A 57154-nucleotide genomic window follows, 5' to 3' on the forward strand; every position below is an offset into this window, starting at 1 on the left:
GTAGAAGAGGTCGAACTCCGCGGTCGTCAGGCTGAACTCGCTCGCCTGGTTCTGCGTGGTGAACGACGGGAGTCCCGCTCCCTGCACGCCGAGAGTCCGAGCGTCCGCTCGGGTCGTGGCGCCGGGGGTCGTGCCCGCGGCGAGGTCGTTCAGCAGCGTGACGCGGCCCTCGCCGGTGAGCAGGTCGGTCCAGAAGACCTTGTACTTCTGCGCCGCGGCGTCGTGGACGATGCGCGGGTCGGTGACGACGGAGCCCGGTGCAAGGCGGATCGCGCGCTGCTGGGTGAGCGAGCGCCCGTCGGGGGAGGTCCAGAGGTAGACGGAGTCGGTGGCGTTGTTCTGCGCGGCGACCGCGCCCAGCGAGCCGTCGGCTGCACGGAACAGGCTCGGTGAGCCGATCTGCGCGTTCGGGCGGTCGGCCTGGTTGCCGTCGTTGGCGACGGAGAGGATGGCCTGCGAGCGGTTCAGCGGCTCCCAGGTGCTCGCACCGGCCGGCAGCGCCGCTGCGTAGAGCGCGTCGGCACGTCGGTCGTCGTTGTACGCGATCGGATCGTCCTTCACGCCGTTCGTCGTCGTAACCGTCTTGACGTAGGTCGCGATACGGCCGCCCGGGGCGACGAGGCGCGTGTCCCAGGCGAAGGCCTGAGCAACGCCGTCGACCGCGGCCTGCACGCGGACAGCGACCGGTGCCGAGGTGAGCCCGGTCGTGTCGACCGCTCCGTTCGCCGCGATGCGGGCGGCGCCCGCGCCTGTCGCGCTCCAGGTGATCGTGCGTCCGAGCACCTGCGAGGGCAGGTCCGAGAGGAGCGTGGACGGCACGGCCAGCGCCGCTTGGACGTCGGTCGCGACGGTGGTGCTGTCGGCGCCCAGCTCGGCGCTCGTGAGCGCCCGATCGTAGACACGCAGATTGTCCAGGAGTCCGGTGAAGTACTCGCCGCCGCCCCAGTTCGCCTTGCCGACCTGCAGCACGCCACCGGCCGCCCCGAGGATCTGCGTCAGGGTCTTGCCGGACGCGTTGACCGCCACCGGCTTCTTGTCGACGTAGACGCGTGCCGTGGAGCCCGAGATCACGAGATCGACGTGCTTCCACACGGCCGCGCTCGGCGCGGTCAGGTTGCCCGAGGTGTCGCGGCTGCCGGCGTTGTCGTAGCGCTCGACTGTGATCCCGGTCGTGCGATCGAGGATCCCGAGGTAGTGCTCCTGCGCGAACTCCTGGCGCACGGCGGAGCGGGCGGCGAAGACCGACCAGCCGGTGTTCGTGGTCGAGTCGGGCCTGCTGTCGTACGAGAGCGTGATGCTGTCGCGCCCCTTCAGCAGGGGAGTGCCGTCGGTCGCCTTCACGTCGAGCCAGAACGACGGAGAGAGGCGCACGGCCTGTCCCTGCCCCTCCTGTCCAGCGACGAGGGCCGCGGTGCCCTGCACGCTCGCGCGGGCCGAGCGGTCCGTGAACGCACCGCCGCTGGGAGCTGCGTCAAAGGTGAACGACCCGAGCAGGCTCTGCTCGGGAGTCGGGACCGCCGCGACGGCCCCAGTCTCGGCAGCGGCCACGGGCACGGTGCCGCCCGCGACGAGCACGGCGGCGGCCAGGGTGGCGATGGTCAGGGAGCGTGCGCTCGAGTGTCGTCGTCTCGTCCTCATTGACAAGAGTCCCTTCGGGTTCGTCTTCGAATCCGCGCGGTCGGCTGCTTCCGTGGTGCTGCTGGTGCAGGTAGCCGACCGCGGGTGGTGATCGGACCGTACCGTTAATTGTTCACGCTAACAAGGCGAGTATCGCTCTACTCGACTCACTCCACGCCTAGCCCCTTGGCAAGTCCGTCCCCGCACTGTTCCCCGTCTTCGGAGCGCCGCCGTGACCCTGTTCTCGTCATCGACCACCGGCGCCACCGGACCAGACGAGCTGATCGACCACGGCCGAAGAACGCAGAGACTTCTCGGCCCGCGGCCGCGATCCATCGAGCAGTGGCTCCGAGAACTCGCCGGTTAAGACGGCTTGCGCGATCTGAGCGGCAGAGGCCAGGCCGGGGTAGATCCTCGATCGAGAAGGCGTTTTGGCGGCAGATCCAGTCGGGGAAAAGAAGAAATTCGAAGCTGAACAACCGGCCCCCTCCGCCTCCAGCAAAGCCAGTAACTGGCTGGTCAGAGGTTCATCAGGACGAGCATTCCCGACATCCCGGCAGCCATCGCGGTGTGGCAGAGAGTGTGCAGCCGATGCGTCGGCTGCGTGAGCAGCCGAGCGAGCCACCAGAGCGCGGCGGCGGCGCTCAGGGCGATGAAGAGCGCGTTGACGATGTCGGCCCACGCAGGCGTCGCCATCAGCATGTCGCCACCCATCTCGGCGCCGTGCCCGGCGTGGGCGGAGCCGGCCGAGTGATCCATCATCCCGGCCATCAGCAGTGGCATGGCCAGCAGCATCCAGATCATCGCCGCGTTGAGCGCGATGTGGCTGCCGAGATCGAACTGGGCGGCTCGAGATCCAGCGCGCGAGAAGCTGGGCAGGAAAGCAATGGTGAGGATGACGAAGAGGGCGACCTGCGCCCACGTCACCACATCGATGACCGAGACCCAAGTCATCGTGATCATCGCCACGCTCATCACCGCGTGATTCACGTCGATCAGCTCGCCATCGCCCAGGCCCGCGCCGCTGGCTCTCGAGCGGGGGCGGTGCGTGATGAGCGCCCCCAGGCACACGAGTGCAGTGAAGGAGAAGGTGAGAGTCAGAACGAGGTTCCAGGGCGAAGCGAGCACGTCTTCCACCCTAGCTCTACAGCTTGTAGAGTGCGGAGTCGATCATCGAGAGAAGGAGGTCGGCGTGACCGCGACCGATACTGACCGTCCGGCGGCTGCCGGGACGCCGGCCGCGCGGGTGCACAAGCGCACGACGAGCTGGTACGCCGCGTTCTGGCGGTGGCACTTCTACGGGTCGATCATCGTGATCCCTGTCCTGTTCGTCCTCTCGATCTCGGGGATGACGTACCTGTTCCGGGCGCAGGTCGACGCTTTCACGCATCCCGGGATCCTGACCGTGTCTGAGCCCGAGGGGGCTGAGCGGGTGGCGCTGTCCGAGCAGGAGGCGGCCGTGCGGGGGGAGTACCCCGACCGACCGATTCTTTCCGTGGTCGATAACACCGGGGACCGGTCGACAGTCTTCGTGACGCAGCTGGAGGACGGGAGCAGCGCGAATGTCTACGTCGACCCGTACACAGCGACGGTTACCGGTGAGCTGACGGCGGATCAGCTGCTCTCGGACTGGGCCGAGCGGGTCCACGGCGATCTGCTCATTGGCGAGGACGGGGTGGGCGACCGGATCGTGGAGCTCGGCGCGAGCTGGGCGATCGTCTTGACGATCACCGGGTTCATCATCTTCTTCCTCGGCCGCCGTCCCCGCAGAGCCGCGCTCAAGAAGGGGGTGCGCGGGTCGAAGATCCGGAAGATGCACGCGATCGCCGGCCTCCCCGTGGGCCTGGGGATCTTGATGCTCGTCGTCTCGGGTCTGCCGTGGACCGGCGTCTGGGGCTCGTTCGCGCAGCAGGTCGCCGCCGGTAGCGGCCTCTCCCTCTGGGGCGCTGATCCGGGTGCGGAGTCGACCCTCGGTGACCTGATCGAGGACACGAACGGCAGCTCGGCTCCCGCGGGATGGGCGATCGGCAACGGGCCCCTCGCTGAGAGCACCGGCGGCGGCACCTCGATCTCGGTCGATGATGCTGTGGACCTCGCCCGCGAGGCAGGCGCTCCGGAGCCGTACTCCGTGATCTACCCCGACAGCGAGACGGGTGTGTTCAGCGTCATGGGCAGCCAGTGGAACAACAACGGCAACCCGGCCGAGTCCGACGTCGCCCAGGAGCGGACCATCCACGTCGATCAGTACAGCGGCCAGATCGCCGGCGAGTACGGCTACGACGACTACAGCGCCACAGCGAAGGTCGTCTCCCAGGGCATTGCCCTGCACGAGGGGCGCCGGTTCGGGCCCGTCAACATGATCCTGACGACCCTGTTCTGCTTCGCGGTGATCTTCCTGTGCGTCTCCGGGCCGATCATGTGGTGGACCCGGCGAGCGAGCGCCTCCGGCCTCGCCGCGCCTCGCGCCGCACTGCCGGTCTGGGGTAACTGGATCTTGCTGATCGCGATGATCGCGCTGGGCGTCTTCCTGCCCGTCTTCGGCCTCTCGCTGATCCTCGTCCTGGCGCTGGATCAGCTGCTGGTTCGACGAGTCCCACGCCTCAAGCGATTCTTCGGAACCGTCTGAGCGGACAGCAGAATGCAGGGACCGCTGAACAGTTCCGGTCAGCATGCCGCCACCCTCTGCGGGCCAGACGGGGTGCCCGTCCGGCCGGCACGACATCTTGTAGAATCGGAGTGTTTCCGAAGTCCTCTGCGAGGCGAGACGCGAAGGAGTAGCGCATGACGTTGCGACGCAACCGTGGCGAACTCGAGTCGAGCGTCCTGCGGATTCTGTGGGCGGCTGGCGAAGCCCTCTCGGCCCGGCAAGTGGTCGAGCGGATGTCCGACGCGGAGCCGGCGCTCACGACGATCCTCACCGTGCTGGACCGGCTGGTGAAGAAGGACACAGTCACGAAGGCGTCGAACGGACGCGGGGGCTTCGTGTTCGCTGCCGCGGCGCCCGAGTCCTCGTTCACCGCCGACGCGATGGTGACGGCGTTGAGTGCGAGCAGTGACCGGGGCGCGGCTCTGCTGCGCTTCGCGGGGGAGTTGGACTCGCGCGACATCGAGTTGCTGCGGAAGGCGATCGCTCCGGGCCCGTCGGCGTGAGCGTGCTGGCCGTCGCGGCACCCGTCGCGCTCGCATGCGTGATGATGCTCGCTGCGCCGGCCTTTCTCGCGTCCTCGAGCTGGCGGCTGCGGTTTCCGCGACTGGCTCTCACGCTCTGGTACGCGACGTTCGCCGGGGGTGTGCTCGCTCTGACGGCGAGCCTTCTCGTGTCGGTTCTCGCGGCCGTGCTGACCCGGCAGACCCACGATGACGTGAACTGGGTCGAGCCGACCGTCCTGGTCGTGTTCGGCTGGGTGGGCTTGGCCGCCTGTGGCGCGCTGCTGGCGCTGGTTTTCGCGCAGGCGGAGCCGCTCGCCCATGCCGAGCGTCGCCTGCAGGCGCAGTTCTCGCTGCTCGCGGCGATGTCCTCCTGCCGGCAGGTGCGCGGCGTCGACGTCGTCACCGTGGAGTCCGATCTGCCGGTCGCGTTGAGCGTTCCGGGTGCGGAGCCGCGGGTGATCCTCTCGACACGGCTTGTCGCTGAGCTCTCGCCTGTGCAACTGCGCGCAGTGATCGAGCACGAGCGGGCGCATCTGGTGCAGCGGCATGGACTCGTCAGCCAGATCGCGCGACTGAACCGGCTGTGCCTTCCCGTGCTCCCCGCGGCCAGAGAGCTGGAGCGGACGACGAGTCTGCTGATCGAGCTGATCGCCGACGACGCGGCCGCCCGTCAGGTCGGCGCCGTGAACGTCGCGAATGCGCTGGCGATCGTCGGGCGCCTGAACGGCGACGAAGCGATGCTCCTGCGGGCGCACCGGCTTGCGACCCGGCCGCCGCGCGGAAGCCTCACAACCTCCGGCCGGGTCCGTCGCACCCTCGCCTCCCTCGCCGGCTGAGAGGTCGGCGCCTGGTCAGCGGGTCGTCGGCCGGGTCGGTTCGAAGCTGCGCAGCCGCAGGCTGTTGGAGATGACCAGCACCGAGGAGAGCGCCATCGCGGCCGCGGCGATCAGAGGGTTGAGGAAGCCGAGGGCTGCGACGGGGATTGCCGCGATGTTGTAGCCGAAGGCCCAGATCAAGTTCCCTCGGATCGTGCGCAGTGTCTTCCTGGAGAGCAGGACCGCGTCGATGACGACGCGCAGGTCATCGCGGACGAGGATGATGTCCGCCGCCTTCATGGCGATGTCGGTGCCCTGCACCATCGCCATGCCCAGGTGCGCGGTCGCGAGCGCGGCGGAGTCGTTGATGCCATCGCCCACCATCGCGACACGGCGTCCTTCGGCTTGGAGTTCCTCGATGACACGCGCTTTGTCCGCGGGGAGCACTCCGGAGACGACCTGGTCGACGCCGATCTCGGCGGCGATGCTCTGAGCCACGCTCTCCCGGTCCCCGGTGAGCAGGACCGTGCGCAGGCCGAGGTCTTTCAGCGCGCGGACGGCGGGAGCGGCGGAGTCGCGGAGAGTGTCCGAGACGACGAAGATCGCGGCCGGAACGGAGTCGATGACGAGAGTGACGACCGTGGACCCGGACGCAGCGGCTTCATCGCGGACAGCGGCGGCGTCCTCGTCGAGTGCGATCGAGTGATCGGTGAGCAGCTGGTCGTTGCCGATCAGGCAGCGACGCCCCTCGACCAGGCCTGATGCACCGGTTCCCGTCAGCGCCTGGAAGTCGTCGACGGCGGGAAGGTCGGTCACGGCGGTGCGCGCGTGGGTGAGGATCGCGCGGCCGATCGGGTGCTCGGACCCGGACTCGAGGGCGCCGGCGACGCGCAGCACGTCGAGGGCGTCCGTGCCCGTGAGCGGAGTGAGTGCGGCGACGTGCATGCGGCCGGTGGTGAGCGTCCCGGTCTTATCGAACACGACGGTGTCGATGATGCCGCTTGCCTCGAGCGCGTCCTGGCCCTTGATCAGGATCCCCAGCTGTCCACCGCGACCGATGCCGACCATCAGGGCTGTCGGTGTGGCGAGTCCCAGCGCGCAGGGGCAGGCGATGATCAGGACTGCGATGCCGTTTCCGACCGCGGTCGAGGCGTCCGCGCCGGTGAGGAGCCAGATCGTGGTGACGAGCGCGGCGAGCACGATCACGCACGGCACGAACACGGAGGAGATCGCGTCCGCGATGGTCTGCGCTTTCGCCTTGCGGCGCTGGGCGTCGTCGGTGAGCGCGGCCATCTGCGCGAGGCGCGTGTGAGCGCCGACGGCGGTGGTGCGGATCGTCAGCCGGCCGGAGATGTTGGTCGTACCTCCGATGACGGGATCATCGGTGCTGACCTCGGCCGGCACGGATTCTCCGGTCATGGCGCTGGTGTCCACGGCCGATTGCCCGGCGGTTACTGTCCCGTCCGCGGGGATCCGCTCGCCGGGGAGGACGACCATGACGTCGTTCACGCGCAGCGCCGTCGAGGCGACGACGGTTTCGACGCCGTCGGGGCCGAGGATGCGGGCGTCACGCACGGCGAGGTTCCCGATCGCGTTCAGCACGTCGCCCGCGCGGCGGCGCGCACGGGTCTCGAAGTAGCGGCCGCCGAGCTGGAAGGTGACCATACCGGCGGCGACGTCGAGGTAGATGGAGTCCGCTCCCGCCGGGGTCACGCCGAATCCGAGCCAGTAGCCGGGCGACTCACTCGGCGCGAAGACGAGGGTGTAGACGGCCCAGCCGAAGGACACGATGCTTCCCAGGGAGACGAGGGTGTCCATCGACGCGGTGCCCTGACGCAGGCCCCGCAGGGTCGCCCGGTGGAACGGCCAGGCCGCCCAGGTCACGATCGGCAGCGCGAGGAGCACGCACACCGCCTGCCAGCCGGGGAACCGGAACCCGGGGACGAGGGCGAGCAGGATCGTCAGATCGCACAGCGGGATCGTCAACAGCGCGGCAACGGCCAGACGTCGACGCAGAGAGGAGATGCGCACCTCGGTCGCGCGCGCGGACCAGGTGTCGTCGTCGCCGGTTCTGATGGCGGCGGTGTAGCCGGCGCGGGTGACGGCATCGATCGCCGTCTGCGTCCGGTCGGCGGTGAGGCCGGTGACCAGGGCGCGTTCGGTGGCGAAGTTCACCGACGCGGTGACGCCGTCGAGTTTGTTGAGCTTGCGCTCCACAGCGTTCGCGCATGCCGAGCAGGTCATCCCGCCGATGTCGAACTCGAGGTAGTCCTCGGTCACGGTCGGGGGAGTGAGGGCGGGGGTCGTGGTCATCGGGGCTCGTCTCTCGCCGGGGCTGCGCCGGACAGGGTGGTTGTGGAGCGGCTGCCCAGCCGGGTGAGCATGTCGTTGTAGGCGTCGAAGCTGTCATCGAGTCCGCCGTCGAGGTGCCGGTCGGTGCGGGCGGCGGTCCTGGCGTCCTGCCGGGACCACTGGGTGACGAGGGCGATGACGACCACGATCAGCGGCAGCTCTCCCGCGGACCAGGCGATGCCACCGCCGAGGTACTGGTCGGCGGCGAGGTCTGTCATCCAGGGGGCGTTGATGTAGTCGTAGAAGGTCTGGGCGATGACGGTGGTGGAGGTCATGATGATCACGCCGAAGAACGCGTGGAACGGCATCGCCGCGAGTACCAGGCCCAGCTTCCCGATGTGAGGCAGGGGCCGGGGTGGGTGATCGACGCCGATGACGAGGCTGTAGAAGAGGTAGCCGCCGATCAGGAAGTGCAGATTCATCAGCTGGTGCGACCAGTGGTACCGCATCGCCTCCTGGAAGATCGGCGTGAGGTAGATCAGGTAGTAGCTGCCGACGAAGGTCACGAACACCCACAGCGGGTTCAGCATCGAGCGCGTCACCGACCAGTTCAACAGCCCCGTGATCCACTCGTGCACCCCGGCCGCCTCCCCTCGACGGCGAGGCGCGATCGCCCGCAGCGCGAGGGTGATCGGGCCGCCCATCACCAGCAGGAGCGGGCCGAGCATGTTCAAGCTCATGTGCAGCACCATGTGCAGGCTGAACGAGACGGTGGAGTACTTCCCGAGCCCGGAGGACGTCGTCGCGATGACCACCAGCCAGCCGAGGACCCAGACGATCGTGCGTCCCAGCGGCCACGCGTCGCCGCGCCGGCGCAGCCTGTTCACGCCGATCAGGTAGAGCGCGATCGCTGCGACCGACACGACGGCGAAGAGGATGTTGATCCGCCACGCTGCGACCAGGACGTCCAGAGTGGGCGCCGCGGTTACGTCGAACCCGAGGAACAACTGCATGATCGAGGTCGGCACGAAGTACTGCGGCGGAGGGATGCGGGTCATCACGACCGACACCCCGACGATCACGAGCTGCACCGCGACCGCTGCTAGCAGCACCCGGGGCGTGCGCGCGGCCGCGGGGGAGCCTGGTGTGCGGTGCTGGAGGATCCCGAGAGCGCCGAGGGCCGCGAGCAGGGCGAACTGGGTCAGGAACAGCCATCCCGTCGGCGTCGCGAACGGCGAGCCGCCGGCGAGCTCGAACGCGCCGATGATCAGCATCCCCGCGCCAGTGATCACCGCGCAGAGAAGGCTCAGCCGGACGAAGCGGCGCACAGCAGCCGGCGAGCTCACCCGCCCCGCCCGCCACCGCAGAGCGACCGTCGCCGTCGATCCTGCCCAGGCGGCGAGGGCGGGGGTGGCGAAGATCGCCGCGTCACCGCCGAAGTCGTGATTGGGTCCCACCAGAACCTGGGTCACGAGCACCGGCGCCAGCAACGCCACGACCGACAGGCCCGATAAGGCCAGGGACGCCATCCAGGTCTGAACGATGTTCGCGGCGCAGAAGACCATGAACGCGAGAGCTGCGGTCACGATCCACGCTGTCGGCAGGTACGACGCCTGCGCCAGGTAACCGAGAGCGCCCGGCTCCAGAAGCCGCGCCAGCGGGACACCGTTCGCGTCCGCCGAGTCGACGACCGCCAAGGCGACAGCGGCGAGCGTCCACACTCCGGACGCCCACCGCACCAGAGTCAGATCCTCCCCGGAGTGCAGAAGCAGCCGGTCCCGGCCCGTCCGCGGTACGACGAACGCTGCGACGACCAGAGCACCCAGACACAGGGCGCCGGCCAGATCCGCGGCGAGGCGCAGCAGAGCACTCGCCAGCGACGTCTCCAGACCCGGGTAACCGCGGTTCAGAACGGCATAGCCGGACTCGCCGAGCAGGACGACCGCGACGACGACGATGACCGCCGGGACCACGACGAGCCCGGCAAGAAGCGGCCCGGTCACGGAACGCGAGCGCGCGAGGGCCCGTTCAGTCAGTGAGGAGGACGTAGCCCGCCTCCTCGACCGCATCGGCGACCGCCGCGACCTCCAGCGCACCCTCGGACGTCACCGTCAGGGCGCCTGTGCCGGCATCCGCTGTCGCGTCCACGACACCCGGGAGCTCTGACACTTCCCGCGCGACTCTGTTCTCGCAGTGCTCGCACGTCATGCCGCTCACGCGGAACTCAGACCGCATCACCGGCTCCTCTCCGACCTGCACCGGACCGCGCACGCCACCCTCTACTCTACGTTCCGTAGAAGGGTCAGCGGCGCTGGCGCCTGATCCGAGCGCTGATGCGTCTCACCCGTCCCTGCAGACGATCAAGGGCACCGCGAAGCCGATCCCACCCCTCGGACAGCTCTTCCCCCAGCGGTGGTGCGACCGATTTCTCCTCACGCTCCGGCGCAGTGAGTCCGATGAACAGCACGAGCACCATCAGGATCAGGATCTGACTCACCACGATCAGGGCCGGAACGTCGATCCCGCTCAGCACCCCAGCACCCCGCGAAGGCCACGCCCGCCGCCTCGAGCAGTCTCGATCAGGAGGACTTCTCCGTCTCCCGCACGCGCCAGCGTCTCCCAGGTCAACCCGAGGGGCATCGTCTGCGCGTCCTCGATGTCCATCGCGGCTCAGCCTCCCACGTCCCAGCACCAGCTGCGACACCTGTCGGATACCGGCCTGCGCAAGGACGCGGACGGTACCAACCGGAACACCAAACGGACTCTTCTACATCATGTAGATTCGTGGGGTTGTCAGTGAACAGGGGAGCGCTCTGCGGGGGTCAGTGATGCGGGGATGATTCCGGCACTCACGATCGAGCATCTGCTGATTTCGACGGGGGTGGTGATCCTCGTCAAGGACTTCGCGTTGCGGATCGAGCAGGGCGACCGCGTCGTCGTCCTCGGACAGGCGGAGCAGCATCGTGCTCTCGCGCAGGCCTTGTTGGGTGGTCTACCGGCCGCCTACGTCGTTCTCGGGTCGGTGACAGTACTCGGGAATCGGGTGGCGATCGGTCGCGGAACGCGGCCGTCGGAGGTGGCCGGGCTTCCCGGCGCCGGCCTGCCCCTCCTGGAGCAGCGATCGCTCGGTGACCAGCTCACGCAGACGAGACATCGGCACGGCGCGAGAGCGGGTGGACGCAGCACCGACTCAGCGGAGCAGCTGCTGCACTCCCTCGGGACCCACGATCCCGATTCCCTTCTGCAGGCCGGTGCGGGGGAGGTGAGCGTTGAAGACGGTGTGCGGCTGCAGGTCGCGGTGTCTCTTGCGCGTCGCCCGAAACTGGTGATCGTCGACCTCGCCGCGGTCCCGGCCGGCCAGCGCCTTCGGGACGATGTCCTCTCAGCGTTGTCGGGCTACTCCGAACGCGCGAACGCCTCGATCGTCTTTCTGGCGGACGAACCCATCAACGTGGTGTTCCCGCATCACTTAGTGGCCATCGAGCCACGCGACGACGCCGGTGACACCTGAGGCTTCTGGAGCCCCAGGCGTCACGTCACGGTGTGGGAGTCAGTGTGCGGGGGCGCGCAGTTCTTCGACGAGGGGTGCGAGGAACTCGCGGGAGAGGTCCGTGAGCGCGGCACCCGCCTTCTGCGGGGTGCCGGTGTCGTAGGGGGGCTCGGGGGAGTACTCGGCGCCGAGGACGGCGAAGCGCGCCAGTTCCTCGCCGCAGAGGTAGGAGACGAGCCGGATGCCCAGATCCATGCCTGCGGTGACGCCGGCTGCGGTCAGACGGTTCCCGTCCTCGACGATGCGCTCGTCGACCTCGATCGCTCCGTAGCCCTCGAGCAGATGCCGCACGGACCAGTGCGACGTGGCGCGGCGTCCCTTGAGCAGTCCGGCAGCCGCGAGCGCGATGGAGCCGGAGCAGACGCTGGTGACGTAGGTCGCCTCCTCGCCCAGACGCTTCAGCTCTGCCATCGCCAGGTCATCGCGCAGCAGGATCCCGGTGTCGCCACCGGGGACGAGCAGCACCTCGGGTGCTGTGCTCACGGCGCTGAGGGCGACGGTGGGCGTCAGGGTGACGCCGCCGCCACTGGCGACGGGTTCACCCGCGGGGCCGGTGGAGGCGAGTTCGACACTCGCTCCCGTTGCCGAGAGGAAGTGGAAAGGGCCGACGACGTCGAGCAGCTCGAAGCCCGGGTGCAGGACGATCACGACGCTCTTCTGCGTCGCGAAGCGCACTCCAGGGAGAGCGGCGAGGGCTTCGTGGGCGGCGATGGAGCGGTCGATCGCCTGCTGCTTCGCGGGATCGTCGCCGATGACGCTGAACAGGGTGCTGGCGGAGGGGCCTGGGCCGGTGGTGTGGCCGGGGAGGGCGGAGGTGATGTCGGAGTCGTCGTTCATGGGCGGTACTTCCTCACTCTGTGGTGTGCGGTCGGGTCGTGGCGGGTGGTGTCCCTGTTCCGGTGACGCTGTCGGCGTAGACGAGGTGCAGGCGTCCGGTGAGCGGATTGGTGAGCGTGTCGGCGCGGACTCCGAACACCCGCTGCAGGAGTCGCGGGGTGAACACCTCGCCCGGGTGTCCGGAGGCGACGACGTGGCCTTGCTCGAGCATGACGATCTCGTCGCAGTAGGACGCGGCGAGGTTGAGGTCGTGCAGGGTGATCAGTGTCGTGATCTGAAGGCCGCGGATCAGCGCGAGGAGTTCGAGTTGGTAGCGGATGTCGAGGTGGTTGGTCGGTTCGTCCAGGACCAGGATCTGCGGTTGCTGCGCCAGGGCGCGGGCGAGCTGCACGCGTTGGCGTTCGCCGCCGGAGAGGGAACTGACATCCCGGTGCGCGAAGTGCTCGACGCCGGCGACGGACATGGCGTGCTCGATCGCGCGGCGGTCCTCGGCGCGGTCGGCGCCGAGGAGGCGCCCGTGGGGGAGGCGCCCGGTCGCGACGCAGTCGGCGACGGAGAGCTCGAGGTCGGTGGGGCTGTCCTGCACGACCGCGGCAGTGATGTGGGCAGCGTCCCTCGCTTTCATCGTCCACACGTCGTGCTCCGCGGTGAGCACCTGCCCCTCCGAGGGGCGCAGCATCCGGTAGACGGTGCGCAGGAGCGTCGACTTCCCGCTGCCGTTGGGTCCCACGAGACCGACGATGTTCCCGTGCGCGTGCACCGCGATCTGCTCGATGATCCGCCGGCCGGCGATGTCCACGCTGACACCCTCGATGCGCAGCGACGCTGCCCGGGCTCTCACCGTTCGCTCCGGCCGGATCGTCGCAGCAGCCAGAGGAAGAACGGAGCTCCGACGACGGCGGTGAGCAGACCCACCGGCACCTCGGTCGGTGCCAGGAGGAGCCGTGCGCCGATGTCCACCACCACCAGCAGCAGTCCGCCGGCCAGCGCTGACGCGGGCAGCACCCAGCGATGATCGGAACCGATCACCATCCGCACGGCGTGGGGTACGACGAGTCCGACGAACCCGATGGCGCCGCTGACAGCGACGACCACTCCGACCAGGAGGGAGGTCAGCACGAACAGACCCAACCGGACCCGGCCGACGTCCACACCCAAGCTCGCCGCGGTCTCGTCTCCCGTCAGGAAAGCATTGAGAACGGGCGCGAGCAGCACCAGCAACGCCGTGACCGCGACCAGGACCAGCGCCGGCACTCCGAGATCACTCCAGGTCGCCGCGGCGAGGCTTCCCGCGAGCCAGGACAGCACCTGTCCGATGCCCTGGTTTGTGCCGCTGGATCGCAAGACGAGGTAGCTGGTGATCGAGCTGAGCAGATACGACATCGCGACCCCGGCGAGTACCAGCCGGTTCGGGGTCACCCGGCCGCTCTGCTGCGCGAGCACGAACACCAGGACCGTCGTGATCAGGGCCCCGCCGAACGCGGCGACCGGTGTGGAGACCGCTGCTAGAGCGCCGGTCGTGAGAGTCAGAGCGGCGACGGCCGCGACGGATGCGCCGGAGGACACTCCGAACACGAACGGATCAGCGAGCGGATTGCGCACGACGGCCTGCAACACCGCCCCGGAAACAGCGAGCGCGGCGCCGACCACGAAGCCCAGGAGCGCCCGCGGGAGACGGAACTCCCACACGATCTGATCATCCAGTCCGTCGACGCGCCCGGCGCCCCACGGCAGCAGCCGTCCCGCGATCACCTCCACCACCCGGCCCGGGGAGATGCCCACACTCCCCACCGCCACGGAGAGCACCAGCGCGACGATGCTGGCGCCTAGAAGGACGCCGACCACCAGCTGCGGACGCCGAGAAGCGCGCGCTGAGGATCGTGCGGGAGCGGCCGCACCGCTCACGAGCTGGGAACCGGGAGATCCAGGTCAGGGTGCAGCGCGTTCGCGATCTTCGTCAAACCCACCATGACCGAGATCGACGAATCAGTCTCCTGGGTCGGCACCTCGCTGAGCCGGCCGTTCTGCACGGCCGGCAGGTCGGGGAAGTTCTCCTCGAGGAACGCCTTCTGCGACGCGAAATCCTGTCCCGGGAACGTGCCCACCAGGACCACATCGGCGTCCGACGCCGCGAACTCCTCTTTACTGACGTACACGGAGTCCGAGGGGAACACGTTCTCGCCTCCTGCCGTGGTGATCAGGTCGTCGTAGATGCCGCCCGCGAGGACGATGACAGGACCGGTCCCGCCGTTGAAGTACGCCGTTTTCACCGTCGCCTCGCCCTCGACCGCCGACACGACCGCGTCTTCTTTCGCCTTCAAGCCCGCGATGACCTCATCGGCCTTCGCCGAGACGTTGAAGACGGTCCCGTAGTCGCTCAGTGTCTTCGACACCGAGTCGATGTTCCACGTATCGGTGCTCTGCGAATCCGTCGACGCGCACAGGTTCGCCCCGTACACGGTCGCACCGGCCTGCTCGAGCTGCTCGACGGAGGCGTACCCCTGGGATGCGTCGAACGCGAACCCGTCCAGCACCTGACCGGTCACGAAATCGGGCTGCTCGCTCAGCAGCACCTCCTTCGACGGGAACCCCATCTGACTGCCGATCGACTTCAGGCCTTCGGCCGCGGCGGCGACCGAGTCCGGGTAGGGGGCGTACGCCTCCTGCACGGCAACGATCCTGTCCCGAAGCCCCAGAGCCAGCAGCGCCTCCGTGTTCGACTGCCACAGGCTCACCACCCTCTCGGGCTCGGAATCGACGGTGAGCTCGCGACCGCAGTTCTCCAACGACACCGGATACCCGCCGGCCGCTGAACCGCTCGAGGACTCCGAGGGAACCGGCGCGCTACCCGCAGCGCACCCCGTCGTCACGAGCAGGATCGTCGCAGCAGCACCGAAACCGGAAGCGAAGCGTCGGACAGTGGGTCGCATGGGACTCCTTCAATCGGGGGATCACGCCGACTCTACCTGTTGTAGAGAAGCCGATTCGGCCGGGGGATGACCTCGCCCACTCCTTCTTCCGCTGGAAGCAGGGACGTCAGCCCGAAGGCGGTAACGGCCTCAATCGCCGGTACCTGGACGGATCTTTACCAGGCGATCTCGCCGACGGCCCACACCACCGCATCGAGTGCCGCCGGTCCGGTCGTCGGCCAGAGCCGCTCGTGCCGGAGACGAGAGTCAGCGCGCGAGGGAGAACGCTCCGACCGCGGCGAGAGAGTCGCCGACCTCAGCGTCGGTGAGCTCGCGTGTGCCCTCGACCGTCACAGTGGACGTGCCGCCGGCGACGAGATCGACGTCCACCGATTCGACACCCTCGAGGTCGGTCAGGGTGTCCGTCACAATCGTCACGCAGCCATGACAGGTCAGGCCGTTCACGGATCCGGTCCAGGTGCTCATCGGGCAGTCCTCTCGTCTCGGGCCGAACACATCCGGCCGCATCGGTCATGGTGCACCCAGGAGGTGCGCATCATCTGGGGGAGAAGGCCGACGACGAGCCCGGCGGATGCCCCTCATCGCGCCCCGAACTGACGCATCATCCCCGGGGCGTTCAACCGGCATCGAGCTCCAGTGTTCCGGCTCAGGCGGCCTGGCGGACGAACGCGGCGAACGCGGCGGGATCATCGACGGCGCCCTGATACTGCTCGCCGTTCACGAGGACGGTCGGAGTTCCGGTGACTGCGGGCAGATCCGTGTTCGGAAGGGGTCCATCCAGGGCTCTGGCCGTTGCATCCGCCACCCAGTCCTCGTGATCCCCACCCTGGATGCAGGCCGCTACCTCACCACTCGTCGCCCCGGCTCCCTGCACCAGCTCGACGATCTGGTCATCGGAGAGGCCGCTCGTTCCCTCTGCCGGCTGCTGAGCGTAGAAGGCGGTGTTGACGTCCAAGAACTTGTCGGGTTCCGCTTCCGCAACGCAGGCAGCCGCGTTGGCTGCCCGAGTGGCGTATCGAGTGCCCTGCGAGAGCCGATCAAGGATCGCGATCGGGTGAATCTCCACCGTCGCGGCGCCACTTTCAGCAAGAGCCTCGAGCTGCTCCGAATTCGCAGTGTCGAAGGCCTCGCAGATCGGACAGAGGAAGTCCTGGTAGATGACGATGTGGGCAGCGTCTCCGGGAGATTCGAAGGGAGTGGGCGCGCCGCCCGCCGGAATGGCCTCCGAGCGGACAGCCTCGACACCCCCGCTCTCGCCTGCCGTGAGGACGATGCCATCGCTGGCCATGTTGACCGGGCCAGGGCCAGTCGGCCTGGTGGCCTGGACAATGACGAGGGCGGTGACAGCGATGACAGCGAGAACTCCCGCGGTGATTCCCCCCTGAAGGAGCCACTTGTTCCGGCGCGTGCGACGCGCCTGCGCCTCGCGAGCCAGCCGCGCTTTCTCCCGCGCAGCGTGACGGCGATCGTTCTTCGAAGGGGCGGAATCGGGCGATGGCGTCATGAGTCCTCGGAGGTCCGTCGAGCAGGGCACGTCTCTACAGCATGTCGAAGGTGAGCCAGGTGGAGCTGACCTTCACCTGATTCCAGTACTCGCAGGACCATGCCGACAGAGTGGGTGCCGCGTCAGCACGGCCCGCACCAGCGCTTTGCACTCAACCCCCAGCTACATCGCGCAGCGACAGCCCGACGCGAAGCAAGAATCCAGCTGGGCCGACGTCGCCGCCGTTGTCGCCGGATACGCGCCGGAAGAACGCGATGAGACAGCCGTCGTCTACGACCGCGTCGCAGGCCACCCCACCACGACCGCCCGCATCATTGCCGACAGCTACCCAGCGAGCTTCGACACGCTGGCAGACGTCGACGTCACCCAGCCGTACACGACAGCGACCACTCTCTGGGGCGACCACAACACCGTGCACCCGAGCGACTTCCGAGGAATGGACGCCACATGGCTGATCGCCTCCACTCAGAGCCCGGCCACCACCGCCATCACCACCATCGAATCAGCCGGACTGCTCCCCGCCAGAACGTGGCACCTCGGCGAGGTCGACGTCACATACTTCCTCCGGCGAGCCGCTGCAGAACCTGTGCAGAGAACCTTGAGCACGCGTGCGCGCGACCCCGAGAACTGACACTTGCCGCGCAATCGTGCGCATCGTGGAGGGAGCATCGAGAGAGACGATGTGGGACTGCGTAGTCGGAACACGCGGCTTGTTGTCGGTCGTTCGGATGACGCCGTGTCGTGCGGCGGTCGCTACGGTCAGACGTCGGTATCGAAGAAGAGGGTCGTGGTGGGCGGGTTCCGGGTGAGGGTGGTCGCGTTTGTCCTCGGGTTCGCTGGTGCGGCCTTCCTGATGGTGGCGCTGTTCTTGTGGGCGGTGTCGCAGCTTCAGATCCACTCCACCGGGCTCGAACCGCTCGATTGGGCGCTTGTCATCGTCCCGGGCGTCACCGGAGCCTCTGCCGGCGGGGCGGCTCTGCTTCTACTCGCACTCTCGCAACGTCATCATCCGGTCTCAACACGCCCTGCTGACGTTGCAGTGTCGTCCGAGCCGGGAAATTCGTCTGCCGTGTCCTCGAGGGCCGTTCCCGAGAGCGCCATCTCGTGAGCGCCGGGACGTACCTCTCGGCGGAGCGTGTGCGGAGTCTCACCGACGCGATCATCGATCGTGCACGCGAGACCAACCGTGACGTCGGGCTCACGATCCTCCTTGGTGCAGAAGCGGCCGACGCACTCAGGGATGAGGAGGGGATGCCGGGGACGCGCGTAGGCACCCCGCACCTTTACAGGGGCGCCACCGTGGCGGTGGTCACCACCCTGCCGTCTTGGCTCGTGATGGCCATCCCCGTCATTTCAGCCGTCGATTCCGACGTGATGACCCCACCCAGCTTCTACGGCGACCTGCGCAGCAACACCTACACAACCACCCTTCCGCACCATTAACGCGCGCATCCACCCCGCCTCGTGTCTAGGAATCCCAGACGTCGCTCGGTGGTCGGTACTTCGCAGCTTCGGTCGCCGGACGCCGGCGCAAGACCATCCGAAGCGCACCCCGGCCCGCTACCGCGCATCGCTAACTGACATAATATCGGTTATCGGAGACCGCTCTTTGGAGTCTTTTTGTTGTGCGGCCACCCTAGAGACCGCCACGAGCGGGTCGACCGCCACGGATGCCGTCTGTGATGAACACAACTCAGCTCGCGCGACCCATGTAGCTCTGGCCGCGTGCGGAAGCTGCGGCCCGTAGTGGGGTTCGGCGCGAAGCGGCCCGGCCTCGAGTGACACGAGCTGGAGTACGAAGCGGTGATCGAGCGCTGCATCGTCGTGTACTGGGGAAAAGTCGCCGGTGGACTGCCCGACTGTGCAGGGCTAGAGAGCACCGGACGCCGGCTGGTGGGTTTTTTCCCAAGCATTACGAATGGAGCAATGGGCGGCGCACATATCCCTTGGAGCGCCCCACGTCTTCATCGAAGGGGTGCGGGTTCGCGCAGATGGAACACGCGATGGCGCTGGAGAACTCCCGTTCAGCAACGAAACCGAACTACGGGGCGAGATCGTTCGCCGTACCAAGGACCTCCCCGACTGGCCTCGCCCGTACATTGAAGCTTCGCGCACAGGTGAGACAGCATGCGGAAACACTTGCCGCCAGGATTGACCCTGATCTGGTCGAGAAAACCAACTCGCGCATCGAATCACCTCCGCAGTCGGTGTTCGCCCATACACGTTCCGACAAGACGAGCAAGCTCGATTGTCAACCTCAAACGTCCGGTAAGGACCGCGCGCCATAATCTGCGCCGTAGGGCGGCCGTCTAGGTAATGAAACGCGACGGCCATCTAGTAGGCCAACCTCCTCAATCAGGCTTATCGCTAAAATGGACTCGGCTACTGACATAATCAACTCGTGTCGCCTCAAATAGCGCCCTTCCCGTCTCATCTAACGATCCCCTTGTCCCGATAGTGACTGGGTATTGCACAAGCCTAGCCTTATTGTCAGAGTAGAACGAACAGAACATCATTCTAAGAGGAGAAATGTCTCCAGGAAGAAAATTGACGCCGCGAGAAAGAAAGCCGGCGTAGGGGGTTTCACTGAAGAAAAGGATTCCAGGAATTCCAATTTTATAGGAGCGAAACCAGGACTTGATTAAGACCGAGTCATCCGCAACATAAATACCGAACCGGGGCGCCTTAATTGCGAGTATCACGGTAATAACGGGGAACATCAAAAACACTATGTCAATGAAGGACCAGGTCAGGTGTGGCCAAAGAAGTATGAGCAGCAGTCCCGATAGTAGTGGGTTCACGATCCAAGCGATAATCCGAGCACCATTGCCAGATCTACCCACCCGAATAGATGGGGCAGTCTGGCCGTCTGTGAACTTCATGCATGCGTCCTCTGATACAGTCTTCAATCTAATACACCTAAGATATCACACAAACCACAAGACGCTAGTGTCATCCGTGGGTCGCGAGGGAAAGCGCGGCACTTTTGACACTAGCGTCTTGCAACTTAAATTTCTGTAGATGTCAGGGCGTAAGTACTTGAATTACCAAGCGATACTCTTGCCGCCATTATGCTGCACAAAGCTACCGCTTGAGCTATTCTGAATAGTTTCCTTTTTTGGCGGAATAATAATTGGTGTGACAACAGCACTGCCCGCGTTGACGAACCCGTTCATTATCACGTCGCCCTTTTGCTGGCTATTTCGAGAATATTGCGCTGCCACTCGGGCTGCCGCCCTCGTTCCCGGCTTCGCCAGCGCCGCCGTCTTCTCAGCTGTCGCCGCGACGACTGCGATCTTGGCCAGACGTGCCGCGGCAGTACCGATCACTGCGCTCGCTGCTGCGAGGACAGCTTCATCCGTTCGACCTTGTACGAGATATGCAGCGGTCTGAACGCCGGCGCAGGTTGTAGCGATGGCCCCCGGGATGAAGCCACACGCAAAGAAGATCGCTTGGCCGGCGTTGCTATCAGTAACCCATTTCGCCGCATCGTTGATGTTAGAGCCCACGTCGGCCCAAAAGTCTCGACCAGAAAGGTCCAGGCCGTTGATCGGATCGTTCGGATAGTTGTAGTCGTTGTCGACTCCACCCTCAGTCGGATCGACTGATAAGAATCGTCCCAGAGCGGGAAGGTAAACGCGAGCGCCCATCTCCACAGCGGCGATCGTGTTGGCATGTTCGAAGAGCTTTTGGAAACCACCCAGCCAGGCGTAATCAGCATCCGAATTCTTTTGGTTATCCGGCACCGAGTCCGCAGCTGCGATTGAGCCGATCCGGCCAGTGGACGGATCAATCGGTTGTCCGAAGGGGTCGTATCGATTGATTGCCCCGTCCCTTACCCCTGACTCATTAGCGGTCGTGATGATGGAACCTTGAATGTTCGGGTAGGACCACGTCTCAGTACCATCTGCGCGTACGGACACGAGCGCGCTTCCCGGAAGGGCAAGTGTTCGCTCGACGACCGCGTTCGCGGTGTCAAGCAGAATCTGAGCGCCGTCGCCTTCACTCGCATACGAATAGCGAACCGTCTGTTCAGCACCAGTCGCCGGCGTGTAGGTTCGCGACACAATCCGGTCAGTTGCATCACGGAGATAAGAGACCATCGCCCCGTCTGCCTGAAGGGTTCGGACATGCCGGTCCGAGACGTCGTAGACGTAGTACTGCTCAGCCAGCTTAGTAGTCCGGCCCTTTTCGTCGTACGTTATTTCAGCTGAGGCCAGCCCATCGCTTACCGTGTCCGCCCCAACTACTGGATTGGTCACGGCGGTGGAGATGAGTCGATCCGCGACGTCGTAACAGTAAGAAGTCGATGTTAGGCGCGTGGAACCCCCTGCGGTGTGGCTATCACTTGACGACGTGCGATTCCCATTCCTTCCCGCGTTGACAGCACCGCATGACGCGTTTCCGTAGCCATAGGTCAGTGCATGCTCTACTACCGCTCCGCTCTTCAATTGCGCGGACGTCAAGCGACCCGCCGCATCAAATCCGTACGTCGACGTCCAGGTGGAAGATCCACTCACCAAAGCATTTTGAACAATTCTTCCAGCCTGCGAACGCTGAATGCTTTCGCTTACGCTTGCGCCGCTCGAGAATTCCCAACTCTGATTTGTTTGCGCACCCGTGTACGCATTTCTCGTCAAGCCCGTCAGCTTAGAGCCGTTACCCGCTCCTCCCGACGTGGACGGGTAAGTGACGGATGTGACCTGGCCTTTATCTACCCCCGAGGTGCCATAGACCATCTGAGCGATTACGGCACCACCGTCTTTTACGATCAGCAGGCGGCTGTCCTTATCGTACTCGTAACTCCTGGTATAGGATTTTGCTCCTTGAACAGTCGTCGTACTGGCAACTCGACCGGCCTGATCATAACTAGAAGTCGTTTTTGTGTTCCAGACATCGGTGTACTCGACGGTCCTTCCGAGAAGGTCCGTCTTTACAGTGATGCGTCCGCCGTTCGGCGAACCAGTGACCGTACTGTCCTGTGTGAACCACGTGGTCGGGTCTCCGTTGGTCCCCGCAGCGTAGTTGGTGGTGACGGTCCGCTGAGGGACGCCTGAGACTGCGGGATAGCGGATCTCAGTCGTGCGGCCTCGGGAATCGAGAGTCGTGCATGTCCACAGGGGGTCGCCGCTCCTCATTGTTGCGGCAGTCCGGCCCCACTCGTCGTAGAGGAACGTCGTGACGACCGTTGTCGAGGAACTTGTCCCCGCACTCGACCGCGACTTCACGAAGCCAGCTTGGCTTGTTCCCGGAGGCACGCCGCAGTTGTCTCCGAGAGAACCACTTGAAACGGCGCCTGCGTCGAAGTACTTGACGGAAACGCCGTCAGTAGCTGCAACTGAATTTGAGGCCGTAGCCGAAGGAAGCCGCTGGGCGCTTCGGCGCCATCCGTTCGCGCTGTCATAGTCGGTCGTCGTTGTGAGATTGAGGCCACCGGGGTCGACGACGGCAGAGCTGGCCAATCCGAGCCACTGATTATCGGTGCCACCGTTGGTGCCGTAGCGTTTCTTGGTCGACGTCGCCGGGGATGTTGCACCAGACACGGAGGTTGCGTCATCAGTTGTTACCGACGTCGTGAATCCATAGTCGGGCTTAAGACGGTCGCCCGGAACAAGAGTCTCGTTGGCTTGCGGAGGCGTCCAGTGCAGCTCTAGGCGCGCATCTCCGCCGAAGTCTGCGTAATCAACACGAATCGACACTTCCTGACCAGCGTAGGCAGCTCGGAATTCACCGCGTGGAGACCAATGACTGCTCGCTGGATTTACATCAGTAATAATCTGCTGATTATCGATCCAAAGATTTGCGCCGTCGTCAGTAACCATACGGAAGTAGTAGAGTCCTGCTTGTGGGAAGGTAATAGTTCCGGAGAACCTTGCCGACCAGGCATCGGTCCCAACAGGTCCGTATGCGCCCCAATTCTCTGAGAGATAACCGTCTTTTGCACCGATGTCCAAGCCGAAGCGTTTGGGGGTTCCCGCGAACTTAGCGTTGTCGTAATACTGCCCGCCAAGCCCGAGCAGGCCTTCGTCGTAACGTGTCGACGTGTGTCCGGGGACAATCGGGCAACTCGCGAGTGGCCGACCTGTTTCAAAGCAACTCGCAGGCGCCGGTCCGTAGGCGTCTGTCAAGCGGTCTCTTTGGTCATACAACGACGTTGTGACCAATCCCTGCGCGTTTGTCGACGTCAACTCCAGGTCCTGGTCGTCCCAAGTCTTGGAAGTGGTAACGCCCAAGGCGGTCTTGGAGGACAGAGCGCGAAGAGACGCATCGAACGTGACAGACGAATGCCAACCACTGGAATCCCCAGTCCCGGCCACGACGGCGCCGGAGGTGAGGATTTGCTTTACCCGAGTTTCACCAGCGACTGTACCGGCGGGGGCGGTTGTGTACTCATAGAGACGTCCGACCCGCTGCGCTTCCGTCATCCCATCGGGCGCTGCGCCAAACACCTTTTGCACGCGGCCGGACGCATCGTACTTGACATCAATAGATCGCGTCGCGTCTGCGGGACTCTGAATACCCTTCGCGACCAGCCAGTCGTTCGCCGCCGCTGTCCAAGCTCCTGCCAGACGGCGCTGAGAATCGTAAGTAAACGTGATTCTTTCGTTTCCTGGATTTACAATACCAACCATATTTCCCGAGCCATCATAGAGTAGTGATGTGTCGTCGTAGAAGTTTGCGTCACTTCCGGGATAGATGATTCGGCACAGATAGTCACCGGGCGCCTGTACGCCGCCATTTGTAGTGCATGGCCGGCCTCCGACAAGATCGCTTCCACTGAGTCCGGTTGAGGACGCTGTGTCCGAGCCGTAAACGAAGCGCAGTTCTCGGCTATAAGCGTTCGAACCGGTTTTCGAAAAGCGATCGGCAATTCTATCTACTCGCCCATCGGAGCGATACGTGACAACCGGAGCGATGGGCTTGCTCACAGTCGTAGTGTTGAGAACCTGATCGACAGATCCATCTGGGCGGAATGTCGTAACGTAACCGTCCTCCTCTATGGAGACCGTTCCGTCGCCGGAAATGGCGACTCTTCCATTCTCAGAGACGGGCGCCTTATAAGATCCGTCTGCTTTGCGGTCGTAGATATGTGTCGAGCCATAGATGTCGCTGAAGGTGATCGAACCAGGCTGAATATCCGCCTTGACATAGAAGAATTCAGCTCCTGCAATGGGCGTTGAGCCGGACCAGCCATCGGGGAGAACTGCCCGCGTGGTGAACCAGTCGCCGGGAACAACGTCGAGGTACTGAACCTCCGCCCCCGCATCGTTCATACGTCGAGCTTGCAGAACGAGACCGGCGCCCTCCGTCTTTTCGAAATAGCGCAGTCGGAAGCTTGCGGCGGCGATCCCGTCAAACGTGATTGAGCTGCTCCACGAGTCGGTATTCTGCGGAGCCAGTTCCCACTTGTTGATCACGAGATTTTGGTCGATATTCAGAAGCACGCCATCATCACGAAGAGTGCGGAACTGCCACTTACCGGCAGGCGGCCTGATCCGACCCTGCCAGTCCACGACAAAATTGTCGTGGCTCACCACCCCTGGCTGCGGCGAGAGCCGGCTCCAATCCACGCCGGGAACGTTGTCCACTCGCACGAGGTTCGGCGTCCAACCGTTGAAGTCATTAGACGGCTTATCTGCAAACGCAGGAATGTTGTAGTACGTTCCCTTAAGACCCTGGTTCGACTTGCCCTTAGAATTGTAGTTAAAGTTCATGCCCATATCACCCCCGGGGGTGGTAATTGTCGGCGATGAGAAGTTCAGTCCTAGGTTTCCATTCGCGAGATTGATGGATGCCGGGCCCGCCGTGTCAATCGGCGATGGTCCGGGGTCCGCAACCCGCAGGTCAGTTGTGAATGAATTGACCCATTTTGGACGCCACTCGTCGATTGAATCCTTCATCCAAACTTGCCAGCTGTAGACCTGACCGTCTCGCAAGGCGCCAACGGGGACCGTGTAAGTCAGTTCGGCCTGCCATCCGGAGATCACAGTCTGACCGGATGATCCATCTGGTCCTGTCGAAATCCGAAATTGATATCTCGGAGTTTCGCCATACGCGTGCGGAGAGGCGGCTGCTTTGAGTGTCGGCGTCAAGGTGGCGACGACGGCATCATCCACAGGGGTGGCCGCTTGTGGATAATTCACTGCGGCGGTACGGAATGTGAATGTGTTTGAGGCGCTGTGTTTCGACTGACCAAAAACTCCGTCTGCGTCGTCTCTAACCCACGTTCGCCAGTAGTACTGGGTATCTGGGCGTAGAATGTTCACGGGGACGTCGACGGTATCAGGCTGGACCCATCCCGTGTCCCACAGGGTCCCAATCTCCGGATTTGCGTTCTCGCTAATCCGGAAAAGGTGATCGAGCGGCTCGGTCCCTTCGTTTTTCCAGGCATCGGCGTGCAGTTGGGGGGTTAGCTTTTGCTTCGTTGTGTTGTTACCGGGGAGAGGATTCCACCCGGCGACTGAGTACTCCTTGTAATCGATCTGCATCTTGAGGTCGATCCACCGGTACGAGAAGGCATTGGCACCCTCGAAGCTGCCGAAGAGCAGGTTGCCGCCTCGGCGCTCATCTCTGACCCATTCGGCTACTTTTGCTGACAAGTTGTAGTTATCAACGGATTTGCCGCCGGTCGGGCTGATGGTAAGGGACGCGAGCTGGTCACCTGCGCATTCGAATCCTTGGCAGCGGACATCGTGGATACCTCCGGTGTACGTGCTCGACGTGCCTTCGAATATCTTGGAAACCCCCACCTCCACGGCTAGGACCTGCTTGCCGAAAACAGCGCTGTAATCGAAGTTTGCGATTGCTCGCCAGACGCCGTTGACGTTGGTGTTTCCGATTCGAGTCTCACCGCGGGCCGTCTGTCCGTTGCTCTTGTATGAGTTCGTTGTGGCGATATTTGGAAAGGTGGTGGGGTCGATGTAGATCGGGTACACCCGAGCTGAGGACGCCAACCAGGTTCGTGACGGGCTTATTGTCATTAGGACGGAGGATCCGTCCTGACCAAGGATGTAGGACAGTTGCGACTCGGCATCGGCTCTACTATTGGTGCCTGAGGAGTCCCACATCAGTGGCCGCGGGACAGTGTAAATGACTTCACCTGCGCTATTTGTGAATAGCACGTCTCCCTCAGCCGACTTGGCGGCGGTCAGTCCGGGCGCCTCCACTTCCCATGTCCAGGTAGACGCTCCCACCGCTGGCAGCTTCTTGAGTCGTAGGTTTTCTGAGACCAGGCCTGATCTAACGTCGTAGACGAGATCGACGTCATTGAAGACGTCTTTGTACTCAAGGTGGGATCGAGCCTCTTCTCCGGCCCATGGCGAAAGGTCTCGTTCGAGAACTGAGTGAGCAGCACCCCGCAGATTAAATCCGAGTTTGTGATCATCGCTTTCCATCGTAAGGACGTGGTCGTCGTCCGCAAATTCTGCGAATGTTGGGGCGAGTGCATGGTCCTCGACTTCGGCGCCACCTCTGCCAAGCCAAGACATTTCGCCGGTGGTCTCAAGCTCGGTCGTAGCCTCGACCCACCCGCCGTCGTCCGTTTGAACGTTCGATGGCAGCGAGGTGATAACGGTCGTTCTCGACGAATCAGCGCGTTCGTAGGTCGTTGAGTACTCGTCCCGCTCGACGACAGGCAGACCATCAACGGGGTCGCTGACGTCGGGGACAGTTTCGGGATCGTTCGTCGCAAGCGGTATGGGGGTCGCGGCCGGGTCGGCGAGGGCAACATCCCACCCCTCCGTCGAGGGTTCCGGCGGCGCAGGGATTTCGGAGTCGACGTGAGGGTAGGTGCTCTGGTCTTCTCGACCCTCCTTGACCTCGTCTGCCGCAAGGCTCGAGGAGCGGAGAGCCCTCGTGTGGTCGAGAGCGGAAACGCTGCCGGCGTCGACCAGGGTCAAAGACACGATGAGCGTTAGGCCAGCAGCGACAGCTGAAAAGATGGTTTTTTGACGCGGACGCGACACAGTACTCCCTTGCGCAACATCGCTCCCCCTTGGGAACCTCTTAGTTCTACCTGGGAAACAGCACACAATCCAGATTGGGCATGCCGATGCCCCGCTCTTGGGGGGAGGGAGGGCGTGGAGTTGGCGACTCAGACCGTTTCTGAGTCTGCCTCAGCCCACAGGATGGGGGCGGCCATGTGCCACCGCTCTTCGAGTCGCTCTAGCAGAGGTTCACGGTGCAGGTGTTGAGGATGTCGGGCGCGCTGTTGGCGAAGTTCACGTAGGTGGTGATGCAGGTGGTGCCAGGGGCGTAGACCATGGGCGTGCAGAACTCGTTGGGCGCGCTCGCGTACGAGGGGCTGTGCCTCCAGCCGGAGGCGGCCGAGAAGATGCCGGCCTCTGCCTGGCGTCCGGCCGCGTTGGTGATCCGGACCCAGTTCGTCTGGCAGCTGGAGTTACACCACACCCTCGACCTTGCCGCAGGCGAGGTAGTTGCGCTGGTAGATCGTCGAGGCCGTCGTCGAGCATCTAGTCGCGAGAGGATTGCCACCCTTCGGAGCGGCGTTCGCCGCCGGTGCGCCGCCGATCGACATCGCGGTGAGGACGGCGGAGGCAGCGAGGACGCTCGAGATGCGCGAGCGGAGGCTTCACGAAGTTGTCTGGTTCATCAGGACTCCTTGGGATCGGTACGCGCCGGCCGGCTCTCGCCCGGCGTCACATCTCCTGATAAGCGGGACCTTCCGTGGTGGCGGAAACACCCACGACGCGGCGATGTATCGCACGCTGCGCGCTCGCCATCCACGCGGCGGCGTTCGCAATCGGCGGAAATCGTGACCAGGTTCGCGGCGCTGAGCGAGCAGCGGGACAAGGAAGGCCAGCTCGTGCCGTCTGCATGGCCTGATCCTCGTGCGAAGCCCGGTGCAACATAGTGAGGTCGGACACGAAACGGTCAAGTCTTAGTGACGTGGGTGGGAGGGTGAAGTGGTGATTGAGCATTGTGACGTCGTGTACTCCTGGAAGCTCCCCGGCGGACTGCCTGACTGTGCAGGCCTGGAGAGTCCTGGCCGCCGGCTCGTGGTTTCACCACAAGCACTGCGGGTGGAGCACTGGGCGGCGCACGACTCCCCCGGAGCGTTGCACGTCTTCATCGAAGGGACGCGAGTTCGCGCAGACGGAACACATGGCGGCACCAAGGGATTCGGTTTCAGCGACGAACCTGACCTGTGGGACGAGCTTGTGCGCGACACCGACGACCTCCCTGACTGGTCTCGCCCGTACCTCGAAGCCGCGCGCGCGTGGGAGACGGCCCGCGGAAACGTTCGACCTCCGCGACTGCGGCTGATCTGATCACCAGGAGCTCACTTGCAGATCGTGTCACCTGCGTGGTCGGTCTTCGCGCATACCCACCCCGACAGAACGAGGAAGCTCGGTCGACAGCCTCAAATGTTCGAGTAATGACCGCGCGCGAGAACTTGCCCGGTAGGAGCGGCCCTTCGAGACTGGCTGGGGAGCCCCCTTGCCAAGCATCGTCCGCCAGACCACCGCCGCCGGTAGCCGCACCACTCACACCCCGGCCGCGCACCGTTGCCCGCCCGGGCATGACGAAGGGGTGCAGTCCCTCAGGACTGCACCCCTTCGCGTGTAGCTAGATCCGGAACGGCCGGCGGCACTTGCTGCAGAGAACGGGTCCGTGCCGGACGATCCTTGCAGCGTAGGTTGCCCCGCAGTGCGGGCAGGCGAACATAGAACGGGCCATGATCATTTCCTCACGCCCGGCCACCCTGACAAGCTCGGGCTCGTCCATCTGTAGACGAGCCCTACCGGTCAGGTAGGGTTGGAGAGTTCCTCTCACAGAACATCAGGACCCCGTGTGGCCGTGCATCCCCCCAGATGACGCGGTGTCGCCGGGGTTCTTCTGTTTAAGGGTACCAGAGTGGACCTCTATCCGCGGGCGAGCATGCCTGTTTAAGCGGCGCTTCCGGTATGCGGATGCAAATCGGTCTCAGAAGATGATTTGAGGGCGCCAGTGAGGCCCCTGAGGCCGCGGGGGATCAAATTTGGGGTGTGTTCACCCTGCAATTGACGCACGTTACGCGAGGGGTGAAAAGTGTTCGAAGACCGAGTCGCGGAGCGTCGAAGACTTGTTCGTCGATTCGTGACTAGTCGTCGACGCTCGCTCAGAGCTCGCGTGCGGCGCACGCTCCTCCCGGAGTCCCTGCGGTCCCGACCACCTGTGTGCTGCCGCGTAGCGCGAAGCGCTACCGCTCCCGAGGAGCCATGGCTGGACCGCAGGCGCGGCACTCCCCGTGCCCGCCGTCGCCGAGACGATCCCAAAACGGGCCTTAGGCGGATTGGGGAAACGACGCCGGGGCCGTAAGCCGCGTTGCAGGGCTGGCGATCTGAGGTGCACAAGGCTTGGATGTCGAGGACAGTATTTCAACCGTTTCGAGCGGCTGTGTGTCCGTTCACGCGCCTTGGCGGCATTTGAAGGTTCCATGGCTTCTCCGCATCTCTGGATCGCGGCGGTACGGCGCCTCATGCCGGCGTCGAGGAAGACGTTGGGTAGGTACCACTACATGAGTATCAGTTCCCGGACTTCGTTCCTGTCCGCGTCGACTGTCTGGATCTTTCGCCCCTCTCGGACCTCGTCCTCGATGTACTTGGCGATGGCGATCGCCCGTCGAACCGCCTCGGTGTACGAGAGTCGCTTGGCCTGAGCAAATTCCTTCAGGGCAGCGGCGGTTTCCGGGTTCATGTTGATGCTGAGGCGAACGAGCTGCTCGGTCGTCGTGGCGTCCTGGCCTGAGGTGGTTCCTGGGGTGGTCTCTGCGTTGGGCACTTGGCTCCTCTTTCTGATTCCTGGTACGCCGCAGGCCCGCTCTCTGCAAAGAGCGGGTGTGGTCCGGGTTCCATATGGAACCAGGACCAGTTACGCCGAATCGAGTCCTACTCGACCAGGGGCTGTCGGGGTCTGCGTATGTGTGCAATGTAGGCGGCATCACGCTTGCATGTACCCACAGTACACACCGGATTGCCAGAGTTCTACATTTTGGATGTACATCGCGTGTGGATCCGATGTGCATCTGCTACGTTCGAGGACGTGACCCGACAACCGTAGACCGCCCCCACCCTGGAGCTCCCGTGACAGCCGAAGACCCGAACTTCTACCTGAGACCCCTTCTCAAGCCCCTGCTCGAGTGGATGGCTGCGAACAACGCGACCTCACTCCTCATCCGCGCCAGCCCCTCCACCTGCACGGCATTGCTCACCCGGCCGCCGAGTGAGCCAGATGCTCACTTCCTCTGTGACGAACCTCCCGACGCGCCTGGACAGCTCGGCATCTTCACTGTCGTCGACGGAGCGAGCGGAGGTCGGCACGACGGCCCCTGTGACATCCCGATGAAGATCCTCGGGCCGCTGCTGAACGAGCTCGACACGCACGACATCGAGGAGATCCGTATCGCGACGGGGCCAGGGGCGTCACCTACTCCTGACTCTTCTGGTTCCACCGCGAATACGCATCCGACCTACTCCATTGACGAGTTCGACGAGGACATCACGCCCACGGCCGAGGTCATGCCCTTCATCATCTCCTTCCAGCTAAGGACCGACGATGACCGCTGACGAGTTCAACGAAGCCGATGACCCGAGTCGAGATCCCGTACCCGTTTCCTCCCTCGGTCCGAAGGCCCCCATCAAGGCGCTGAAGCCCAAGCGCTGGAAGCACGACGCGGACACGCGTCGCGGCCTCGCGATCGGCATCGTTGGCTCCACGGTCGTCATCTACGCCGGTCTCGTCTTTGCCGTGATCATCGACGCCCTCAGCGTCGAGTCTTCGATCAAGCTGGTGGCGGCACTCGCGCCCCTCCAGTCCCTCGCGGCAGTGACGGTCGGATTTTTCTTCGCACGGCGTGACCGCGGGCGATGACACCCCGTTCCGAATCACGATTCGTCCGGGGCGCGTTTGCCGAGCGCCCACCAACGACCGCCTCAGGCCAGTGATCAGCCGCTGGTAGACGCAGCAAGGGCTGCGCCAACCGTGCGGAGGAACGACGCCGGAGGCAGATCCAATGATGAACGGCGGGCTGCCTACGCCGGCGTCCCGCTTGAGACGATGGGCGCGCCATTTGAGTTGAGGTTCGTGCAACGGCTTCATCGCGGGACCGTCCGAGTGGCTCTCTGCATGGCACCAGGACGATCGACCTTGCTCGCCCCTTGATTCTTGCGTGGCCGGAACTTCGCGCCTCCGCCGCGCGGCGGCACGACGGGCTCGCGACCGCGACCGCGGCGCTGGTCGACGAGTGCTACCTCGACCGCCGGAAGCCGGGAGCTACGAGTATCGGCACTGATGTTGCGCCTGCGGGTTCGCCGCTCCTCCGCGCTGCCCCTCGAGGAGCACCTACCGTCTCGCCGCCTCGAGCTAGCGAGCATGTTGATAGTTGAAATACCGAGACGGACAGTGGTCAGCAACGCGACGCGAGATGCGGCGCTCCAGACGCAGTGTCTCGCGGTGACGCCAACTTGCCGGACGGTACTTTGGATGCGCCACGCGGGTGATTGGGGTCTGAAGGGGTCCAAGAATGAACGAAGAACGTTCGTCAGAACAGGACACAAGTGTCGAGGGTATGGCCGCCGATCTTCGTCGGCTTCGGCTAGAGGCAGGCAACCCCACGCTGGTGGAACTTCAGGGGAGCTCGGGCATCTCCAAATCCGTCCTCTCCGAGGCATTAAAGGGCAAGCAGCTCCCCTCTGAGCGCACATTGGCCTCACTCGTCCGCACACTAGGCGCCGAACCGGCCGAGTGGCTGGCACGCCGTGCTCGAGCGGCCGCTCTCCCACCCCAGCCCCGATCGGCAGCCGATTCACCCGACCCACAAGAGCCTCGCCCGCTTCGGCGAACGTTGTCGATGGGAACAGCCGCGTTACTCATGGTCTTCGCCTTCGGCGCCGGCATCGCGGCCACCGTCGCCGTCACCACGCTGAATGATGGTGCTGGCACGGTCGTGGACACGGGTGTGACGACAAACGGCCGTTCGTTGATCCCAGTTGCTACCGGGGTTGACCCCGCAGCGACTTCTTGCATTGACGATGCGGAGACAGCTGCAGGAGAGACCCGAAATGAGGACTATTTCCTCGAGGTCATGTGGTCGGAACGCTGCCAGGCCGCGTGGGGCCGCCTCACTCGGTACGACAACCAGAGCAGCGGCAACAGCGTTCACGTCGAGATCGCCCCTCGAAACGAGGATCAAGACAGTCAGCGGCAAGAAGCCGACGTCGCGGACGTACAGGGCGCCTACACCCACCTGATCGTTCGGACGAACGGGGACACGCGCCTCTGCGCGCAGGGAAGTGTCACGCTCGACGGAGTCACGATCGACATGGGCGATCCCCTCTGCACCTGACCAATCACTCGTCCCACGACACTCCACCCCGCCGCAGATCGAGTAGCGGTCGCTCCGCCAGCAGCGCGCGCCGGATGACGTCCCGCACCGAATCGCCTGGTCGCCCACCGGCTATCCGACACCCAGGTGCTCGCAGCCCGTTGGTCCCTTGAGGTGCTGGTCCTGTTGAGCCGCTTGCTGTCCGCGATCTCGATTACCGTTCCCGGCTCCTGCCCCGTGGAAAGGTACTCCGGCCCGAAGTCACCCCCCTAAAACCCGACAGCAGGTGGTCTCTCCCGCGGTACTCAGCCCTCCACCGCCACGATCATCTGTCAAAGGTACGGCTCGGATCCCGGAGCGCAGCGTCAACCAGAGACGCACTCCTGAATCCGGCCGCCCGGGTAGCGATCCGCTATCGGGACGGCCGGCGGGTCCTGATGGGAGACGGCGGTCGAGTCGTTCGTCGGCGTAGCCCGGCAGATCCTCGTTCACGGAGCAGGGGGCGCACGCGGGTCAAGGCGCGTCGCCATTCAAGCCCTGACGAGGGCGCAAGACGCTCAAAGCCGCGCCTGTTGCGCCGAAACGGAATTCCGGCGCTTTCCAGGAACAACGTTTTTTTCCGGTGACGACCTCAGCGTCAACAACGGCGTCGATGTCGGAACTAGCGTCTGACCCACCGGATGCGTGGGTCGGCCACGAACAGGCGAACGAGAACCCCACACACTGCCCAACCACTCAACGAATGCCCCCTGGAGGATCAAATGTCGATCAGATCAGTCTTCGCTCGAGCAGGTATCTTCGCCTTGCTCCTTGCCGGTCTCACTGCTGCGGGACCGATCGCGGCGAATGCCGCGCCCGGCAACTGCACCACGGGCTGGGGCTCAAACGGTGTCGCGTACGGGACGTGTTCCTCAGGAAGCGGGCAGTACCGGCTCGGGATTCCGTGCAAGTCGTGGCAGACACTCGGCTACGGGTACACCGGTTACGGCACTTGGCGCAATGCCGGAACACCGGCGAGCGCGACGTGCGGCGTGGGCGGGTGGCTCTGGAACGACATTCCCGGCGGACCGCACATCCTTGTCGAGAAGCGCAACTAGCCGCTAGCTCGTCGAAGGCCCGTGTGCCGGCGACTGCCCGGCCCTGACACAGCCAGCCGCTGGCGTCGACAACACTCGCTGCGTCTGAAAGCTAACGGGCGGCGTGTAAGCCTGAGCACGAAGAAGGGGAGTACCGACTGGTACTCCCCTTCTTCATTGTGGCGGTTCGGCTACCGGCTAAGGTCTCCGCGGTCGGCACCCTGCCCCTGACCGCGGCCTCGGCGCGTCTGCGGCACAGTGCTCATCGGCGCCTTCGATGTGACGGCGGCGCTGGGCGGGGTGGCGTGCGCGGTATCCGCGCTCATCCTCGCCTCGATGACGTGCGGGGGCACTCCCTTGGCCTCCATCGCCTGAATGGTCGACTGACGCCGCTCGGCGCTGTCGTATGCGACTTCGCCGGCCTCCCGAGCCGCTGACGCGCGAGGATCGGCCGCCGCGGGCGCGGAGTCGGCCGATGTATTGGTGCTCTGAATGGCGTCCTGGCGTTCGACAGGGACATCGTCGTGGAAGAGCTGCGCTTGGGCGCGTGCGTCGACGGCGAGCTCGCGCAGCTCGTCGGGAGTCGCGTCAGCGGTGCCGCCGGCGGCGGCGTCGCGGTCGTAGTCGTTCGCGCGCGCTTCGAGCTCGGCTGCCATGTTCGCCGGACCGTTGTCGACATCGGCCGCGCCGGGGTTTTCTCGGGCGGCGGCTTCGCTGCGGGCGTCGTTGGCGCGGTCGAGCCAATCGGCTTCCGCGATAAGCTGCTGCGCCTGCGCCAGTTCGGCGCCGGCACGGGCGCGCTCCGGGGCCACCGTGTCCTTCCACTCCTCGACCAGCGCAACTCGCGCAGCGGCGACGGCGGAGGATTCGGGGGTGCTGACCTGGCCGGCGTCGTTCCAGTCGATCGACGTCTGCACCCGGTAGTCCCGGAACCCGGCCGGGTCGGTGTCGCGCTTCCATTCCTCGGCCGCGGACAGCTCGACGGTGGCGATGTCGCCGGCCAGCGCGGCGCGGTAGTCGGTGAGCAGGGCGCGCTCCGCGTTCACGTCCGGCTCCGCACGGTCGCCGACCTGCATGGTGAGCCGGTCCTCATCATGGCGGTGGTAGTGCTCGGGCGCGGAGCTGCTGGCCCACTCCTTCGCCAGGTCCAGCTCCGACTTCCCCTGGCCGGCGGCGTCGCGGAGCACGGCGGTGTCGACGCGGTAGCGCTCGAGCACCTCGCGCTGCACGACGGCCGCAGCCCGTTCTGCGATCGGGTCGTGACCCTTCCACGCCTGCGCCGTCTCCGCGACCTTCGCGATGTCCTGGACGCTCGCGCGCTCCCACCAGTCAGGCCTATCCACGACCTGCAAGCTCGCTCGTGCAGCGCCGCGCTCGGCGTCGAACCGGGCCGACAGCTCGCGCGCCTGCGCCGCGGAACGGGCCTGCGCATCGCGAGCCATCTCCTCGCGGAGTCGAGCGAACTTTTCCCCCATCTGCATTGCAATCGTCAACGCGACCCTCACGTTCTGACCGACTTCCTGGCCGACCTCATCGTCACTCATGACTTCCTCCCCTTACCGTCGTGAATCGTCTAGCGGCCGCGTTCGTCGCGGTCGTGACCGGGCCTCTCGCGCAGCTCTCGAGCGCGCCGGGCGAGCGTCGCTTCCTCGCTTTCCTTCTCGCTCGGAGTGAGCGTGTTCGGGACGGGGCTGCCCGTTCCGAAATTGGTCTCGGACAGCCGGCGAATGTCTTTCAGCTCCTCGGGGAGTGCCTGCCACTTCTGTTCGTTCTCCGCCGCGCGCTGCGTCCCGATGACTCCCTGGTAACCGTCGCGAACCTGCGACAACTGGCGGGTGAGCGTCAACGCGAGTTCGGCCGATCGTCGTGCGTCTCCGGCGGCCTTGTGAGCGCGCATGATCGCTCGGCTCGTGACGGCGAGCTGACGGAAGAGCAGCAGCTCGGCGGCGGCGGTGTTTTTCGTTCCGGCCATCGCGAGGATCAGCGCGGTCGACGATGCGCTGGAAGGCATCCCGGAGGGCCGGGGCCGGGACTCGTCCGCGCGCAGGTGCGCCGACCGGGCAAGCGATCGCGCGGCATCCGCCAGCGGCCCGGGCGTCGGTTCCATCCGCCGCGACCATGCCGCGTAGGCGCCGGCGGTTTCGCGGGCGACGTGCGCCCAAGTGGCTCGGTCGGTGGGGTCCACGGAGTTGATGTAGTCGTGCAGCCGGCTCATGTCCGCCGCGTACGACTCGAACAGCTCGGGCGAGGGCGCGGTGATCTCACGGCCCGGCTTGACGGGCTCGTACCGCCAAGGATTCTTCGACGTCGCACGCCACTCCTCGGCAGCCTCAGTCGCCTTCGTGGGGTCGTCCGGCCAGCCTTCGCGCAGCCGCGGGAGGGTGAGGTCGCGGGCGAGCGTGCCGCCTCCGTGCCAGCGCACCGGCTCGTCCTTCTCGGGTCGCAGCGCCACGCTGTAACCCTGCACAACGTCGGTGCGTCCGACCGCGAACCGCGGGCGCACCAGCAGACCCTCTTGACGCATCCGCCGAACGAACTCACCCTCATCCACGCTCGACGACGCAGCAGCACGGACGCTGCGCTCCAAGCGGCGCACATCCGGCTCGACAGCGCTGCGCGAGCGTGCCGCCTCGCGCGCTCCGGGGACGACCCCGCGCTCCCCCAGCTCGCGCCCCTCGGGGTGGAGCTGCGTCAGTCCGTGATCGCGTTCCAGCTCGCGGGCGACCTTCTGGCTCAGGCGCTTGTCGTAGGGGATGTGCGCCTTCGTTCCGTCCTCGCGGACGAGGGAAACGGCGATGTGGATGTGGTCGTTCCCGTTCTTCGACGCGCCATGACGAACGGCGACCCACCGCGCGTTCGCCTTCCCGATGTCATCGCCCGCGAAGCCCATGCGCTGCACGAAATCGGTAGCGATCGCGCCCCACTTCTCATCCGTCAGCGAGCCCTCCTCGGCGCTGAGGGAGAGCGAGCAGTGCCACACGTGCGCGTCCTGCTTGACGACCGCCTGCTTGCCCGTCGCGGGGTCCACGATCGGCTCGCCCGTCTCGCGGTCGAACTGCTTCACGGACCGCATGACCTTCGTGCCGTAGAGCTCCGCCGGCTCGTCAAGATCGCGCGCGATCGCCAACGCGGCAGCACGGTCCAGCACCTCGTACCCGTACAGCGCCATGATCGCGGAATCCCCCGCGATCAAGTGCTGCTCCGTGTGCTCGTTCGAACGGCCAGGGCCGGCGAGATAGCTCATCAGCCCGCCCATCTGCGAGCCGTACGTGACGTTCGGGATCACTTGCCCGCCACCGACCGGCACGCTGCACTGATCTGCGGCACTAACGCCGCGAACTGCGCACGGAACTCCTCGACCTGCGCCGGGAACTGACCCTCAGTGTTCGCGAACCGGGCGAGCTGATTGAGGTTCCTCGCCATGCCGCCCAAATCAGCGCGCACCTGCATCAGCTCAGCTACAACGCTCTTCCACTCCGCGTCGGTGCGCACCTGGGCGTTCATCGCGGACTCGAAGAGCAACCGCGGGACGGTGATGTCGCCAGCTACGACGGCACGAGCCTGCAACGCCGCGTCCTCCTCCGCGGTGACGTACACGCGGTAGTACTTCTCGCGTGCGCCCTCCGTCGCGTTCTCGCGGCGCTTCCGAGCGAACAGCCGTCGAGGATTCCCCTCCGACACCCGAACCACCGCCCTTCACAGCCAGCGCAGCGAACCCGCCAACCAGCGGGGACCACACGACCAGTGTGCACCCGGGCCAAGCGCAGCGCCAGCCCGGCAAGCCATTTACCAGCGGTAAATGGACAGCTTGCTCCAAAACAAACACCAAGCGCACCACAGCACCGAGGGTGGATGTGGTGCGCTTCCGCGCAGCCCGATCTGAGATCGCGGTGCGCCCCGGAGTCGGTTAATCTGGGGGCATGGCAGAGAGAACGATCGATCCCGATTCCGCAGCCGCCTCAGCGCGGACGCTCCTCGAGAAGTCGGTAGAAGAGCGAGTCGCGGCTGTGCGCTCCCTCGTAGCGGCGACGAACGACGTCGACGCCGCTGACCAAGCCGCACGGGACGCTCGAGACGCTCACAGCAAGGCGTGGGACGCAGCTCTGGCCTCCGGGTGGAGCGACAAGGATCTGCGCGCGACAGGTGCACGCGCACCCGGTGACCAGGTCAAGCGCACCCGCACCAAGCGCACCCTGAAAGAAACCACCCCGGCCGCCGATCACCTCTCGGCCACGGGCGACACGCACGGCGAGTAACGTCCGAAGTCGTTCGCGGGTCGGCTGGAGTGGAGACGCCCCCTGTCCACCTGTGCACAGTCCAGCTCTCACCTTCGGGCTGGCCTGCACACAGGTGGACAGCGGGAACCCGACCGCACCACAGACACCACCGCCAACTCGACCGCGCACACCGTGAGCGAGCAGCGCCGGCACCGCACTTGGACCCGGCCCCACCACCGGGAGGAGACGAACCGATGCCCTCCGATCGGACGTACGAACTACGGCACTGGGCGTTCGGTGACGACGTGCGCTCCGCCGCCGTCGAGCTCCTCCTACGCACTGACCTCGCGAACGAGGCACACCCTTGGGTTGTTCACGACCGAGCATGGGACACCTGGGCCATCGATTTAGACACCCTCACCGAACACATCACCGGATTCGCGGCAGAGCATCGCGCGAGGCACCTCACCCCTTCCCGCCTCGCCGTCCTCAGCGTCGCCGCCGCCCTCGCCGACGACGCGCCGATCAAGCTCCGCGCCCTTCTCCCCTCACTGGAGTACGAACACGCGGAACTCGTGATGATCGCCCTCGCCCACAGCGCCGGCTACACACAATTCACCACCACCGATACCGCCGAAGGCATCGTCTATCCACCGCGACCACCCCTCGCCATCTGACCAGAATGACCACGTGACCTTCCCAGTGTCAGACAGTCAGTCACCCGCCGGTGATGCGTCGGACACAACCCCTGATGCGTCTCGGCTCAGACCGCAGGCCGAGCTTCTTCCGAATGCCACTACCCCTAACGCAGGAGCACCATGGCGCACCACGTCACCCTCATCGACGACCTCGACGGCACCCCCATCACTCCCGGCCGCGGCGGTACCGTCACCTTCTCCCTAGGCGATGACCACTACGAAATCGACCTCCGGCCGGCGAACACCGCACTCCTGCATCGGACCCTCGCTCCCTACATCGCAGCAGCACGCACCACCGATGCAACAGACGCCGCCCGACTGCGCCACCGGATCACCGTCGTGCCCGCTAGCGCCGGCCGCAAAAGCCCCGAAACGCTCGCCGCGATCCGGCACTGGGCCCTGCGCCACGGCCACGACATCCCCCGTGCAGGACGCATCCCCACCGATGTCCAAGCCGCCTACGACGCCGCACACTGAACACTCTCGGAAGACCATCGGTTGCTGCTCACATCATCGAAATGTTGACACCACAGACCCCTACCGGTGTCGGGCGGCATGACCTCGGAGAAAGACGAACCTTCTCGTGACGGTCTCGTAGGGTTCGACCATGTCGAGAAGCCGGAGTAGAACCACTCGAATCAGCGCGCCGAGGACCGGAGCGCCACGGTGACGGCACCCTCCGATGACGCCCCCCGTGCCGCCAGCGAAACTCCCCCCGCTCGCGGGCATGGCTGCCTGGGCCTCATCCTGCTGGGCCTGGCCTTCCTCGTGAACGCCGCTGCCGGCATGGTCGGAACGTGGGATCCCGACTTCGCCTGCATCGACGGCGGCGGCGGAACACCTGATCGGTGGTCGCTACCCACGAGCGTGCTGTGTCCAGACGGCACGCAGCTCGTCAGCGGCGGCATCACCTTCACAACGATCGCTCTCGCGTGCGCGGGAACAAGCCTGCTCGCCGCAGGCTTCGCGCTCGATCGCCGCCGAGGCCCGGGACGCGCCGCCCTGATCACCGCCGTCGTGACCGCCGCCGGACTGCTCGGGCTCTACGCGGCACACCCCATCGCCATCAAAGCCCGAGCAGAAGCTCAGGACACAGAAGCGCGAGCACACGCAGCCGAGCTGTACCTAGACGGCATCAGCAATGCAGCCGCCCGACGAGAAGCGGCAGAAGTCGCGAACGTCCTCGTCACCGGCGTCGGTCTGGATACGAACGCACCATCACTGATCGTCTTCCGCGAAGTCGCCTGCCGCTACGGTCCGCAGTTCCTTGCGAACGGATTCCTGCCGATCCCCGCCGGAGCCGCAGCGGGAACCACACAGGCGACCGTGCAGGAGGCCCTCCTCGAGCGCGGCTTCGAAAGGTACACAGACGCGTTCGGCCAGCAGTCTTTCGACGCACCCGAGGAAAGTGCGATGCGCTCGGCAGAGTTTTCGGAGAGCGAGGACGAGCTCTACTACTCACTCACGACCAAATGCCTCGGCGTCGACCAGCAGCCCGAGTGACCGAGCGGCTGTCGTCTCGACGGAACGGAAATACGGCCGAGACTCCCGCTAGCGCCGCAGAGTGAGTACGGCGGGTTACGAGAACAAGCGCCTCGCGCGCCGCCGACCCGTGGCGTGACAGGCTGAAGTGTGCCGAGGAGCTTCAACTATGTCCTGCCCTGGCTGGCGGACGCTGAGCCGCAAATTTGCCCGCACTGCAAGCATGAGATCCAGGTCGGTGATCGCGTGCGTTGGCGGCACGATGCGCTCTAGCGCTCGAAACCCTGCCCAACCCCGACTAATGACAAAGGGGACGGCCGCTGTAGCAAGAGCTTCCAGCCCTGCACCCAGCAACGCAGCGACAGTCGGGTTCACCCGTCAACCGTGTCCGGCCCGATGCGAACGTCCCCTACGCGCGACTAGGTGAGCAGCCCAGCACATTGGCGGTGCTGGGCTGCTCCTCTGGCTCAGTTGGCGGCGTCGTAGGCGTCGAGAACCTCGGACGGGATGCGTCCGCGGCCGGACACCTCATAGCCGTTCTCGCCCGCCCACTCGCGGATCAACTTGAGTCGCTGCGGGTCGCTCTTCTTGCCCGACGGCGCGGCGGCGGAACCTGCGCCGCCCCTGACACGTCGACCCGCGGAGACGTACTTCTCCAGCGCGTCGTTCAGTTTCTCCGCGTTGCTCATCGACAAGTCGATTTCGTAGTTCGCGCCATCGATTGAGAATCGGACCGTTCCGCCATCCTCGATGGGCGTGCCGTCGAGGTCATCAATGAGAGTCAGCTTCTGCGCCATACGGTACTTCTCCAAGGGTTGTGCGATCAAAGGACAATATTCAGTTGTACCAGACGCACGGGCATGAACCGGCTTTCAGTCCCCGCGCTTGATCGAATGGCCCCTCGCGGTCGAAGACGAAGAGGTGCATCCTTAGTCGCATGAAGTGGTACACAGCAGTCACGCACCCGCAAGGTTTCACCGGGTTGCCCTGGTTCGAGGTCCGCGGGAATCAGGTCTACAACACCGTCACCCACCCGGACGGGTTCACCGGGTTGCCCGCATTCGAAATCCGCGGAGGCCGCGTGTACACCACCGTCTCTCACCCCGCTGGGTTCACAGGGCTGCCCTGGTACGAGATCCGCGGGAGCCAGGTCTACAACACTGTCAGCCACCCGAACGGATCTAACGGCCTCCCCTGGTTCGACATCCGCCCCTGACGCGGCGCGCTATGCCACGGTAGGCCCGCCGGTCCTCAAATCGATGACCCGTCGAGGAATCCCCCGGCCCTGCCGAGCAGAGCTCGTATGACTCCCGTGTGTCACCAACAGGACCTGCGAGAAGCCAGCAGTCTGCTCCCGACGGACTTGGGCTGCGGTTGGGCCCCCAGCTCCTCGTCTTGCTGATCCTGCAAGATCCGCTCAGCGCCGGGGCACTGGTACCAGATTTGGCGCTGGCAAAGTTTCCCGTTGGAACACGGACGGTTTGGTTGACGTCGCCGCTGGGTTGCGATTACCTCCGGGAGGGGGGCTTCGCTCCTCGCACGTTCAACCGTGGCTGCCGGCCACTTCACATTGGGGGAAATTCGACATGACTGATGACTTTGGGCAGCAGAAAGCCCGACGCTGGCGGGGCGCGATCGGCGCGGGGGCCGGCGCGATCGCATTGCTCGGGAGCCTCTTCATCGCGGGGCCGGCTCACGCAGCAGGCACGCAGTCACTGCTCGCACTCGGCGATTCGATCTCGCGTGGCGCTTCCACCTGCGGCTCGACCTCGGACTGCACGACCAACAACTGGGCCACCGGCCAGAACAGCGCCGTCAACTCAATCGCCGCGCGCCTTGAAGCGTCGGACTCCTCGACAAGCGTGACGAGCGCGAACTACGCCAAGTCGGGCAGCCTCATCTCCGGAGTGAACACTCGGATCGACGCCGCCGTAGCGGCGGGTGCGGATCCCGATGTCGTCACACTGCTGATCGGCGGCAACGACCTTTGCGGGCCCTACAACAGCGCCAAAGCAGACGGATACACCATGACCACCGCAGCAGGCTTCGCTTCAGCCGCCACTGGAGTCATGTCGAAGATCGCCTCCGAGTGGCCCCAGGCGACCGTACTCGTCGGCTCACTGCCGAACCTCGCGGCCGAATGGAACACCGTCAAGACGACACCAGGAGCCGCCGCGATCTGGGCCAGCGCCGACCTCTGCCGCACCACCCGCGGAGTCACCGCCGACGGCACCCAGCTGACCGGAACCGCCTACACCGCATCCGTGAACGCAGCGGCAGCCAGGGCCGCCGACTACAACACGGCACTCGCCTCCGCCTGCGCCGCCGCGTCGAACGACTGCATCTGGGACGGCGGCGCCGTAACCCGGATGACCACACCGCTCAGCAACATCTCGGACGTCGACTACTTCCACCCCAGCGTCACCGGACAGGCAAAAATCGCCGCCACCACATGGAGCGCATGGGGACTCCCCCTCGGCGGCAGCACTCCGACCCCCACGCCTGGAACCGACACCACCGCCCCCACCGTGGCCATCACTTCCCCGGCTAGCGGCACGACCGTCGGCTCGAGCGTGACCTTCGTCGCCTCCTCCACCGACAATGTCGCAACCACCCGGGTGAGCTTCTGGAGCGGCTCCACCAAGCTCGGCGACGCAGCCAAAGCCTCCGACGGATCCTGGCGCCTCACCGTCTCCACCTCCGCCTACCCCGCCGGCACCTACAGCATCACCGCCCGCGCACTAGACGCCGCCGGCAACGAAGGACGAAGCGCAGCCATCTCGATCAAGCGCTGATTCAACTAGCCCAAGGCAGAACGCCCGCTCGTTCGCGAGCGGGCCTTCTGCCTTGAGTCCACAACACCTCACGTGGAATCCCTCAAAGTGCGGGTGCGGCGGTAGAACGTCGCCCGGGACATGCCCAGGTCCCGAGCGACCTGCGCCGCCGGCTCCCCACCCTCGACCAGGCGCAACGCGGACTTGATCTGACTGTCGGTGATCTTCTGCGGTCGGCCGCCGAGGTTCTTCCCCGCAGCACGGCGCTTGCTAATCGAGTCGATCACCCGCTCGCGCTTGATCTCATGCTCCATCTGCGCCAGAGCGGCCATGATCGTGAACAGCATCGACCCCATCGGCGTCGACGTATCCACATCCCCACCCCCGAGGTTCAACACACGGAGACCCGCGCCCCGCCCGCGCAGCTCGTCTGCGAACGCGAGCATGTTCTGCGTCGACCGGCCCAACCGATCCAACGTCGTGATCACCAAGGTGTCGCCGTCGTGCAGCGCGTCGAGCGCCCGATCGAACTGCGGCCGCGACGCCCGAGCACCCGACACTCCATGATCGACGTACAGGTCATCCCGACGGATGCCGGCGGCGAGGAGGTCCACTTCCTGCCGATCCGTCGACTGCTGCCGCGTCGACACCCGCGCATACCCGATCAACCTCGCCACGACGCTCCCTTGTCTCGAAACCGACGCTTCGCACCTGCTCCAAGTCGACAGGTTACGCGACGTAGTTACGAGAACCGATCGGCCGCAAGATCCCGCCGCCGCTTCGGCGTCGGTCTAGCGAAGCGCGAGACGTCTCGTATCGCTAACCTTCCAAGACACTAGCGCCCGAAGAGCGAAGACTTGCGGTGTGACATCCGAACTAATATCCTCAGTGTCATGGTCCCGCTCTCATCTGTGCTCGTTGACCGCCTCGGCGACCTCGTTGTCGACGTCGGAGAAGGATTCGCGGAGGGCGCGTGGACAATCGGTGTGGCGCTCGACCAGCACTCAGCGTTCAGAGACTCGAACGGTCCGATGTCCTCGCTTCGGCGCTCGCTCATCGTTCGTGAGTTCAAGACCTGCGCTGAACGGCGCGGTATCGAGGTGCGGCCTGGGCAGGGCGGCGCTATCGAGGTGTACGAGCAGAACAATGATGACTATGCGGTCATCCGTCTCCGGAGCGCGGAGGTCGTCGCCGGCGAACTGCGCGTGATTTCCAACAACGGATCCACCTGGGGCGGGATCAGCGACGACGGCTTTTGGCGAGAGATTCCCTACGTGATGGGTTGGCTGCCACGGTCTGATGACTCGCTCGACTTCTTCGTCGCGGAGGTCACTGGAAAGACTGATGCCAGCGTCCCTTGCCTCGAGTTCGGGTGGCTCCATCGATTTGGAGTCCCGGCAACGCACGGGGGAGCCTCATTCACGCCCGACGCCACGGATTCACTCGAGGGTTGGGACCTGCCCAGTCTCGGTGAGCTCAGCGACGGCGCGTAGGCTTCTCCGATGGCTGATTCCCATTCCCCAGCCTCGACCACCCTCGTAGGCGAACGCGTCCGACGACTCCGACTCGCACTCGGACTCACTCAAGCAGACCTCGCAGCCCAGGCCGCGATGGCATCAGGAACCGTCTCGATGATCGAAAACGGTCTTCACTCCACCGAGCCAGGTGTTATTCGGGCGCTGTCCGAGGCCCTGGACTGCAAGCCCGCTTATCTCACGGTAGGTAGCTCGGACGCCGCGTACGACCGGCCGAAGCTCCGCGCCTACGCCGATGCGTCACAGCGTGCCGTCGATCGCACGCTTTTCGACAGCGTCACCGCGATCGAGGCAATTCGCTCCATACAGCTTCGCCCCCTTCCACTAAAGCTGCCCGTCTATAACGGAGACCTCAGCGACGACGACGGCATTGACCGCATCGCCGCCGACGTCCGCGCAGCAGCAGGAATCGATTCGCACGCCGTCGTACCGAACGTGATCCGAGCAGCAGAACGACTCGGCTGCGTCGTCTTACCCCTTGACGGCGAGCTCGGACGACACTGGGGGATGTCGTTGACCGTCGATGAAATTCCGGTCATCAGAGTCACCCGCCCGTCGAATGATCCAGAATTCGACATTCCCGGCGATCGCCAGCGATTTACCGTCGCCCACGAACTCGGCCATCTCGTTCTCCACGCTGGCTCCCAGCAGCCCGCGAACCCAACGGATGCATCACGCCTCGAACGGGAAGCGAATCGCTTCGCGGCGGCGTTCCTCGTACCCGGCGACATGGCGCTCGAGGACCTTGCTGCCGCCGGGGGCCGGGTGACACTAACGACAATGTCTGCTCTGAAGCAAAAATGGGGCTACTCGATCAAGGCCTTCGTCTTCCGGTTCAAGGAACTCGGAATGATCGACGACGCGCAGGCTCGCTCGCTCTACAAGCAAATCTCCGCGCGCCGCTGGAACAAAGACGAACCTCATCGTCCCGGAACCGAATTCGCTGTCTGGTTCGCTAAAGCGCTAGCGGAACAGTTCCCAGGGCCGAACGCGACCGAGCACGCCGCCGCACGCGCAGAACTTGGCCCCAGCTACCTCCGCCGCTGGCTGAATTGGGAGCCATCCGGAACCCCCTCCGTGCCCGCAACGGTGACACAACTCCCATCCCGAACAGCTCATGACCCATTCCCGGCGCGGGAGCGGAATGCTCGAATCTCTCGCCTGCCCCGACGCCCGTCGTAACCTCAACTTCTCAGCAGACCGCTTGCCGCCTTAAATGCCCAAACGAAAGGACCGGGATGCCCCGACGCCCCGACTTGGCGGTCAAAGCCGAACTCCTGCGCCGCGCATACGCCTCGAACCACAACTCGCACGTAGCATTCATCGATGAGAGCTACCTCGCGCCCTCACGAGGCGAACCGCAGACCCCCTTCTATATCGCGACCGCCTACATCGCTCCCTGCGAGGACCACGCCGACATCCGAGCAGACCTCCTCGCCCTCGTCGGTGGCAACTTCTGGCATACGACCGAGGCCCATCGCTCAGAGGAGGGCCGGCTCACCGTCGCGCAGCTCTGCGACTACATCGCAGAAGGCGGCAACAGCGAGCACATCGTCGTCGCGATCAAGAAACCGATTCTCCCGAGTGATCCCGATGGCGAGGTCGCACGTGCACAGTGCCTTACAGACCTTCTTGCAGCCCTACACTCCGGAACCTTCGCGCCTGCAGTGAGCCTCATCCTGTTCGAGGAGCGCAAGTTCCAGACGCAGATGAACGCGGACGTCCGGACAATTTCCGCAGCACGCGCTGCGGGCTTGATCGGGCGGAACACGACGGTCTTTCAGGCCTCACCGTCGTACGAGACGATTCTCTGGCTCCCTGACGTCGTCTCGTTTGCCGCCTACCAGCGTCACATCGGATCCGATGCCGACTACCTCAGCACGTTCGAAGAGCGAGTGCAGTACCTGACCGTGTCCGATCCAACAGCTTAAAAGAAGCAGCCCCCGGGTGCCGTAGCAATCAAATCGGGGGCCATCAGCGCAGTCGAGGCAGACGCCCGGAGTGCAAAGACTTGCTTCAGCAGCCATCATACGCAGGCTAGTTGCCGCCGGCAACCGGAACCCTGCGCCCTAGGCCGAGACCTGCTCCTGCCCCTTCCGCATGGGCCGGGTCTACCGACGGCTCATGCCTCTGCGCCCGCTGTTGACACCAGCTAGCGCGCAGCCTCTCTTGCCGACGCACCCTCCAGCCTCATCGAGCATGAGTGCTCGGAGCCGAAGCACGAGCTGCCCAACTGGGGTACACCCCAACGCAACACCAGTGACACCCAGCGACGCGCGTAGCATTAGGGTCGCTTCTCCCTCTTTCGCTACACATCTGTGTCAGGGTCTAGGAGTGACGCAACGAACGCAGACCGTCGGCTACGTCCGAGTCAGCACGACCGACCAGAACCTCGATCGGCAGATCGAGGTGATCGGAACCGTCGACCGGATCTTCGAAGAGAAGGTCTCCGGCGCTACCCGCATCGACCGACCCGCTCTCGCGGACTGCATCCGCTACGTCCGAGACGGCGACCTCGTCCGAGTCGCATCGATGGATCGCCTCGCGCGCTCGCTGCGAGATCTCCGCGACGTCGTCGACGAGATCGTCGCGAAGGGCGCCTCCGTCGAGTTCATCAAGGAACAACAGACCTACGGACCCGGCGGCGACGATGCGCTCGGGCAGCTGATGCTGCACCTGCTCGGCGCATTCGCCGAGTTCGAGCGCTCCCTCATCCGAGAGCGGCAAGCCGAGGGCATCCGCATCGCGAAGGCCGCTGGAAAGTACACGGGCCGGCAACGCCGGCTCGACGACGACCAGGTCGCTGCAGCTCGAGCGGACATCGCCGCCGGCGTCCCGAAGGCAGCAGTGGCACGCAAGCTCGGCGTCGACCGCACGACCCTCTACCGAGCGCTGGCACTCCCCCAGCCCGACGAGCTCGCCAAGATTGAGCTTTAGAGCGGCGTTGGAACGCCTGCTTGTCGAACCCCTCCGGAGCCGTATTCATCGGATCTACCCACCGGCGGCCGGCGGCGACCGCGCGAGCCAAGCTTTCGAGGCCGGTGCCGAAGTAGCAGTACCCGTGGGTCGTCTCGACCTGCTGATGCGGTGGCATCACCACGAGGCGCCAGTTGAACAGCATCTTCCACACCTCGACCGTGAAAGTCTCCGTCTCCTGAAGCCGGAAGCCGTTCTCCGTCCGCACGATTCGCTCCTCCGCGAAATCGGCCTCCGAGCGCATCCGCCGCTCGAGGTCGTCGAGCACCTCGGCTCGGGTGCGCAGCATCGCCTTCTCATCCACCGTCCCAGTGTCCCGATAGCCGCCCCGTCACCGGACATCTCATCGGGCGGGTCTTACGGGACACTGCAGCCCGCGCTCCTGCGCGGCCCAGTCCGCTCGCCGAAGTGGCGCGGTGAACGACCCCCATGCGGGACGCGCCAATAGCGAGGATCAGCCGACTGGGGTCTGGCTAGGGTGTGGCCATGACCGACTACTTGCCGAAGGTCTGGATCTGCGTCGTCTTCGCATGCTGTTGCGCGTTCCTGGCTCTTGCGTTCCTCGCCAGTGCCGTCCTCGGGCGGTGGCTGTCGCTTGCCTGGGCCGCCCTCGCGATCGGAGGAGTCGTATTCTTTGCGCAACGAGCACAGCGCCTGCACAGGACGAACAGACAGCAGTGAGTACCGCACAACGCACTGGTCCGTTCCTCTACTTCGGGGAGCTCGCTCAGGCAGGCGGCTGGTTAGTCGCAGTGATCGCCGCTTTGGATGCCGTCGTCTGGCGTCGCGAGCTCCGTGCCTGACGCCCTGTCGGCCGGGACGCAGCAGCTCACTGAGCGATCCCCATACGGGTACCTAGCCGCATAACACGGGGAGGCGTGGCTTGTTTCGTAGGCTGAGCGCATGAGGTCAGCACTTCAGAGCGCAGCCGGCGGTGCCCTCATGCTGATGGCCCTCGTCGGCGGTCTGGTATCGCTCGGTGCCGGGTGGATCATCGATGGACGTGAGCCTCCAGCCGTTCAGTGCGAGAGCGGCCCGTACCCGCGAACAGGCGGACCGTTCCACGAAACGACCCGTATCACCGGATCGGTGACGATCTTGCCCCTCGGGGTGGACTGCACCTACGACGTCGACGGAGACGAGGTCGGCCCGCAGACTCTCCGGCACCCGAACGTCCCCGCCACTGCAGGTCTCCTGGGCAGTGCGCTCACTTTCGCTGCTGGAGCAGCGCTCCTCGTCGTCCGGACCGGTCGGACAGAACCCGTCTCTGCCGACTGATGCGCCCGACCACGGCGACTCGCTCAGCCATCCCCCGCCGGGACGAACTATGAGGCGCCGGTCGGCACGGTCAGTCCGGCGCCCATCACAGTGACTGCTGCGAGCAGGGCACCGACCGGGACGGCCCAACGAGGCCGGTAGGCGCCGATGATGAAGGTGCAGAAGGTCAAGAGCGCGCCCACTCCGACGAGTGCGAACCAGCAGGCGAGCGGCCACGCCGGCCCGGCAAGGCAGTCGATGGGCGGGTCGTGAACCTGAAGGAACGTGCTGCGGTAGTTGCCCGTGCAGTCGAGGAAGATCAGCCAGTTCGTCACCGCGCCGAGCCCGGCGAGGACGACGGTGACGATGGCGCCGATGACACCGGTGAAGGCGAGGAGTGTCGCGATGGTGTCAGACGCCGTCGTGTTGACCTGGCGGCTCATGTCCGGTCCCCACCGTCGATCGTTCTGGATGAAGGGGGCTCCGGGTGAACGGGTGCACGGACGAGCCATGCAGTGATGGCCGGCTGAACGAGGGCTCCTGCCGCGAGGAGGAAGAATCCCCACCCCTCGAGAATCCCGATCGCCATGATCAGCACGCCGACGCCAGTCGACGCGCAAGCGCCGATCACGCCCATGACCACCGAGGTGGTCACCGAACCGCGTCGAGCATTGAGGACGAGCTGCGCGTCACGGCGCCGGTCACGATCGCGAAGTCGGATCGCCGGGATCGCGACGACAGCGAGCAGCAACACGAGAGAGAGCCAGGGGAACAGCTCCCACGCGAACGCGTCACGAAGCAGCAGATTCCGCGAAGTCACAAGCACAGCCTAAGGAAGCGGGGGAACACGGCCCACGACGGATCGCGCCCCAGGACGCCGCTACGCGATTCCCATTCGGGACGGCGGCTGTCGCCTCAGCGCAGGGTAACCGCTCGTGCATCGTCAGACGGTTCCAGCGGGAGGCGAACTTCATCGTGGATGGTGGAGGACGGCGGCGCGCCCGCTGAGGAAACTAGGGTGGGAATGCGCCTCGAGTTCGGCGCTACGGAGACCCGGGGCGCTGGCCTGGCTCTCCCTCGACCGTAACGGTCCTCCCCTGCATCGCAGGCATACTCACCTCGATAGGAAATTGGCCGCATGCAGAAACGTCGGGTCAGCCGGGCCACCTTCGCCACCCTCTTCGCCCTCACCTTGGCGGGGTGCAGCGATGCGAACGTTGCAGCACCCTCAAACGCCGTACCGCAGCAGGCAGCAGCTCCGGGACAAGGAACCGAGCCGGCCTGGCCGGATCGTCCCTGTGGCGCCGATCACCTCTCGGCACGGTTCGTGGCCGACCCAAACTTGTCGCAGGCCGGCGCAGAGCGGTTCACGATTGTGCTCACTAATACGTCTGACTGGTCGTGCTCGTACTACGGATGGCCCGGCGCGCTGCTCCTTGATGCGAACGGCGCCGTACTGACCCGCAGCGAACCGATGACCATGGCCTTTTCTCCGGGTGCGCTGGCGCCCGATGAGGCCGCTCACCTTGAGGGACAGCTCACCGCGGCGGATGCGTACGACTGCACGCCGACGGTCCCTACAACCATTCGAGTGGTGTTCGCCGAGGGTGACGATCGCCAGGGCGTTGACGCCTCCACTCCTCTCCTGGTCTGCGATGAGGACCGAACAGAGCTGATGATCGGCCCCTTCCTTCCGGGCTCATGACAGCGCCACAGGAAACTACAGAGCATCCCTCGTATCTCGCCCTGCTGGTACGTCGGTCTTGACGACCGTCGCCCTCACCCGGCCCGGCTAGACCCTTTCAACCCGGGCGTTCTCCCGGTCACGGCCACCTTCGCGACGATCAGATGACGAACCCCGCCTGACGAACGTCCCGCCCCAGTAGTGGCGCCATGTCTTCCCCGCCCGCGAGTCGCCGGGCGGATCAGATGGGCCGCAACCTATGCGCTGGTATCGTTTCCGCTTCGAGTGCGTCTCCCAGTTTGCGCTCCTCCTCGAATTGGACCACATGCTCGCCCTCACGATCGTGACCCCGACCTACAACGAGTCGGACACCATCTCCGACTTCCTTCACCGCTTGGCTGCCGCTGCCGCGAAGGAGCCGGACGTCGCCGTCCGATCTGCGATCGTCGACGACTCGTCTCCCGACGGGACCGCGGACGTCGTTCGTCGACTCAGTGCGGCACTAGCAACTGATAATTTTTCGGTCACCGTGTTGCAGCGCAAGCAAAAGGAGGGCCTTGGAGCCGCCTATAGGTGGGCGTTCCGGAAAATTCTTGGTGAGAGCACTCCACCAGACTTCATTATTCAGATGGACGCTGACCTCTCGCACGATCCAAAATACATCAGCGACCTTCTTCGCGAGGCGCGCGACGGCGCCGATTTTGTTGTCGCTTCACGATACATCCCGGGTGGCGCGACTCCTGATTGGTCGCTCACTCGCCGAGTCTTGAGTCGTGGAGGAAATTTGTATGCGCGCATCTTCCTCCGCTCCCGTTTGACCGATTATACCGGGGGCTTCAACCTCTTCAGCCGCCAACTCCTGGAGCGACTCGACGTCAACACCATCACCGTCGACGGCTACGGATTTCAGATCGCACTAAAGCACAAGGCATCCGTTCACGCGACACAGATCCGCGAGGTACCCATCGTCTTCCTCGACCGCGCAGTGGGTACATCCAAACTTCCGAAAGACACATTGTTGAAAAGCCTCATTCTTGTACCCCGGCTCCGCCTCAGTGAAGGCGAAAAGCGGTGACCAGCTCCATCCACGCGCAGCAGCCGGACGTATTGAAGACGAGCCAGACCAGCAATAACAACAAGCTTAGGCGCTCCCGCCTTCAATGGTTGAGCGGCTTCGCCGGAGAGCTCGCGGCACTGGTAGTGGTCGTCGCGCTCGTTCTCGTTCCCCTGGGACGCATGGCCGGCAGCCTGTGGAGCGCCATTCTTCTCTATAATGGCGACTCTTTGGTCCTACCGCTTCTGTACGAGTCCATCGCGTCGAACGAGCCGTTCGAGTGGGTGTTCTCCTCGCAGCTCTTCTTCTTCCCGGAAGCAATCCTCTACTCTGCCATCGCCTTCTTCTTCGAGGATCCGCGCGCAACCATCATCACGAACTCAGTCGTCAACGTCCTTCTCTTCTACGCCTTCACGCGCCTCATCGCACGTTTCGCCCTCCGCCAGCAGCGCCACCGTCTCATCGAAATCATGTCTTCACTTGTCGCTGTCGGTCTGCTGGTCGCCTTCTGCCTCCTCGAGCCCGAGCCCAATGTGAACGGCTCGGCGATCGCAACCCTCTTCCTGTTCAACACCTACTATCAGGGTGTGATCATCGTGGGCGCTGGCGTCCTCGTTCTCACCCTCTGGGCGCTTCGGGCTACGGCAGGCCGGCGCAGGCGGACCAAGGCCCTCGTTGCGGCTACAACCCTCAGCGCCGTCGTCACGGCCGCCGTCACTCTTTGCGATCCCCTCTACCTCCTTCAGGTGACTGTTCCCCTGGTCGCCGCCTTCACCATCCTCTGGTTCACCCGCCACGTGAACTGGCGAACGTTCGCACTCCTCTGCGGAACAAATGTTGCCGCCGCCCTTTTGGGTCTTTGGGCGAGGAAGTTCTTCCAATCCTTCCTCTCCATTTCTCTTGACAAATACCTCGATATTGAGAAGATTCCGTCGAGCCTCACTCTTCTCGGTAACACACTCGACGAACTGATGGCGACGTCGCTCGGTCTTCTCAAATTGGCTCTCTGGATAAGCCTGATAGCGCTCGCACTTCTTTTCTTCGCGTACGCGCTTTTCGCCCAGAGTCGCCCGCGCCTTCGCCGGACCGTCTCGACCGTCGAACTTTTCATTGGGTCTTTCTCTGCTCTTTCGGCGGTCACCATGACGCTGGCGTTCATTGCGACAGGTTCGCAGACAACTCGATACTTGCTTCCGCTTTTCCTCTTTCCGCTTCTCTCTGCGACGATCGTCGTCCTGCACATCTGGAGGCGGATCGCGCCGCTACTTCGACGCGAGAGTACGCGCCACCGGGTCAACCTCTCGCTCAGATTTGTTAGCGCCGTAGGAGCCGCAGGCATACTCGTAGCAGGCGGAGTTTCAGCTCCGGCGGTATACGCAATGTCAACCGGTGCGGACTACGTTGGTGTGGACTGCTTCAACAATGCAGTCGCAGACACTTCCACATCAGGCGTGGGCTCTTTCTGGGTAACACGACAGTGGGATCTTTACGGCGCCGAACGCGGCGACGTACTGCAAGTGAAACACGATCTCACAGTAGAAGACTGGATGATCAATCTCGCTTCTTACGAGAACGAACGCTTCTCCTACGTCATCGTCGACCCTTGGAACGGAGTCGGAGTGGATTCCATTGCACCGCTCGGTGAGCCGGCAGATGCAACGCAGTGCGGCGACTTCACCATCTACGATTTTGCCGGAACCCCAGGAGAACAGCTTCTGACCGACACAATCGCCGAGAGCACTGAGCAGACTCTCGAGGACCACGGCTTTCGATCTTAAGGCCACTCGTAATTTCCCCGCGATCCTCCTGGCACCCTTTAACCTCGGTTAGCTGTTGCGAACCTACTTGCCGGTCATTTCGGCGGTGTTGGTCGTTATCGGCCTGTGGGCCTCACGTGCGGCGAGGGGCGCAACGCTAGGGCAGGCAGGGACCGCAGCGTACACATTCAAGACCGCGACAATGCTCAGGTGGCAGCTTGAACCAGGAGCTGAGCAGCCATGCCAGTGAGGACGATGAGCCCGACGCCCGTCCACGGGATCCACGCGCTGACCCCGCGCGGCCCGACTTTGAAGAGGAGCGCCGCGATCACAGCCACGGAGACGCCGAGGGCGCCGAAGAAGCCGACCGCCATGCCCGCATCAGCCAGTCCGCGGGCGCAGGGCCTCGCGCTTGCGCACGAATCCGTCGCGAAGCCCATCAGGACACTGCTCAGCATCGTCCACAAAGCGGCCGGTAGGAGCACGACGACACCGAGACCGACCGCCCACCGGTTCGCTCGATCGCTGGCGTCGTCCACGCCCGTCACCGCACGCCCTCCGAACCGACGTCGTCATAGCCCGTTCATCGGGGCGACGACGCTGTCCCTCCTCGGGTAGTCACGCCGTGGTGGATAGGCTCGCAGCAGCCGGTCATCGACTTCCCGTGAGGAGAGAGCTGTGCGCCCTGCCAGAGTGCTTGTCCTAGCCCTGAGCGCTGTGTGCGTCGCGGGAGCCGGCGCAGCGGTGATCGCCAGCCTCGCATCCTCATCGTCGCAGAACGAGGCGATCGCGACGGCACTGATCCCAGACCTCGAGCACCGGAACGCTCAGAGCCTGGTCGAAGGATCGCCGCAGCTCACCGGCCTCGGCGTCCCGGAATCGACCTCGACGCCGGGGCGGCTTGCGGTGATCATGGAGGATGACGCCCGGCTGCGCGTTCAGCGAGACCGCTACCTCGAGCTCGGTGAGTCCTTCACGGCGTTCGAGACCGACGTGTCGCTGGACTCGGTGCAGATCACGGGCGACTCGGCCACGGTGACGTTCACCGAGAGCACGACCCTTCAGCGGAGCCCGTACGAGACAGGCGAAGCGGCTCCGGAGTACGCCTACTCGTTCCCGCAGGAGGCGACGCTGCGCCTACACGCGGGCACCTGGTCAGTCGACACCCTCACCCACGAGACGGCGCACACCCCGGCAGATTTCCCGGAAACCGTCGCACCGGACGCCTCCCCCGCCAGCTGACACGGCACCACTCCCCAGGAGCATCGCCCGGACCTGACCGGTGAACGCTCGAGACACGGAGTGGCGGTGAGCTGCGCAGCAGCATCCAGCTCGGATGACGCTCGGGCAGTGCGCAGGTGGCTCCACTGTGGCGGTGCGGTCGAGAAGTGGGGACTTCGCTGACGCCGCACGCGCCAGACCGGCGGGGAGCCGCCGGTGTCGCCCTGCTCTCGGCCGCGACGCACACCGCGGCCGAGAGCAGCACCCGCCGACTCACCGGCCCGCTAACCCATCCCCCCTACGGGACGCTCTGCAGGGTCTAGGCGCTCTGGTTGATCGGGAAGGTCAGCACAGCGCTCACGGTCGTGACCGTTGCGACGATGAGGAATCCGGCGAGGCCGCCAGCGAGACGACGCGTGCCGAGGCCATCCCAGCTCGAGCGGGCACCGATGATGAGGCACACGAAGGACAGGGCGGCGCCGAGGCCCACGAGAAGGAACCACCCCATGAACAACCCCTCCGGCTGAGCGAAACAGTCGCGAGCAGGGTTGCCTCGGAAGACAAGGAAGTCTCGGTACACCGGGATGCACCACCCGAATGCGAGCACCGACAGGCCAGCCCCTACCGCCCCGAGAACACCGCTGACGAGCGCGCCGACAACACCGACGACCGAGAGCGCGGGCGCAGCAGCGGCGAACCGCTTCGGAGTGACGTCTTCGACCAACGGTCTGCCCTAGACGCCCTTGCTCGCGTAGCGCTGCTCACTGTCGATGGGCCCGAGGTGCAGAATGCTCCCTCTGCCGTCACAGAGCGGAAGAGCACCTGTCTCGATGCGCTTAGCGGCGGAGGCCCCTGGAATAGTCACCTCGAGCGCTTCGGCGTCCACGCGCTGCTCGCAGGAGGCGATCGTATCGGGTGAGTCGTCCCAGAAGACCCACGAGTACGCAGACGCCCCGGGTGCGAGCTCGACCGGGACGTCTTCGACGTCGTTGAGGTCGAAGTGGTCGACGGTCGTGACCGCCGCGCCGGCGGAGCCGATCGCGGCCGGCTCGAGGTATCCGACGAGCGGACAGGGCTGCGGACCCGCGTTCGTCAGGACGAAGTACCCGCTGCGCCCGGAGCCGATTTGAGCCTCCAGGCTCACGGTAATTGCGTCCTGGCAGGCCGTCGCCACCGCTGCGGGCGTCTGCGAAGGACTCGGAGACGGCGGGATCACCGTCGCAGTCGGTGTCGATGCCGCGGCGGATGCCGACGGCGACGAATCGGCGCCCGTTTCCGCTGTTTCGCCCGCGCCGGTGCAACCCGTGAGGACGAGAAGGAGCGCGGCTCCCGTGACGAGGGCCGCACGTGCGCGGTGGATCAGCATGACCGAACACTAAGGGACCGGAACCGCCGATCGAACGCAGTCGAGTCGACATGCTCGTTGCGCGATCGTCTACAGAGTGCGCGCCAACAGAGCACCACTTCGCGCCGGGCTCACCACGGAGTTCCACGGCCGACGAGGATCCGTGATGTGAGGATCAGCATCGATGGTGAGCACTACCTACTTCTGCGGAGCATCCTCTGGGCCGAGACGCCGGGCGTCATCGGGGTCTACAGCTGCGCGGAGCGAGCTCAGGAAGCGGCGCGGGACATGGCGGGCGCACCACCCGGACCCGATCGGTGGGTCCTCGAGATATGGAGCGGCGGCGAACGGCTCAGCAGCGTTCAGCTCGACTGACGCTCGGGCAGTGTGCTGGTGGCTCTACTGTGGCGGTGCGGCCGAGAAGTGGGGACTTCGCTGACGCCGCACGCGCCAGACCGGCGGGGAGCCGCCGGTGTCGCCCTGCTCTCGGCCGCGACGCACACCGCGGCCGAGAGCAGCACCCGCCGGCATAGCGGCCCGGTGAACGATTCCCTTACGGGACAAAGATCTGGAGCTTCATGAGGCGGGCCACCTTGGTGTCGGTCCCGCGTTCTAGATTCATCCCAACGAAAGGGAGTGCCGATGTCATCAGAGGCGTACCCGTTCCCGGTCGCGCTTTCGCGCTTGGGGAACGGTGACAGTCGAGAGACTCAGAACAGCCGGGCGATCAGGTGGGTGTTGCAGCAAGACGCTGGTCCAATCGTTCTGGTGACGCCGCGTCGAGACTTCTCCTGTCAGAGCCTGAGGGCACTGGCAGCTCGAGCCGACGTCACCCATCTCACCTGGCGGGGCTTTTCGCCCACAGCGCTCACGGGCCGCAGAGCCGTCCATGCGTGGCCAGCTCGCGAGCACCTCAACGACCTTTGGGGCGTGCGAGCGACAGCACTCGTTGTGATCGAGTGGAACGAGTCTCATAGCACCGAGTGGATCGAGGACGCCGCACCCGACCTCTTACTGCCCAGCGGGACGCAGCGAGCACCTGCCGTTGCCGTAGATCTGCCCGCGGATCTGCCCGACGACGTGGTGTCGATTCTGACGAGCACGGCTCGGTGGGCGGCCGGCTATTCGGAGGGACTCAAGTGGAACGAGGAGGACAAACTGAAGGCCGACATGATGAGTCGACCTGCACGATGGGCTGAGGTGACCGTCGACCAGGTGCGCGCGAAATGCCGCGAACTAGGGATGCAGCCGAAGGACGTCGATACGATTGCTGGTCTCGTTCAGCGCCGGAAGGATGGGCGCCGCTTCAACGTGCGAAGCTCGTACCGAGACTTCCACTATGGAGGTTAAGCGTAACGATGCGTCGGCGAGCGGCCTTGGCTGGGGTGGTGACCGCTTCATCGACGCCTGCTAGCTCGACGACCCGGGCAACCTCGACATCCGGCCGACGAGTCCGCCGATGATGCGGCTCTGGCTGTCTCGCACTGCTGACGGGACTCGCCTCTGAGCACACTGCCTGGTTGAGCGTTGAGGGTCAGGCGTGAACCGCGGGCTTCCTGTGCGGTGTCGGAGCTCGCCGGTACCCTGGGACCGTGCCGACGAGGCCGCTAGAGAGGACGACGATGGCTAAGACAGTGTTCTACAGCTTCCACTACGACAACGATGCGTGGCGAGTGCAGCAGATCATCAACATGGGTGCTCTCGAGGGACAGCCGCTGCTCAACTCCCAGGAGTGGGAAGAGGTGAAGAGGAAGGGTGACGCAGCGATCGAGAAGTGGATCGACGACAAGATGGCTTACAAGAAAGCCGTGATCGTGCTGATCGGCTCGGAGACGGCGGATCGTCGCTGGGTGGATTACGAGATCCGTAAAGCGTGGGATGCCAAGAAGCCGCTGATCGGTATCCGTATTCACGGTCTCGCCGACTCCTCGGGCAGTACCGATTCCGCTGGAGCCAACCCCTTTGCGAAGGTTTCGCTGAAAGATGGAACCAAGGTCTCCGACTATGTTTCGGTGATCACGCCCAGTGGTTCCACCAGCAAGGATGTTCACGCTGACA

55 protein-coding genes and 1 pseudogene (1 of these 56 cut by a window edge) are annotated in these 57154 nt (G+C 64.9%); 30 read left to right on the forward strand and 26 right to left on the reverse strand.

Annotated features, from left to right (window positions below; all coding sequences use genetic code 11):
- Nucleotides 1-1638: LamG domain-containing protein (locus C5C10_RS09185; RefSeq protein ID WP_146082130.1), on the reverse strand; the 1638-nt coding region annotated here is incomplete at its 3' end.
- Nucleotides 1639-2136: 498 nt separating this feature from the next.
- Complete coding sequence (locus C5C10_RS09190) at nt 2137-2754, reverse strand: DUF5134 domain-containing protein (protein ID WP_181073431.1); 618 nt, start codon at nt 2752-2754, stop codon at nt 2137-2139.
- Between the two features lie 55 nt (nt 2755-2809).
- On the opposite strand from C5C10_RS09190, the gene C5C10_RS09195 reads away from it, so the two are divergent.
- From C5C10_RS09195 to C5C10_RS09205, 3 genes are all read left to right on the forward strand, one after another.
- The gene (locus C5C10_RS09195; protein ID WP_181073432.1) at nt 2810-4243 is read left to right on the forward strand and encodes a PepSY domain-containing protein; all 1434 of its coding nucleotides are present in this window, start codon (nt 2810-2812) and stop codon (nt 4241-4243) included.
- Between the two features lie 155 nt (nt 4244-4398).
- Complete coding sequence (locus C5C10_RS09200) at nt 4399-4767, forward strand: BlaI/MecI/CopY family transcriptional regulator (RefSeq protein ID WP_104329068.1); 369 nt, start codon at nt 4399-4401, stop codon at nt 4765-4767.
- A complete protein-coding gene (locus C5C10_RS09205; protein WP_146082132.1) occupies nt 4764-5603 on the forward strand; it encodes a M56 family metallopeptidase in 840 nt (279 codons plus the stop codon). Before C5C10_RS09200 ends, C5C10_RS09205 begins: the two co-directional genes overlap by 4 nt.
- Before the next feature lie 15 nt (nt 5604-5618).
- On the opposite strand, the gene C5C10_RS09210 is transcribed toward C5C10_RS09205, so the two are convergent.
- The 4 genes from C5C10_RS09210 to C5C10_RS09225 form a co-directional block, all read right to left on the reverse strand.
- The gene (locus C5C10_RS09210; protein ID WP_104329070.1) at nt 5619-7895 is read right to left on the reverse strand and encodes a cation-translocating P-type ATPase; all 2277 of its coding nucleotides are present in this window, start codon (nt 7893-7895) and stop codon (nt 5619-5621) included.
- On the reverse strand, nt 7892-9877 hold the full coding sequence (locus C5C10_RS09215; protein ID WP_181073433.1) for a cytochrome c oxidase assembly protein: 1986 nt from the start codon (nt 9875-9877) through the stop codon (nt 7892-7894). The genes C5C10_RS09210 and C5C10_RS09215 overlap by 4 nt, the downstream gene beginning before the upstream one ends.
- 25 nt (nt 9878-9902) lie before the next feature.
- Complete coding sequence (locus tag C5C10_RS09220; RefSeq protein ID WP_104329071.1) at nt 9903-10109, reverse strand: heavy-metal-associated domain-containing protein; 207 nt, start codon at nt 10107-10109, stop codon at nt 9903-9905.
- A gap of 67 nt (nt 10110-10176) precedes the next feature.
- Nucleotides 10177-10407 (reverse strand): hypothetical protein, encoded by a 231-nt coding sequence (locus C5C10_RS09225; RefSeq protein ID WP_104329072.1) that lies wholly within the window; start codon nt 10405-10407, stop codon nt 10177-10179.
- A 303-nt stretch (nt 10408-10710) separates the two neighbouring features.
- On the opposite strand from C5C10_RS09225, the gene C5C10_RS09230 reads away from it, so the two are divergent.
- Complete coding sequence (locus tag C5C10_RS09230) at nt 10711-11385, forward strand: hypothetical protein (RefSeq protein ID WP_104329073.1); 675 nt, start codon at nt 10711-10713, stop codon at nt 11383-11385.
- A gap of 39 nt (nt 11386-11424) precedes the next feature.
- Here C5C10_RS09230 and C5C10_RS09235 read toward each other — a convergent pair whose 3' ends face one another.
- From C5C10_RS09235 to C5C10_RS09260, 6 genes are all read right to left on the reverse strand, one after another.
- Nucleotides 11425-12261: a DJ-1/PfpI family protein gene (locus C5C10_RS09235; protein WP_104329074.1), complete on the reverse strand. Its 837-nt coding sequence runs from the start codon at nt 12259-12261 to the stop codon at nt 11425-11427.
- Between the two features lie 13 nt (nt 12262-12274).
- A complete protein-coding gene (locus tag C5C10_RS09240) occupies nt 12275-13060 on the reverse strand; it encodes an ABC transporter ATP-binding protein (protein WP_258060512.1) in 786 nt (261 codons plus the stop codon).
- Between the two features lie 38 nt (nt 13061-13098).
- Nucleotides 13099-14067, reverse strand: a complete 969-nt coding sequence (locus tag C5C10_RS09245) for an iron ABC transporter permease (RefSeq protein WP_219813247.1) — start codon at nt 14065-14067, stop codon at nt 13099-13101.
- A gap of 95 nt (nt 14068-14162) precedes the next feature.
- Entirely contained in the window at nt 14163-15191 is a 1029-nt protein-coding gene (locus tag C5C10_RS09250; RefSeq protein ID WP_104329076.1) for an ABC transporter substrate-binding protein, read from the reverse strand.
- 246 nt (nt 15192-15437) lie between these two features.
- Nucleotides 15438-15656 carry a heavy-metal-associated domain-containing protein gene (locus C5C10_RS09255; protein WP_181073434.1) on the reverse strand — a complete coding sequence of 73 codons (219 nt, stop codon included), beginning with the start codon at nt 15654-15656 and terminating at the stop codon, nt 15438-15440.
- Between the two features lie 181 nt (nt 15657-15837).
- A complete protein-coding gene (locus C5C10_RS09260; RefSeq protein WP_104329077.1) occupies nt 15838-16695 on the reverse strand; it encodes a thioredoxin domain-containing protein in 858 nt (285 codons plus the stop codon).
- A gap of 145 nt (nt 16696-16840) precedes the next feature.
- Here C5C10_RS09260 and C5C10_RS09265 point away from each other — a divergent pair, with 145 nt between their 5' ends.
- The 3 genes from C5C10_RS09265 to C5C10_RS09275 all read left to right on the forward strand — a co-directional run bounded on the left by C5C10_RS09265 (nt 16841) and on the right by C5C10_RS09275 (nt 18138).
- Nucleotides 16841-17326, forward strand: coding sequence for a hypothetical protein (locus C5C10_RS09265; protein WP_104329078.1), 486 nt, complete (start codon nt 16841-16843; stop codon nt 17324-17326).
- A gap of 156 nt (nt 17327-17482) precedes the next feature.
- Nucleotides 17483-17803 carry a hypothetical protein gene (locus C5C10_RS09270; protein ID WP_104329079.1) on the forward strand — a complete coding sequence of 107 codons (321 nt, stop codon included), beginning with the start codon at nt 17483-17485 and terminating at the stop codon, nt 17801-17803.
- Nucleotides 17800-18138: a hypothetical protein gene (locus C5C10_RS09275; protein WP_104329080.1), complete on the forward strand. Its 339-nt coding sequence runs from the start codon at nt 17800-17802 to the stop codon at nt 18136-18138. The genes C5C10_RS09270 and C5C10_RS09275 overlap by 4 nt, the downstream gene beginning before the upstream one ends.
- A gap of 908 nt (nt 18139-19046) precedes the next feature.
- Here C5C10_RS09275 and C5C10_RS17560 read toward each other — a convergent pair.
- From C5C10_RS17560 to C5C10_RS09290, 4 genes are all read right to left on the reverse strand, one after another.
- On the reverse strand, nt 19047-19577 hold the full coding sequence (locus C5C10_RS17560) for a hypothetical protein (protein WP_146082133.1): 531 nt from the start codon (nt 19575-19577) through the stop codon (nt 19047-19049).
- 162 nt (nt 19578-19739) lie between these two features.
- Nucleotides 19740-26600, reverse strand: coding sequence for a PA14 domain-containing protein (locus tag C5C10_RS17565; RefSeq protein WP_146082134.1), 6861 nt, complete (start codon nt 26598-26600; stop codon nt 19740-19742).
- Nucleotides 26601-26859: 259 nt separating this feature from the next.
- The gene (locus tag C5C10_RS17570) at nt 26860-27105 is read right to left on the reverse strand and encodes a hypothetical protein (RefSeq protein WP_146082135.1); all 246 of its coding nucleotides are present in this window, start codon (nt 27103-27105) and stop codon (nt 26860-26862) included.
- Nucleotides 27106-29211: 2106 nt separating this feature from the next.
- Nucleotides 29212-29478, reverse strand: coding sequence for a CopG family transcriptional regulator (locus C5C10_RS09290; protein WP_258059977.1), 267 nt, complete (start codon nt 29476-29478; stop codon nt 29212-29214).
- A 302-nt stretch (nt 29479-29780) separates the two neighbouring features.
- On the opposite strand from C5C10_RS09290, the gene C5C10_RS09295 reads away from it, so the two are divergent.
- The 4 genes and pseudogenes from C5C10_RS09295 (at nt 29781) to C5C10_RS17815 (ending at nt 32041) form a co-directional block, all read left to right on the forward strand.
- Nucleotides 29781-30263, forward strand: a complete 483-nt coding sequence (locus C5C10_RS09295; RefSeq protein WP_104329081.1) for a hypothetical protein — start codon at nt 29781-29783, stop codon at nt 30261-30263.
- Entirely contained in the window at nt 30253-30567 is a 315-nt protein-coding gene (locus C5C10_RS09300) for a hypothetical protein (RefSeq protein WP_104329082.1), read from the forward strand. The genes C5C10_RS09295 and C5C10_RS09300 overlap by 11 nt, the downstream gene beginning before the upstream one ends.
- 697 nt (nt 30568-31264) lie before the next feature.
- A pseudogene (locus C5C10_RS18445) lies at nt 31265-31432 on the forward strand (helix-turn-helix domain-containing protein); the annotation flags it as partial.
- A gap of 135 nt (nt 31433-31567) precedes the next feature.
- A complete protein-coding gene (locus C5C10_RS17815; protein WP_181073435.1) occupies nt 31568-32041 on the forward strand; it encodes a DUF2690 domain-containing protein in 474 nt (157 codons plus the stop codon).
- Between the two features lie 1246 nt (nt 32042-33287).
- Here C5C10_RS17815 and C5C10_RS09310 read toward each other — a convergent pair.
- The 3 genes from C5C10_RS09310 to mobC are packed head-to-tail and all read right to left on the reverse strand — an operon-like array spanning nt 33288 to nt 36786.
- Entirely contained in the window at nt 33288-34640 is a 1353-nt protein-coding gene (locus C5C10_RS09310; protein ID WP_104329084.1) for a hypothetical protein, read from the reverse strand.
- Nucleotides 34641-34669: 29 nt separating this feature from the next.
- Nucleotides 34670-36382, reverse strand: coding sequence for a relaxase/mobilization nuclease domain-containing protein (locus C5C10_RS09315; protein ID WP_146082136.1), 1713 nt, complete (start codon nt 36380-36382; stop codon nt 34670-34672).
- Nucleotides 36379-36786 (reverse strand): plasmid mobilization relaxosome protein MobC, encoded by a 408-nt coding sequence (gene mobC / locus C5C10_RS09320; protein WP_374953344.1) that lies wholly within the window; start codon nt 36784-36786, stop codon nt 36379-36381. The genes C5C10_RS09315 and mobC overlap by 4 nt, the downstream gene beginning before the upstream one ends.
- 230 nt (nt 36787-37016) lie before the next feature.
- On the opposite strand from mobC, the gene C5C10_RS17575 reads away from it, so the two are divergent.
- The 4 genes from C5C10_RS17575 to C5C10_RS09335 all read left to right on the forward strand — a co-directional run bounded on the left by C5C10_RS17575 (nt 37017) and on the right by C5C10_RS09335 (nt 39514).
- Nucleotides 37017-37352: a hypothetical protein gene (locus C5C10_RS17575; protein ID WP_146082137.1), complete on the forward strand. Its 336-nt coding sequence runs from the start codon at nt 37017-37019 to the stop codon at nt 37350-37352.
- A gap of 215 nt (nt 37353-37567) precedes the next feature.
- The gene (locus tag C5C10_RS09325) at nt 37568-37990 is read left to right on the forward strand and encodes a hypothetical protein (protein ID WP_104329086.1); all 423 of its coding nucleotides are present in this window, start codon (nt 37568-37570) and stop codon (nt 37988-37990) included.
- A gap of 141 nt (nt 37991-38131) precedes the next feature.
- Complete coding sequence (locus C5C10_RS09330) at nt 38132-38488, forward strand: Lsr2 family protein (protein WP_104329087.1); 357 nt, start codon at nt 38132-38134, stop codon at nt 38486-38488.
- Between the two features lie 189 nt (nt 38489-38677).
- Entirely contained in the window at nt 38678-39514 is an 837-nt protein-coding gene (locus tag C5C10_RS09335) for a hypothetical protein (protein ID WP_104329088.1), read from the forward strand.
- A 446-nt stretch (nt 39515-39960) separates the two neighbouring features.
- Here C5C10_RS09335 and C5C10_RS09340 read toward each other — a convergent pair whose 3' ends face one another.
- Complete coding sequence (locus tag C5C10_RS09340; RefSeq protein ID WP_104329089.1) at nt 39961-40290, reverse strand: Lsr2 family protein; 330 nt, start codon at nt 40288-40290, stop codon at nt 39961-39963.
- Between the two features lie 140 nt (nt 40291-40430).
- On the opposite strand from C5C10_RS09340, the gene C5C10_RS09345 reads away from it, so the two are divergent.
- Both C5C10_RS09345 and C5C10_RS09350 read left to right on the forward strand, forming a co-directional pair.
- Nucleotides 40431-40709 carry a hypothetical protein gene (locus C5C10_RS09345; RefSeq protein WP_104329090.1) on the forward strand — a complete coding sequence of 93 codons (279 nt, stop codon included), beginning with the start codon at nt 40431-40433 and terminating at the stop codon, nt 40707-40709.
- Nucleotides 40710-41079: 370 nt separating this feature from the next.
- Nucleotides 41080-42288: an SGNH/GDSL hydrolase family protein gene (locus tag C5C10_RS09350; protein WP_104329091.1), complete on the forward strand. Its 1209-nt coding sequence runs from the start codon at nt 41080-41082 to the stop codon at nt 42286-42288.
- A gap of 68 nt (nt 42289-42356) precedes the next feature.
- Here the strand turns inward: C5C10_RS09350 and C5C10_RS09355 are convergent, their stop codons facing one another.
- The gene (locus C5C10_RS09355) at nt 42357-42944 is read right to left on the reverse strand and encodes a recombinase family protein (protein ID WP_104329092.1); all 588 of its coding nucleotides are present in this window, start codon (nt 42942-42944) and stop codon (nt 42357-42359) included.
- Between the two features lie 216 nt (nt 42945-43160).
- Here C5C10_RS09355 and C5C10_RS09360 point away from each other — a divergent pair, with 216 nt between their 5' ends.
- The 6 genes from C5C10_RS09360 to C5C10_RS17580 all read left to right on the forward strand — a co-directional run bounded on the left by C5C10_RS09360 (nt 43161) and on the right by C5C10_RS17580 (nt 48056).
- A complete protein-coding gene (locus tag C5C10_RS09360) occupies nt 43161-43760 on the forward strand; it encodes a hypothetical protein (RefSeq protein ID WP_104329093.1) in 600 nt (199 codons plus the stop codon).
- 9 nt (nt 43761-43769) lie between these two features.
- Complete coding sequence (locus C5C10_RS09365) at nt 43770-44984, forward strand: ImmA/IrrE family metallo-endopeptidase (protein WP_104329094.1); 1215 nt, start codon at nt 43770-43772, stop codon at nt 44982-44984.
- Nucleotides 44985-45040: 56 nt separating this feature from the next.
- Nucleotides 45041-45733, forward strand: a complete 693-nt coding sequence (locus tag C5C10_RS09370; protein WP_104329095.1) for a hypothetical protein — start codon at nt 45041-45043, stop codon at nt 45731-45733.
- A 328-nt stretch (nt 45734-46061) separates the two neighbouring features.
- Nucleotides 46062-46739 carry a recombinase family protein gene (locus tag C5C10_RS09375; RefSeq protein WP_146082266.1) on the forward strand — a complete coding sequence of 226 codons (678 nt, stop codon included), beginning with the start codon at nt 46062-46064 and terminating at the stop codon, nt 46737-46739.
- A 525-nt stretch (nt 46740-47264) separates the two neighbouring features.
- Entirely contained in the window at nt 47265-47459 is a 195-nt protein-coding gene (locus C5C10_RS09380) for a hypothetical protein (protein WP_146082139.1), read from the forward strand.
- A gap of 222 nt (nt 47460-47681) precedes the next feature.
- Nucleotides 47682-48056: a hypothetical protein gene (locus C5C10_RS17580; RefSeq protein WP_146082140.1), complete on the forward strand. Its 375-nt coding sequence runs from the start codon at nt 47682-47684 to the stop codon at nt 48054-48056.
- Nucleotides 48057-48103: 47 nt separating this feature from the next.
- Here the strand turns inward: C5C10_RS17580 and C5C10_RS09385 are convergent, their stop codons facing one another.
- The gene (locus tag C5C10_RS09385; protein ID WP_104329097.1) at nt 48104-48478 is read right to left on the reverse strand and encodes a hypothetical protein; all 375 of its coding nucleotides are present in this window, start codon (nt 48476-48478) and stop codon (nt 48104-48106) included.
- Nucleotides 48475-48855 (reverse strand): hypothetical protein, encoded by a 381-nt coding sequence (locus C5C10_RS09390; RefSeq protein ID WP_104329098.1) that lies wholly within the window; start codon nt 48853-48855, stop codon nt 48475-48477. The genes C5C10_RS09385 and C5C10_RS09390 overlap by 4 nt, the downstream gene beginning before the upstream one ends.
- Before the next feature lie 318 nt (nt 48856-49173).
- On the opposite strand from C5C10_RS09390, the gene C5C10_RS09395 reads away from it, so the two are divergent.
- The 3 genes from C5C10_RS09395 to C5C10_RS09405 all read left to right on the forward strand — a co-directional run bounded on the left by C5C10_RS09395 (nt 49174) and on the right by C5C10_RS09405 (nt 52551).
- Complete coding sequence (locus tag C5C10_RS09395) at nt 49174-49740, forward strand: DUF4232 domain-containing protein (protein WP_104308757.1); 567 nt, start codon at nt 49174-49176, stop codon at nt 49738-49740.
- Between the two features lie 304 nt (nt 49741-50044).
- Nucleotides 50045-50794 (forward strand): polyprenol monophosphomannose synthase, encoded by a 750-nt coding sequence (locus C5C10_RS09400; RefSeq protein WP_104329122.1) that lies wholly within the window; start codon nt 50045-50047, stop codon nt 50792-50794.
- A complete protein-coding gene (locus tag C5C10_RS09405; RefSeq protein ID WP_104329099.1) occupies nt 50791-52551 on the forward strand; it encodes a hypothetical protein in 1761 nt (586 codons plus the stop codon). The genes C5C10_RS09400 and C5C10_RS09405 overlap by 4 nt, the downstream gene beginning before the upstream one ends.
- A 185-nt stretch (nt 52552-52736) precedes the next feature.
- Here C5C10_RS09405 and C5C10_RS09410 read toward each other — a convergent pair whose 3' ends face one another.
- Nucleotides 52737-53069, reverse strand: coding sequence for a hypothetical protein (locus C5C10_RS09410; protein ID WP_146082141.1), 333 nt, complete (start codon nt 53067-53069; stop codon nt 52737-52739).
- Nucleotides 53070-53274: 205 nt separating this feature from the next.
- Between C5C10_RS09410 and C5C10_RS09415 the strand changes: the two genes are divergently transcribed.
- Entirely contained in the window at nt 53275-53772 is a 498-nt protein-coding gene (locus C5C10_RS09415) for a hypothetical protein (protein ID WP_146082142.1), read from the forward strand.
- 298 nt (nt 53773-54070) lie between these two features.
- On the opposite strand, the gene C5C10_RS17820 is transcribed toward C5C10_RS09415, so the two are convergent.
- Together C5C10_RS17820 and C5C10_RS09425 are read right to left on the reverse strand one after the other, a co-directional pair.
- Complete coding sequence (locus C5C10_RS17820) at nt 54071-54475, reverse strand: hypothetical protein (protein ID WP_181073436.1); 405 nt, start codon at nt 54473-54475, stop codon at nt 54071-54073.
- Nucleotides 54476-54484: 9 nt separating this feature from the next.
- A complete protein-coding gene (locus tag C5C10_RS09425; protein WP_146082143.1) occupies nt 54485-55117 on the reverse strand; it encodes a DUF4232 domain-containing protein in 633 nt (210 codons plus the stop codon).
- Between the two features lie 147 nt (nt 55118-55264).
- Here C5C10_RS09425 and C5C10_RS09430 point away from each other — a divergent pair, with 147 nt between their 5' ends.
- The 3 genes from C5C10_RS09430 to C5C10_RS09440 form a co-directional block, all read left to right on the forward strand.
- On the forward strand, nt 55265-55471 hold the full coding sequence (locus tag C5C10_RS09430; protein ID WP_104329104.1) for a hypothetical protein: 207 nt from the start codon (nt 55265-55267) through the stop codon (nt 55469-55471).
- Nucleotides 55472-56047: 576 nt separating this feature from the next.
- Nucleotides 56048-56446 carry a hypothetical protein gene (locus C5C10_RS18065; RefSeq protein ID WP_219813248.1) on the forward strand — a complete coding sequence of 133 codons (399 nt, stop codon included), beginning with the start codon at nt 56048-56050 and terminating at the stop codon, nt 56444-56446.
- A 272-nt stretch (nt 56447-56718) separates the two neighbouring features.
- On the forward strand, nt 56719-57154 hold the 5' portion of the coding sequence (locus C5C10_RS09440; RefSeq protein ID WP_104329105.1) for a TIR domain-containing protein. The gene runs 50 nt beyond the window's last position; 436 of the gene's 486 nt are visible here — the first part of the coding sequence; its start codon is at nt 56719-56721; the stop codon falls past the right edge of the window.

The sequence above is a fragment of the Rathayibacter sp. AY1A3 genome, assembly GCF_002930975.1.
GTDB lineage: Bacteria > Actinomycetota > Actinomycetes > Actinomycetales > Microbacteriaceae > Rathayibacter.

Coding starts and splice junctions, on each gene's coding strand:
- C5C10_RS09200 (WP_104329068.1), top strand. CDS start 4,399: ATGACGTTGCGACGCAACCGTGGCGAACTCGAGTCGAGCGTCCTGCGG.
- C5C10_RS09210 (WP_104329070.1), bottom strand. CDS start 7,895: ATGACCACGACCCCCGCCCTCACTCCCCCGACCGTGACCGAGGACTAC.
- C5C10_RS09220 (WP_104329071.1), bottom strand. CDS start 10,109: ATGCGGTCTGAGTTCCGCGTGAGCGGCATGACGTGCGAGCACTGCGAG.
- C5C10_RS09230 (WP_104329073.1), top strand. CDS start 10,711: ATGATTCCGGCACTCACGATCGAGCATCTGCTGATTTCGACGGGGGTG.
- C5C10_RS09235 (WP_104329074.1), bottom strand. CDS start 12,261: ATGAACGACGACTCCGACATCACCTCCGCCCTCCCCGGCCACACCACC.
- C5C10_RS09250 (WP_104329076.1), bottom strand. CDS start 15,191: ATGCGACCCACTGTCCGACGCTTCGCTTCCGGTTTCGGTGCTGCTGCG.
- C5C10_RS09255 (WP_181073434.1), bottom strand. CDS start 15,656: ATGAGCACCTGGACCGGATCCGTGAACGGCCTGACCTGTCATGGCTGC.
- C5C10_RS09260 (WP_104329077.1), bottom strand. CDS start 16,695: ATGACGCCATCGCCCGATTCCGCCCCTTCGAAGAACGATCGCCGTCAC.
- C5C10_RS17560 (WP_146082133.1), bottom strand. CDS start 19,577: ATGAAGTTCACAGACGGCCAGACTGCCCCATCTATTCGGGTGGGTAGA.
- C5C10_RS09300 (WP_104329082.1), top strand. CDS start 30,253: ATGACCGCTGACGAGTTCAACGAAGCCGATGACCCGAGTCGAGATCCC.
- C5C10_RS17815 (WP_181073435.1), top strand. CDS start 31,568: ATGGTCTTCGCCTTCGGCGCCGGCATCGCGGCCACCGTCGCCGTCACC.
- C5C10_RS09310 (WP_104329084.1), bottom strand. CDS start 34,640: ATGAGTGACGATGAGGTCGGCCAGGAAGTCGGTCAGAACGTGAGGGTC.
- C5C10_RS17575 (WP_146082137.1), top strand. CDS start 37,017: ATGGCAGAGAGAACGATCGATCCCGATTCCGCAGCCGCCTCAGCGCGG.
- C5C10_RS09325 (WP_104329086.1), top strand. CDS start 37,568: ATGCCCTCCGATCGGACGTACGAACTACGGCACTGGGCGTTCGGTGAC.
- C5C10_RS09330 (WP_104329087.1), top strand. CDS start 38,132: ATGGCGCACCACGTCACCCTCATCGACGACCTCGACGGCACCCCCATC.
- C5C10_RS09340 (WP_104329089.1), bottom strand. CDS start 40,290: ATGGCGCAGAAGCTGACTCTCATTGATGACCTCGACGGCACGCCCATC.
- C5C10_RS09345 (WP_104329090.1), top strand. CDS start 40,431: ATGAAGTGGTACACAGCAGTCACGCACCCGCAAGGTTTCACCGGGTTG.
- C5C10_RS09350 (WP_104329091.1), top strand. CDS start 41,080: ATGACTGATGACTTTGGGCAGCAGAAAGCCCGACGCTGGCGGGGCGCG.
- C5C10_RS09360 (WP_104329093.1), top strand. CDS start 43,161: ATGGTCCCGCTCTCATCTGTGCTCGTTGACCGCCTCGGCGACCTCGTT.
- C5C10_RS09365 (WP_104329094.1), top strand. CDS start 43,770: ATGGCTGATTCCCATTCCCCAGCCTCGACCACCCTCGTAGGCGAACGC.
- C5C10_RS09370 (WP_104329095.1), top strand. CDS start 45,041: ATGCCCCGACGCCCCGACTTGGCGGTCAAAGCCGAACTCCTGCGCCGC.
- C5C10_RS09380 (WP_146082139.1), top strand. CDS start 47,265: ATGACCGACTACTTGCCGAAGGTCTGGATCTGCGTCGTCTTCGCATGC.
- C5C10_RS17580 (WP_146082140.1), top strand. CDS start 47,682: ATGAGGTCAGCACTTCAGAGCGCAGCCGGCGGTGCCCTCATGCTGATG.
- C5C10_RS09385 (WP_104329097.1), bottom strand. CDS start 48,478: ATGAGCCGCCAGGTCAACACGACGGCGTCTGACACCATCGCGACACTC.
- C5C10_RS09395 (WP_104308757.1), top strand. CDS start 49,174: ATGCAGAAACGTCGGGTCAGCCGGGCCACCTTCGCCACCCTCTTCGCC.
- C5C10_RS09400 (WP_104329122.1), top strand. CDS start 50,045: ATGCTCGCCCTCACGATCGTGACCCCGACCTACAACGAGTCGGACACC.
- C5C10_RS09425 (WP_146082143.1), bottom strand. CDS start 55,117: ATGCTGATCCACCGCGCACGTGCGGCCCTCGTCACGGGAGCCGCGCTC.